We start from the raw sequence: 57,671 nt of genomic DNA, 5'->3' as shown, positions 1-57,671 counted from the left end.
TATTGCAATGCCCGAGATGGACGGCTTGGCGCTGCTGCAGGTCATCGGTGAGCGCTGGCCGCATATCAAAAGCATATTGCTCACCGGCCATTCGGATTTTCAGTATGCGCGCAAGGCCGTCCAATTACAGGCGTTTGACTATATTCTAAAGCCGCTGAATGACGAGGAGTTTGTCCAGATTCTTTCCGGTGCCATCGACGCGCTCAAGGATGAATGGGCGCAAGCGGAGAAGATGCATCAGCTGCAATATAGCCGTAAATCAGATTTCAAGGTGCTTCGAGCCAATCTACTAATGGACTTGGTGCTTGGCCGGCAACTATCTCCCAAGACCCTTCAGGAGAAGTTGCTGCAATACGAGATTCCGCTGGTAGCGGATAAGCCTACTGTGCTGATGCTTGTTCAGCTTGGGCGTCAATTCTCACATCTGGATTACAATTCAATCGCCTTAATGGAATTTGCTGTCGGCAATATTGCAGAGGAATCGTTTGATGGAGAGTTCCGGGTGTGGCATGGCAAAGCGCCGCATGAGTACCTGATTCTACTCATTCAACCCCTAAGTGACGCACCTCCGAGCGTACAATATAGTACGGATGGCCGGAACAAACGCCAGGCGCTGCTGGCAGAGCGGGCCAAGACGTTTCGGACCAATGTGAGTAGTTATCTTAAAGGGGATATCTCCATTGTGGTGACTGAATGGTTCCAGTTTCCTGACGCGCTCTCGGCGGCTTACCGTTCTGGCCTAGGAACAATGTTCATGATTGCACAGGAGGATCAGCACACGATTCATTATCTGGAGGAACGCGCCGGGCGGGACCGTATCCATGTCAAGTCATTGGAGAGCCTCTACAAGCCGCCTACGCTGATCACTCTGTTAGAGTCGAAACGGTGGGAAGCGGTCCGTGAGAAAATTGGCGAGGTGTTGGGCGATCTGACCAAGACGGGCTACTCTCGGGAGCATCTCTATGAGGTGTACCTGGCCCTGACCAACGCCTACCTCTACATTGCCCATCGCCAGGGCCACTACGTGACGCAGATAGAGGAGCTGGGGATTGATTTTATCCTGGATCAGACCGTTGTGCTCTCGCCAGAGCGGCTGAAGGCCTGGTCGGACGGAGTATTGGTGAAGCTGGAGATGGAGCTGGCGCAGAAGGACGAGAGCACCAAGAGCTTTATCGTTAAGCAAGTACATGAAATTGTTGCCAATAACCTGAGCCAGGATACCACGGTAAAAACCATCGCAGACCGGGTGTTCTTGCACCCTGTTTATCTATCCAAAGTATTTAAGGCCGAGACGGGCGAGAGCCTGAGCGATTGGATCATTGGCTACAAGATGGAGCGGGCGCTTTATCTGCTCAAGCATACCAATAAGAAAATTTATGAGATTACAAGTGAACTGGGCTATCAAAACCCGCAGTATTTCAGCAAGACCTTCAAAAAATACTATGGCGCGACCCCGCAGGAATTTAGAGATCATTAAACAGGTTGCAAAAGGTGCAGATATGTTCGGATTGTGACATAGGCCAGAGCAAGCCCCCCGCCTATAATTATATATGTAGACATTACTGAAGGGGGATTCCTATGATAGTCAAAAAAAGAGGGTTCGCTCACACCTTGTGCATGCTGCTGATTGTGTCCATGCTGGCAGCTTGCTCCAACAGCGGTGGAGGCAATGAACCGGCAAATCCGGGGGCGTCAACCAACGGCGGCACGGCCGGCACGACTGAAGAAAACCCTTACAAGGACAAATACGATCCGCCAGTTGCCATCTCAACCGTATGGGGTGTTGATCCGGCGCTGACGTTCCGGGATGGGGAGTCGATTGAAAACAGCGTAGCAACCCGTTGGGCGCTGGAGACGCTGGGTATCGAGGTGAAATCGCTGTGGTCGGTTACGGACACCAACAATGCTTTTGTTACCAAGGTCCGTCTGGCGATGTCCTCTGGACAACAAATGCCCGATATTATTACCGTCAATGATCAGCTGCTTGCACAGGATCTGATTGATTCCGGCCGATTCCAGGATGCCGGTGCCTTGTTCGATCAATATGCGAATGAGAAATGGAAAGCTGCGATGAGCCTTGACCCCAATGTATGGAATGCCTATACGAAGGATGGCGTCCGTATGGGCATCCCGGTTCTCGACTACGCTTACAATAACGACTACCTGCTCTGGATCCGCCAGGACTGGATGGATGCGCTGGGTCTGGACGCACCGGAGACCATTGCGGACCTGGAGGAGATGATGGAGGCATTCCGCAACAATAATCCCCAAGGATTGAGCCCAGAGCAAGTAACTCCGCTTAGTGTAGGGTTCAAATCATCTATGAATACATGGATGGGCGATCCATCCTGGGTATTCGGTGCTTATGGGACAATACCATCTCAATGGAACGAAGCCGAGGACGGCTCTCTAATGTATGGCTCTGTTCATGAGGGGATGAAGGAAGGATTGCTCAAACTCAAGGAGTGGCGCGACAAAGGGTATATTCCTAAAGAAGCGGCGCTCTGGGATGAGAATAAAACCTCGGAGCCTGCCGTAGCCGGCACCGCAGGGATCATCCCTGGACCTTACTGGATGAGTGGATGGCCGCTTCTGGATACCGAGAAGAATGTGGAGGGGGCCGTATGGAAGCCCTATCCGATTCCTACGGGAGAAGACGGTACAGCGATGCGGCATGGCACACATTTCTTCAAGGGCGTAACCTTGATTAATAAAGACATGGCGCATCCCGAAGCTTTCTTTACGTATCAAAATTACTTGTTCGACAATCTTGCGGATCCGCAAGAGGGCAGTCCGTTCGAATACGGTGTGTTTGAAGGGTATGATTACGCGCTGGATGCCAACGGCAACCCGCTCTATCTCGACGATGTGCCGGGAGGTACAATCACGGCACCGCTGCGCTACTTCCTGGTTCGCGACGGTGCGCGGATCCCGGATGTGCAGTTCCAGGCTCTTATGAATCTGGCTGATGGCAAAGAGCCGACGACTTACCGGGAGAAGGAGCTTGTCTCCAGCTATGGTCCGGAAACGGCATTGGCGGCTACGGTAGTAATGGAGCAGGAGGAGATTTCTAAGAAGGAAATGTTTGTTGGTCCGCCAACGAGTACGATGAAGTCACGCATGGATTATTTGAAGAAAATCGAGGCCCAGACCTTTAACGAGATTATTTTTGGTGAAAAGCCAGCTGAAGCGTTTGACCAGTTCGTGGCCACCTGGAAATCCTCAGGCGGTGATGATATTACAAGCGAAGTCAATGAATGGTACAACACGATTAAGTAAAGGGTAGAGTCAGGCCCCCGCAACTCGGTGCGGGGGTCTTTCATTAGGTTCAGGGCCGCTGCTAGCGCTCCATGTTCAAGGTTTAAAAATAGTTGTATTTGTACCCTATATGTTGCTTTTTGCCTGCTTATGAGCCGAATGCAGCATTGCTATACTTGAGGTATACAATACAACTTCGCAGGGGGAAGAGGCACATGGAGCAGACACAGACACCGGCTGTCAAAGCCGGCAAGCAGACGCGGGGAAACCGCCCGCCACGCCAATCATTCTTCTATTATCTGGCCAAGCAATGGCCATTTCACGTGATGGTCCTGCCCGCCTTGGTGTTTTTGATTTTGTTTGCCTATTTGCCAATGGGCGGCTTGGTTATGGCATTTCAGGATTTCAAACCATGGCTTGGACTTACCGGCTCAGAGTGGGTGGGACTGGATCAGTTCCGCTACTTGTTCGAAAGAGAGGATTCCCTCCAGGTCATCTGGAATACGCTGGTTATCGCTGTCTTCAAGATGGTGCTCAATCTGTTGGCGCCCTTCGGATTTGCCATCCTGCTCAACGAAATCCGCAAGCAGCTGTTAAAGCGCTTCGTGCAGACCTTGGTTTATCTGCCCCACTTTCTGTCCTGGGTCATCCTCGGAGGCATTCTAACCGACCTGCTGTCGACTGAAGGCGGGTTGGTCAACCGCATACTGACCGGTGTGTTCGGCATGGAGCCGATTTTCTTCCTCGGGAATGGCGATTGGTTCCGGTTTACCGTTATTGTCTCGGACGTGTGGAAAGAATTCGGGTTCGGCACCGTGGTCTTCCTGGCGGCGCTGGCCGGCGTCAATCCGGCGCTCTACGAAGCGGCTGAGGTAGATGGAGCCAACCGCTGGAAGCAGACGCTCCATATTACGATCCCGGCCATGCTGCCCATTGCCATTGTCGTCGGCACACTGGCGCTCGGCAATGTACTCAATGCGGGCTTCGACCAAATCTTCAATCTGTACAATCCGCTAGTCTATGCCAAGGGCGATATCATCGACACCTTCGTCTACAGGGCCGCGATTCTTAACGGGGAGATGGGCTTCGGAACAGCCATCGGCTTGTTCAAATCCGTCATCAGCTTCGTCTTGGTCGTTATGTCCTATCGGATGGCTTACAAACTTGCGAACTACAGAATCTTCTAGAAGGGGGTGGCCTGGATGTACTACAAATCGCCAACCTATAAAATCTTCAATATTTTTAACATCATCCTACTGGTGACGCTGGCGCTGCTCTGCATCATTCCGTTGATTCACGTGCTTGCAGTATCCCTCAGCTCCAAAGTCGCAGCCGATGCCAATATTATCGGCTTATGGCCCGTCGATTTTACTCTGGAAGCCTATAAAAAAACAACCAATAATCCGGTCTTCCTGAGCTCGATGTGGGTTTCCGTACAACGTACGATAATTGGCACGGCATTAACACTGGCTCTGGCCTTTTTGGCGGCCTACCCGCTCTCCAAGGAGACGTCGGCGTTCCGTGGACGCAATGTGTATGCGTGGCTGTTCGTTTTTACCATGTTGTTCAATGGCGGTCTGGTCCCATTCTACATGGTCATTCAACGTCTGGGCCTCATGGATAGCTTCTGGGTGCTGGTGCTGCCAGGGGCAGTCAATGTGTTCTTGACCATCCTCATGCTGAACTTCTTCCGCGGGATCCCCAAGGAAATGGAGGAAGCATCGCTAATCGATGGAGCTGGACACTTCCGGACCCTATTCAGCATCTACCTGCCGGTGTCGTTGCCTGCGATCGCTACGATTTCGTTGTTCAGCATGGTCTTCCACTGGAACTCATGGTTTGACGGCTTGCTCTACATTGGCGATCCCAGCCGCTATCCGCTGGCCACCTTCCTGCAGACGGTCATCATTCAACGCGATATGAGCTCGATGAGCATTAATCCGGCCGAGATGGCTCTTATCTCTCAGAAGACGGTGAAATCGGCGCAAATATTCATTGGTGCTCTCCCTATCCTGCTAGTTTATCCGTTTCTGCAGCGTTTCTTCGTAAAGGGGCTCGTCATGGGTTCGGTTAAAGAGTAGAATATCGGATAAAAGGTTTTGCTATTAATCCAGAAGTCCACTCCGTCTTTACTAGATGGGGTGGGCTTCTTTTTCATCCACAGCATTCGACATTATTTTTATAAATGCAAGAATCTGGAATTCATTTAAACTAGTCTTAAAGTTGCTATGGTACGCTGAGACCTATTCAACTCATAGGAAAAGAGGATTATCGTGAAGCCAAAGAAAAAAACGCAAATTGCAAAAAGATATCTATCGTTCTTGATGTGTCTGACGCTCTTATTGGGGATCGTGCCTCAGGGCAGTGTAACTGCTATAAGTGATTCGCCCGATACTTGGGTCGAGCAAGAGACGACCCTTGGCAATCTGCCAGTGGGAACCGTTGTCCGGGATCAGAATGGGTATACGGCTCCGTGGATTGTTCTATCCCAGTCTCACTTTGGAGCGAATCGCACATTATTATGGGAGCAAGAGACCCGGATCGCCAGAGCGTTTACGGCCACGTTTGTCTTAAGCTGGAGTCAGTCGGAAATGAGGCAGTATTTGCGTACGGAGTTTTACAACAACTTGTCAGCAAGATTTCAAGATAGCATCATGTCCTCAACGACCCACACAGATAATGAAATGAATTCGGACGAAACGGTTTTTATCTTATCTCTGGCCGAATTGGGGTATGAGCATTTGTATTCAGGCAACACGCCACCTGCCACAGATCATGGTAGCAAAATTGAGGGTGTTGATGCTTACCTTCACAATCATGAGTCATATTGGACACGCTCCGCTTTTAATCCAATGACGATTTACTTTTACTACGCCGATGGCTTTGGCAGCGGTCACTTAAACTTCACTGGGACTCATGTCGCCACGAACCACGTTCGTGCTGCAGTTAACCTGCAGTCGGATACAGCGGTTTATGGACCCTATGGCGAGGAAGGCTATTACACGCTATTTGACCCCCTTCCTTTTGCTGGAGGCAGTGGCGAAGAGGACGATCCATATTTGATTGCAACGGCAAGGCATTTGCACAATATCCGGGAGGACCTGAATGCCCAGTATCGGATTGTGGAGGATATCAATCTAGAGGGCAGGGGATGGGAACCGATTGGGGACGTCTTTGAAGGCGGGTTTGAAGGCGCGTTAGACGGGCAGGGATTCACGATCAGCGGACTGACGATCTCGTTACCTGGCAGTAATCAGGCTTTGTTCGGTCATATCGGTCCGCAAGGCAGCGTCAGCCACCTTTATTTGGAGGATGTAGATCTATCACCGGAATTTGGAGATAGCATTGCCGGACTGGCTGCAAGAAACGAGGGCATGATCCATGATGTTCATGTCACAGGACAGATTCACGGCGACAGCTCTGTAGGAGGGCTTGTAGCTGTGAACACAGGCACAATTACGGCCTCGTCTGCGAAGATTCAGCTCTCAGGGGAGAATAACATCGGTGGTCTTGTTGGGGACAATCGAGGACGAATCACCCAATCCTTCGCCCGAGGTACTGTTATAGGGGAGCAACACTCAGGGGGACTGGTCGGATTCAATTTTACAGGAGCCATTCATGACTCTTTTTCAGAGGTTACTGTACAAGGAAGTGAAGCTGTAGGTGGCCTGGCCGGTTTTCACTCCGGCACAGCTGGGGTTGAATCGTCCTATGCTTTGGGGTCGGCTAGCGGAGAAATTGCTGTCGGTGGATTGATCGGGAGGAACTATGGCAACGTAGAGACTTCTTACTGGAATGAGAATGCGTATGCCGCTGACGCTCCGGACAACGAGGTTGGCGTAGCGGTGACCGCAGAGGCGTTGAACCAGCCCTCTACGTTTGCAGGATGGGATTTCGATACCGTATGGTACGCCTATCCGGGCAAAGAACCCTTCCTGCAATGGATGGACCCACTTATTGAAGTGGAAGTCAACGCAGCTCGCACGCAGCTCACGCTGAGAGATCCTATGGCCCAATTAAATGTCCAGGCCCATCATCAGAGCGGCGCGTCGTATGGCGCAACACAAACGGCCCGCTACGAGGTGACAGATGGTCAAGATGTCGTTGAGGTGGATAGCCATGGAGAAGTGACCGCCAAAACGGCTGGTGAGGCTGTCATAACCGTCATCGTATCGGGTGAAGAGAACACCATCGACTTGACCGTCCAGGTGGATACAGTTGTAGATGTATCCCGGTTGACACCAATCGTAGTGGAGTATGGAACCGAACGAAGTGATCTAACGCTGCCAGAGCAGGTAGAGATCACCCTAAGCGGGGGTGAAATCGTAGAGACGGATGTGACCTGGGATACCGGGGAGCCGGAATATAGTGGACTGGAAGCTAGAAACTATCGATTCACCGGGGAATTGTCGCTGCCGCTGGGGGTTGTGAATGCTTCAGGGGCCAAGGCGGAAGTCTTAGTAATTGTCCTTCCTCTTATGGAACTGCCAGCGATTGAAGTACCCTTCGGCACCGAACGCAGTGCGCTGCCCTTGCCGAATCAGTTAGAAGGCACTGGGGAGAATGGAGAGACAATAAGTGTAGACGTAACTTGGGACGACGGTACACCAACCTATAACAGGCAGCAACCCGGAACCTATAGATTCGAAGGTGTGTTTAGACCAGATCCGGCTTTGGGGCTACCAGCTACCCTGCGAGTACACGTGAGTGTGACGGTTCAAGCTAGAGTAGAGCAGCCTGGCCCAATCCTTGTACAACCGGGGCCGCCTTCTCCGGGCCCTGGCAATCCTGGAGGCAACACGCCGGATGAAGGTTCGCCAGATGGAGATTCGTCTAATGGTACGGATAGCGGAACAAATCCGCCACCTCAAGAGCCTGAGCAGCCGGAAGTACCCACACCCCAGCCCGTATTTGAACCGATGGATATGGCGGGACATTGGGCGGCAGACAGTGTACGCAGACTGATTGCACTAGGCGCTATTAGCGGCTATCCGGATCATACCTTCCGGCCTAATGCAGGGATCACGAGAGCTGAGTTTGTTACGGTGTTGGTGAAGGCATTGAAGCTGGAAGCCAGGGTAGGACGTACATTCACGGATACGGAGCAGCATTGGGCAGCTGAGGCTATATCCACAGCCCATGAGCATGGCTTGATAAATGGCTATTCCGATACTCACTTCGGTCCAAATGACCCAATCACGAGGGAGCAGATCGCGCGGATTCTTCAGCAGGCGTTCCAGATTCAGAGATCGGAGGATTCTTCGTCGAGTTTCATGGATCAATCGGACGTCTCTCCATGGGCAATCGAAGCCGTGAATGCACTCGCTCAACAAGGTGTTTTGACGGGATACTCGGATCGCCGCTTTCTCCCGAAACAAGGGGCGACACGTGCTGAAGCGGCTGTCATTGTGATGCGTGCTCTGCAGCTTCATTCCTAACCTGAATTGTTGTATTTGGCGCCGATGTCGATCGGCGCCAGTTTCTTTTTTGCGCAGCATGTCTAATGGCCAGACGAGCTTGACAAAGCCTGGGTTTTTCCACTAGGATTAAAGTCGGAATACCTATCGTTGTACCAGAGTAATGAGGAAAGAAGTGGAACCAGATGGGTCGTAAATGGAATAATATCAAGGAAAAGAAAGCGTCCAAGGACGCCAATACAAGTCGGATCTACGCCAAATTCGGCGTGGAAATCTATGTAGCCGCCAAGAAAGGCGAGCCGGACCCCGAGTCCAACCGGGCGCTCAAGGTCGTACTGGAGCGCGCCAAGACCTACAATGTGCCGAAGGCGATTATCGATCGTGCATTGGACAAGGCCAAAGGCAGCGGTGACGAGAACTATGTAGAGCTTCGTTACGAGGGCTTCGGACCAAGCGGCTCGATGATTATCGTGGATGCACTCACGAACAATGTCAACCGGACAGCTCCCGATGTGCGGTCGATCTTCAACAAGAATGGCGGCAATATGGGCGTCAGCGGATCGGTCTCCTATATGTTCGATGCCACTGCTGTTGTTGGTGTGAACGACAAGACAGCTGATGAGGTCATGGATATTATTCTGGAAGCCGACGCTGATGTACGTGACATTCAGGAAGAGGATGACGTCGCTATCGTCTACGCGGAGCCAGATCAGTTCCATACCGTACAAGAAGCGCTGCGGGGTGCCGGAATTGAGGAGTTCGCAATCGCCGAGCTGTCGATGATTGCCCAGAACTATGTGACGCTGGACGGCGATGCACTCGCTCAGTTCGAGAAGCTGATCGATACGCTCGAGGACCATGACGATGTTCAGCAGGTGTATCATAATGTGGAGTTGCCGGAGTAAGACCAACAAAAGAAGCGACGCTTGATGACACAAGGCGTTGCTTTTTTGTTTGTTGACATGCAACCTATAGGTTGCCTATAATCAAGCTATGAGTGATGCTAGAGATGCGATTTTTAAGGCGCTAGGTGATCCGACACGAAGGATTATCCTGGATGAGTTATCTGAGCGAAACGGCCAGACCTTGTACGAGCTAACCGTGCGACTCATTTCAAACCATGAGCTCTCCATTACCCGACAAGGTATTGCGAAGCATCTTGCTGTCCTGGAAGAGGCTGCACTCGTTAAATCGGAGAAAAAAGGGAAGTATCGCGTGTTAATGTTTCACAACGAACCGCTTAAACATTTGATGAGAGGATGGCTGGGTGATTCATGAAAATCATTGTGACCAGTATTTTTGTGGAGGATCAGGACAAAGCGTTGGCTTTTTATACGGAGAAGCTTGGCTTCATTAAGAAACATGACATTCCAATGGGCAAACACAGATGGATCACACTTGTTTCTCCGGAGGAGGAGAGCGGTACCGAGCTCTTGTTGGAGCCCAATGAACACCCGGCTGCAAGCGACTACCAGGAGCGCATCCGAGCGGACGGTATTCCGGCAACGATGTTCGGGGTAAAGGACATTCAGGAGGAGTATAAGCGCTTGAGTGAGCTGGGGGTTACCTTCACCATGGAGCCGACTCAGATGGGGAACGTGACGATTGCTGTCTTTGAAGACACCTGTGGAAATTTGCTGCAAATCGTGCAGCAGGGATAGGAGACTCAAATTATTGCATAAAGATAAACAATGTGAAAATAATCACATACCTCACGATCACGCTCCGTTATACTAAAAGCAACAAAACGAATGGAGCGTGAACGCGATGAGAGCCGAACAAGTAGACATCACCCGAAACCTGTTACACCACTGCTACACTTGTGATGACGCAGGATTCTGCCTGACCGAGGAGGCGTGCCGTCAGTGCTGGCTGGAGCACGGTTTGCTCGGAACAGAAATTGGTGAAGCCAATGAAACGCAGACCCTGATGCAGGCCTACTATGAATAACCGTTAGGGTTGTGGTAGCCAGATACTATTAATTCCTCTATACTGGCATTGAACTAGAATGGAGGATTGTCCCAATGTCTGAATTACCGAATTGTCCCGTATGCGAATCCCCGTACACCTATGAAGACGGAGCCTTGCTGATCTGTCCGGAATGTGCCCATGAATGGAGTGACAGCGCCACGGCTGAACTCGAGGAAGAACGAATCTTCCGGGATGCGAACGGTCATCCATTGCAAAATGGAGATACGATCACAGTCATCAAGGATCTCAAAGTAAAGGGCAGCTCGTCTGTCATTAAAATCGGAACCAAAGTTAAAAACATACGCTTAGTCGAAGGCGACCACGATATTGATTGCAAAATCGACGGTTTTGGTGCAATGAAATTGAAATCGGAGTTTGTTAAAAAAGCCTAACGCCAAGAAGTTTGTCCAGTTAGGAATGTCCACCCTTGCTCGCACATACATTTGTGATGAGGGAGAGTGGAGCAAACATGGTAATCGAGATCAGCGTAGTCGTTGCAGTCCTTGCTTTTAGTTGCTTGGTGTACTACGTCATTCAGATTCTGAACAAGGGAATGTCTACGCTTAGCGAGACCAATAAGACCTTGACAGAAGTCCGGAATGCGGTACATGGTTTGACCAAGGAAGCAGGGCAATTCATTCACACGGCCAACGAGATTAGCACGGAAGTGAAGGGGAAAATGGAGACGATTGATCCATTGTTGGAATCGGTTCATGATGTGGGAGAGGTCTTGCAGAATGTCACCGATTCGGTGAAAAAGGCAACCACCCGGACGACACAAGAAGCAAATCCGCAATCCAGAACCGTCACACAGCCCCAACTCCGGGTAAAAGTGAAATAATGCCAACGGAAGTAGCTTTCGAGAAGGGCAACGCGGCCTAAGATGGCCGCTGTCAGTCTGAAGGCTATTTTTGTGTAGAAAAGAGGAATTACGGTGAAAGCTACTCCAGTGACGCTATCGCATAGCATTCGTTTAGCGGGGTATGCCGCTGACGCAAGTCTTAACGAGGACATCGAACAGGAACACATGATGGCGCGGAGTCAGAGATAGACGGATTGTATGAAGAGATTCAGGCTTGGTTGGTCGAGAACGGCTATGACGAGCAGCCGCGCTCGTTTGATTTCGAGCACTGGATCGGCCAGACTGGCACGGAGTTGGCAACGACACGGATTGTGATTTATATTCCTATATAGCGAGTCAGCAGCAGGTGGGCGATAGTTTCAAGGTGAAGTATCCTTCCTCGGTGACATGTGACGTTATTGCTCTGGGACGTCTTGCTCTAACGGACAACAGAGCCCTTATTTTGTCCAAAATGAGCGATCTGGAATTCTAACGGACATATAGGCGGTTATTGTGCATGAGGGGACCTATTTTCGTGTGTGATGGTTAAAATAACTGCATCTGTGGCCGTTAGGGGAATGAACCCTCCGAAAAGTCGGAAATAAGTGCGCCTGTGGCCGTTACAGGGGCAGCTTCCGATCTGCAAAAGGCCGGTAGGGCTTCCCTTTAGCTACCGGGATACTTCCCTTTTTGTAGAAGGCATCCTTCACCCGCCAGGTATGGCTTTTCTTATCGGATCTGCGAATGTAGACATAATTATACGTGGAGGTCGAATAGACACGATAGCCTGCATGGATGCAGTCTCTCAGAAATTTGGTATCCTCTCCAAGCGAGCGATCGGAAAACCAGTGCTTCTTTAGCACCCTGCGGTGAAAAAGTATCGTTCCACCCTGAACGAACCACTCTGGACGATTGGTATGTTTGGGCGAGCGAATGATGAGCTCCTTGGTAGCTTCTAAGTAGACCAGGCAGGCGTGTTTGCCGATGACGTCGCTCCTCGTGCGGATGAGCGCATTAACTTGCTCCTGCAGGTAGAAGGGGGAATAATAGTCATCATCGTCGAACTTGGCAATGAGCGGGTGCTTGGCTTTGGCGATTCCGCAATTGAGACATTGGCCGAGGGAGAGTTTTTCTGATACTTGATAGATTCGCACATGGGGCAAGCCCTTAGCCATTTGGCGGTAACGGTGCAGCTTCTCGCTGTCGTTATTTAAGATGATAATCAATTCTTTCGTGCGATATTGTTGTCTTGCATAATTGGCCAGCAAATTCTTGATAAACTGCGGACGATGCGTAGCGGTGATGATGGAGACACCCGGACTCCTGCCTGCTCCACTGTTCAACGGTCATGCCTCCTTTATTCTCATTGGTTTAACCTATGAAGGGGTTTAGAGGGAGGTTCGGGCGGTGGGTGCAAAATAGAGATCAAGAGGTGGAAGAGATGGCGGATAACAATGTGGATCGAGGCATTAGCAAGGCTAGCCCAAGTGAAGTAGAAATTATGGACTCCTGGGTACGTAGGATTGCATCCGAAAGTGAAATAACAAGTAGTCATTGCGGAATTTTAGACGTGTATCCTTATTGCTTATCAGCAAGCGAATCAGAGAAGTTGCTATCCTCTTTCGAAGAACATAACTTAAAGTATGAATCAAACTTTTTGAACGTTATGAGTGCTATATATTTGGCAAATAATAAAGAAGTCATTGTTAGCTGCCCCAAAATTCATCTACTGGATGAGATTATTGACGAAGATATCTCCAATTTACAAACAACCGTTTTTAGAGTAACGGAGGTTAAGTATTTGCAACTTTTCGTCAGACTGGCTACAAGAGAGCTGCTTTTTTCAGATTTCTATTTCCCGTATTTAAAGACGCTGATTCAAGGGAATTGGGAATTATGTTTTCCCGTGTTTTCATTGGAAGAGCTGGATTTGAAGAAAGTCACTGATCTGGCACGTGTTCATAACCTCTATGTAAGGCGTTAATCGGGGGAGGTTGACGCTTCCTTCTTAGTGGGATATATTATTAATTAATAAACGTTTATTAATTAATAATGATGAGGTGAAACGTATGGCTCGACCTAAGGCGTTCTCAGACGAAAAAATTTTCCGCGGCGTACTCACGGCATTAAGCGAAGTGGGGTATGCCAAGCTCACACTTAGTACGATTGCTAAGCGAATTGGCGTATCACCGGCGGCGCTGATCCAACGATTTCAAACGAAGAACGACCTGTTCGTGGCTTTTTTTGATGATTTGAATACAGTATCCGAGCAAGCCATCCAGGAGGCCAAGCAGTTGCCGTCCGGATTAGAGGGCATTCGTGCACTAGCTTATCTATGGATTACTGCTGATGGGGATCCGATTCACTGTGCGAATATTGCTTCGTTCTACACGGATTGTATTAGCGAGCCCGAACTGCGGGAGAAGGCTAAACAGCGCTTGATTATGGTGGACCAAGGAATTCAAGAGCTGCTGTACAAAGCGGTTCAGACCGGTGAGTTAACGTCCTGCCCCGTCCCTCAATTGAGCCGGGTGCTGCAGTCGGCAGTCACCGGGGCTTTGCTCATGTGGGCAACGAATGGCGAAGATCCCCCCGAAGACTGGATCAACGATTGTATGGACGTCGTGCTCGGTCCCTATCTGGTTGAAGGGAGGTCACCATCATGAGTCGGAATATGGTGAATCGGAAGGCGAACATTCAGGGTTTCGAAATGAACTACTATACTGCAGGCGACAGTGGGCCTGTCGTTGTGTTAGTACACGGAGCAGGCGTCGACTCGGCGATGTTGTCCTGGCGTGAGGTTATCCCGCTCTTGGCGCAGCATTACCGCGTCTATGCACCGGATATGCCAGGCTATGGATTGACGGGCTACAAGGAAGGTGTGGAGTATACCAACACGTTCTATACGCAGGTTCTACGAGACTTTATTCACGAGTTGCAGCTCGATCGTCCGGTTGTGATAGGGTTGTCCATGGGCGGAGGCATCGTTCTCGAATTTGCATTGACCTACCCCAACCACTTGCAAGCGCTAGGACTGATTAATTCCAATGGCATTCTGGATCGTTGGGAGTACCATGCGTTCACTTATCATTTCTATGTCAATACGCCGCTCAACACCCTCTCCTATAAATGGATGGCCAAGAACCGCATGTTTGCCCGCTCGATTGTCGTCTCCGGCTTATTCTATGATCCCCAGAATGTGACGGAAGGGCTGATGGATGAGGTACAGGAGGCGGCGCGCATCCCGAATGCCGGAAGAGCCTTTGCGATATGGCAAAAAAGCGAGTATCTGGGAAAGCAGGGACTGAGGAGCGATTTCAGATCGCGGATGCCTGACATAACCGTGCCTACCTTTATCGTACATGGCACGGAGGATCGGACGGTGCCAGTCGCCCATGCTCATAAGGCGCATGAGTTAATTCCCGGTTCGGAGCTGTTCCTCGTTGAAGAGGCCCGACACTGGCCGCACAAGGAGAAGCCGGATGAGGTGGTGGGGATAGTGCATGGGTACCTCATGAAAACACTCAAAAATTTATCCTAAACCCTTGAGAATATATGACAATGGAGCTAATTTAAATAGTAGAGAAAAAGTGAATTGGAGGAGAGTATGAAGGATCCCAAAATGCTAGAGAAAAAAGAGCAGTTGTTACAATTAGTCAAAGGATTTTGTGAAAAATATCTCGATGAAGATTATGAGCAGCTAGCATGTAAAATGGTAGAAAAGCTAGGGAGAAAACGGACAGTTCCATTTATGCGAGGCAAGCTTGAGATTTGGGCTGCTGGTATCATTCATGCGATCGGTACAGTAAATTTTTTGTTTGATAAAAATTCTGAGCCTTATGTATCGGTACATGACATTTGTGAGTACTTCGCTACGGCTCAAAGTACGACTTCGCAAAAATCCAATACATTACGTGAAATGTTTAAGATGAGTTATTTTGATGGTGAGTTTGCCACAAAGTCTACGCAACAAAGCAACCCATTAAACAATATGGTTTCGATCAATGGGTTGATTATTCCTGCTGATTTTTTAAGAGATAAAAAATAATAAGCATGCCAATGAGTTACTTTCTTGCGTTCAAGACACATTAATGCCTCCTCTCTTGTGACCAAAAGTACATGACAAATCTTGCTACATTCGTTATGATAGGCAAGACAATTGAATCGTATATAGCTACAGGTGCCAGGGATGATATTGAGATCATGGACTGGTTAAAAGGGAAGCGGGTGTAACTCCCGCGCGGTCCCGCCGCTGTAAAAGAAGAGTTCGTGCCAAATGCCACTGGGTAACCGGGAAGGCGGTACGGATGATGACGCTTGAGCCAGAAGACCTGCCTGTCAGCTTGCAGTACACAATTCTACGATGGATAGGAAGGTGTTTATTTGGTATGCAACCCGTCAGGTTTGCTGCGACACCCCGCGTTCTTGAGAGAATGCGGGGATTTTTGCGTTTGCAGGACCACTGGCGGCAGGAACAACTACAAGCGTGTGAGAGAGGAATGGAAAACAAGAAATGAAACGCAAATTTCTAGCTTTATTTTTAATGCTGAGTATGATCTGGTCGCTAGTGTTGCCGGGAGTATCCTCAGGAAATGTACAAGCAGCAGAGGTCGCGGCGACAGGTTATGTAACAGTTGCGGTGGAGAAATTCACCCTTGGCCAAGGCTATATTCAAGTGCCAATTCAAGTCCCCTATTATGCTGGGGAGACGGCAGCTCATGTGCTGCTGCGGGCGATTGGCGATGAAAAATTAACCTATATGGGAAATGCCAGCAATGGATTTTATTTGAGAGCTGTTCATGATCCCAATGCAGGGGCGGTGCAAATTCCGGCTTACATCCTGGAACACGCCAACACGATCGGAACGCGTCAGAACGAAGCATGGCTGAGCGATTTCGATTATACGGATATGTCGGGCTGGATGTACACGGTGAATCATGTTCTGCCATCAGTAGGCATGGCAGCCTATCAGCCTCAAAACGGTGATGTGATTCGTTACCAATATACGGTGCACGGATGGGGGGCTGATATAGGGTTTGGCTATGAAGAAAACTATATTGAGCCCGCAGATAAGGATGAGCTGACTTCCAAGCTTGCGGAAATCAATAGCGATGCGAAATATATAAAGCTGATGGAGAATGCCGAGCTGCGGACCTCGTATGAGGAAGCGATGGCAGTTGCCGTAAATATCGAGAGCTCGGCTGAAAGCATAGGCAGTGCTCTGGCAAAACTAAGTGCGGCGCTGGCCAAGCATCACTCCGATGAGAGAGAGCGAATAGAGCGTCATCTTGAGAACAGTCTAGCGTACTTAGTAAGTAGTAAGCCTACGCCGATAGACGAACAAGAATGGTCTGTCTTCACATTGGCTCGCTCGGGATATCAGGTTCCAGAGGGATACTACCAGAACTATTATAAAAGTATAGAAGCCAAAGCAATTTTACAATCTGGCAGTTTTGGTACTACAAACACAGAATACGCTAGACGGGCCTTAACCCTTTCGGCAATTGGTGCCGATTTTAGAGATCTCGGGGGCTATGATTTAAGAGTCTTTATGGCAGATAGCACAAATTACAAACAAGGAATTAATGCTTACGTTTTTACCCTCATTGCATTAGATACACGTAACTATGATCTGCCTGTTCTCCATGAAGGTGAGAAGCAGGCTACAAGAGAAATGTTAATCGAAGGTGTTTTGTCTAGAGAAGTTAAAAGGGGGACAGAAGCCGCCGCAGGATGGGCATTCGGATCTGGTGTAAACGGGCCAGACCCTGATATGACAGGAATGGCTATTCAGAGTCTTGCTCCTTATTATGAAACTCACCCTAATGTAAAGGCTGCGGTAGACAGAGCGCTAGTTTGGTTATCGGATAATCAGAAGTCAGATGGTGGATACGAGAGCTGGAACGTAAAAAATCCCGAGAGCCCAGCCCAGGTTATTGTTGCTTTAACTAGCCTGGGTATTGATCCTCATACAGATCGACGCTTTATAAAGAATGGAAATTCTCCACTAGATGCTATGATGGGGTTTGCGGTAGAAGGCGGGGGGTTCGTTCATTCTTCGACTCAAACAAGACCTGATGGTATGGCAACCGACCAGTGCACCTACGCCCTGGTCGCCTATGACCGTTTCCTCAAAGGTCAGAATCGTCTCTATGATATGAGCGATGCGCCGGATAGCCTGCCGGGCGGTCTGCCGCCGATTGAGCTGACACTGCCGACAGGTGAACAGCCGGTCATCACAGTGCCGAACGATCAGCGGGCGTATGTCATTGCAGTGCAAGCGGCAGATCGCGACAAGGATGTCCGCATCGAGCTTGCGGAGGGCCGTACCGCAGCGGTTCGTCTCCAGCTGCCAGCTGGTGAACTGCCGCGCATCGAGGTAAATCAAGGCGGTGTAACCGTAGTTCTGCCGCAAGGCAGTGAAGTGACTTCAGGCTCAGACCAAGCGCTGACACTATTCGGTCCGGCCTCAATTACAGCAGCTCAGATAACGGACAAGCTGGCCGAAGGACAGGAGCTGGAAGCGATTGTCCGCCAGTTTGCCTTGGGCGGCGAGAGCCGCATGGCGTTTGACAGCTATGTGACCTTGACCTATCCGGGCCTTGCCGAGCATGGCGCTGCATTTGCCGAGCAGGATGAGCTGACGTTGATCCAGCACTTCGATAGTCAAGCTGCCGGAGAAGCAAGCGGAGCAGATGTCTTCTCCTACGATGCGGCTGGCAGCCTGGTCATCCAGACGAAGCATTTTACTGATTTCGTCGTCTATAAGCTGTCTCCTGAAGATTCGTCAGGCGGCGGGGGTGGCGGTGATCCCGGAACCAATCCTGGAACGCCTCCAGCTACACAAACCGTTACGGTTTCGGTAGACAAACAAACGATTGGCAAAGGTACTGTACTCGCGCCAACCACTGTTACCCTGCAAGCGGGCGATACGGCCTGGAGTGTATTGCAGCGGACGCTGGATGCACGTAATATCCCTTATGAGAGTAGATTTAGCGGTGAATTCGGTAGTGTCTATGTGGAGTCGATTGCCGGTGACGGTGAATTCGACCATGGTGAAGGCAGCGGCTGGATGTACAATGTCAACGGAACGTATCCGAATGTTGGTGCGAGTGCCTATATCGTTAAGAGCGGTGACAGTATCCAGTGGCGATACACAACCAACCTTGGCGCTGACCTGGGACAAGCGCCTTGGCCTGGTACGGACCCACCAGGCCCAGGTACCAATCCTGGAACTGGCGGAGGCATTCCTGGCGGAGGCGGAGCTTCCGAGCAACAAGCGCTCACTGTTCCTTCCACGCTGACAGCAGATTATACGATCAAGCTGACAGAGGAGCATAAGAAAGCCAAGCATTTGACGGTCAACGTCCCGTCATCCACGCACGCTGTACTGTTGGACCTGGCGGCTGTTGCTTCCAGCATTCCACAGCTGACAGCGACACGCGGGGAGCTGACGCTTCATATTGCGGAGGGTACCAAACTGACGGCTGGTGGTCCAGCCATTCGTTTGCTGCATGCCATTGAACCAACGTTAGAGCAACGCGAAGCCGCCATTCTCGCACAAGAGAACGAACAAACGAAGCTCAGTCGTGCGTTCACGCTGAACCAAGGCGAGCAACGTGCTGCGTTTGATCAGCCGCTCAGCGTAACGATTAAAGGCGGCGCCAAGCAACAGGCAGCTTACCAAGCGGGCGACGAGTGGCAGCAGCTGCGCGTCTATGCAAGTCAGCAAGCGGCACAAGCGTCGCAGCCAGGAGCGGTATATGGTTTCGTGCAGGGCCAGGACCTGGTGCTGCGTACCACCTCGGCTACCGCATTTATTACCTATACGGTGGAGTCGATTACTGCGCCGGAGCCGCAACCCGAACCAACCGATGCCAATGCCATCTACGATGACCGGGCCAGCATGGCTGCCTGGGCTTATGAGGGCATTGCCCGCGCCACGGAATATGGTTGGCTGCAAGGCAGCGAAGGGCTGTTCCGTCCGCAGGCCAGCATCACGCGTGCTGAGTTCACCAAGCTGTTGAGCGAGCTGCTGGAACTGCCGCTGTCCTCGTCTTCTGCGAGTGCATTTGACGATGTGCGTGCAGGCCAATGGTTCCACCCTTATGTCCAAGCCGCGTATGAAGCGGATCTGGTCAACGGCTACGGCAACCGCTTTGAACCGCAGCAGACCATTACCCGCGAGCAGATGGCGGTCATGATCGCCAGAGCCTTGGAGTTGCCTGCTGCATCCGGTAGCACCATTCTGACGGACGCGGCACAAATTGCTACATGGGCCCGTTCGGAAGTGCTAGCTGTCTACGCTGCCGGACTAATGACTGGCGACGCCAATCGCTTCCACCCGCAGCAGCAGGTGAGCCGTGAGATGGCTGCCGTTGTAGCGGTACGGGCGTTTGATTACCTGGAGGGGGCGCCGCTCCCTCCAGCTCCCGAGCCAGAGGTCCCGGCACCGGATGCTATGTTGCAACAGACCCAGCGCACCATCGCCGAAGCCGCTGCTTATCTGCAGCGCACCGTCACCAATCCCATCGTTACCAGTGTAGGTGGGGAGTGGACAGTGTTCGGGCTGGCACGTTCGCAGGAGCAAGTACCATCCGCTTATTATGATCGTTATCTGACTAACCTGGAGCAGACCCTGAAGGAGAAGGACGGGGTCCTGCACCGCTTAAAATATACCGAGTACGACCGTGTCATTCTGGCGCTGACCGCACTGGGACAGCCTGTAGATGATGTAGCGGGCTATAATCTGCTGCAGCCGCTGGCTGACTATGACACATTGATCAAACAGGGGATCAACGGTCCGATCTTCGCTCTCATCGCACTGGACAGCAGGGGATACGAAATTCCTGCGCATTCGGGTAGCGGGACACAAACCAGCCGTCAACAATTGGTTGATTTTATTCTGAACCGGGAGATTACGGGCGGCGGATGGACCCTGGATAGCAGCTCAAGCGAGGCAGATCCGGACGTTACTGCAATGGCGATTCAGGCCTTAACGCCTTACTACACGGGTCAAGCACGAGTCAAAGCAGCTATCGATCGCGGCATCGCCTGGCTCTCTGGCGCGCAAGGGGCAGACGGCGGCTACCTCAGCTGGAACGCCTCCAATTCAGAGAGTGCCGCGCAAGTGGTCGTAGCCTTGACCGGGCTGTCCATCGATCCACACACGGATCCACGTTTTATTAAAAATGGTCACTCGTTGCTGGAGGCGCTGCTAGGTTTCGCCGCTACCGGTGGCGGCTTCTATCATATCCTCCCCGGAGGACCGGATAATGGTGGGGCCAAGCCAGGGGAAGTCGATGTGATGGCGACCGATCAGGCATTGTATGCTCTGGTGGCTTATGAGCGTTTTGCGACAGGCAAGAGCCGTTTGTATGATCTATCCGATGCAAGCTAATTCTCGAAGCGACGGCAGGGGCAAGTATTGCCCTTGCTTTTGCTATTGTTAGGTGGTGCATAAGTAATGAATACACGCAATCGCTGGATCGTAGCGGCCGTCATCGTCTTGATTCTGGTGGTGGTCTTCATCTGGGAGGGTCGGGGGCAGTCCCAACCCTCCGAGCCGTTAAGCGAGAGTGCCGCTATAGAGAACACGCAAGAGACAAACTCAGCTGACAGTGGGAATCGGGATTCGATCTCGATAGCAGGTGGCATGACAGACGGAGAGTTAGAGCCGGATGCAGCCGAGGGCTCAGCCGCGGACGCAGCCGGGACTGGACTGGATGCAGCCGGGAATTCGGGAGTTGACGCTGACGAACATGAAGGCGAAAGCGGGGCTGGAGAGGCTACAGCCCCAGAAACTCCTGCGGCAGACGAATCCGGTTCAACGGCATCGTCTGACCTAGAGACTCAACCAACAACTCCTGAGACCCCGGGTAACTCAGCAGCTCCTTCTGAACAGCCCGCTACTACACCGCCCAAGGCGTCTGCACCGGAGACGGCCAAGCCACCTGTCAAGACTCCAGAAGCACCAGCAGCGGGTAGCAAGGACAAGTATCAGACGGATCCAGTGCCGGAGGGCAAAGCCCCGCCAGTCGAATGGCAGGAAGCCGAGGTGGACAAGAACAAGGCGTTGACCGCCACCTTGTCTGTCTCCGCAACGACACTGCTGGATAAGCTGGACCGGCTGGATCCGAACAAGCTGGAGGTGCTTCCGCAGGACGGTATCATTTTCAAATCGCAGAAAGTCACGTTCTATGAGGGAGAATCCGTGTTCGATGTGCTGCTGCGTGAGATGAAGAAGCACAAGATCCACATGGAATTCGTCATGACTCCCCTTTATAACAGCAATTATATCGAGGGGATTAACAACCTCTATGAATTCGATGCAGGTGAGCTCAGCGGATGGATGTACAAGGTGAACGGCTGGTTTCCCAACTATGGCAGCAGTCGCTACGCCCTGGAGGACGGGGATGTGGTCGAGTGGGTCTATACGACGGATCTTGGCCGGGATGTCGGGGGCGATGGCGCTGCTGGAGGCAATGGAGGATGAGGGATCACTTTAGCTCCAGCCATCCTTTGATCCAAGCCATCTATTTTGTCGCGGTGCTGATATTTAGCATGCTGTTCATGCATCCGGTTTTTCAGCTTCTGGCTCTAACAGCTGCGGCAGCCTACGTCCTACTGCTCAAGGGGAGGCGGGCCGTTCGTTTTCTGCTGCTCGGCATGGTCCCCCTGCTGCTTCTTGCTGCTGTGTTGAATCCGGCTTTTAACCACGCGGGGGTTACCATCCTGTTCTATCTGCGAAGTGGAAATCCGGTGACGCTGGAATCCTTGCTGTACGGCGTGGCAGCAGCATGTACGTTCGTCACGGTCATCATTTGGTTCTCTTGTCTGCATGTTGTCATGACCTCGGACAAATGGGTCTACTTACTGGGGCGCATACTGCCGGCACTATCCTTGCTGCTCACGATGTCGCTGCGATTTGTGCCTCGCTATGTGGAGCAAGCGAAGCGAATCTCGGCTGCCCAGCGCTGTATTGGCAGGGATGTGACGCAGGGAAATTGGCTGGTGCGAGCCAGAAACGGCATGACCATTCTCTCGATTCTAACGACCTGGGCCTTGGAGAACGCCATGGAGACAGCTGACAGTATGAAGGCGAGAGGCTATGGATTACCCGGGCGCACCAGCTTCTCACTGTTCCGCTGGGGGACACGGGATAGCCGACTACTGCTAACCCTGCTGCTGCTGCTCGGTATCGTTGGGCTCGGAGCGGCGGCGGGGGAGAATACGATCCGGTTCTTTCCCTCCATTCTATACCCGGACATAACTTGGCGCTCCATGACAGTTTACACCGCCTATGGATTGCTCTGTTCACTACCGCTACTGCTTAACGGATGGGAGGAATGGCGATGGCGATCTACCGTATCCGCGAGCTGAGCTTCAGCTTCCCAGAGCAGGGAGCTCCTGCCTTGGCACACATTGATTTAAATATCATGACCGGGGAGTTCCTGACCCTGTGTGGCCGCTCCGGCAGCGGCAAGAGCACACTTCTACGCCAGCTGAAGCCGGTCTTGACTCCCCATGGCAGGCGCGAAGGGGAAATACTGTATGCTGGTGAACCCTTAGCATCGGTGGATGCGCGGCGCCAGGCAGCCGAGATTGGCTTTGTCCAGCAGAGTGCTGACAACAGTGTCGTAACGGACAAGGTATGGCATGAACTTGCCTTTGGCCTGGAGAGTCTGGGTATAGACCAACAGACGATCCGGCTGCGGGTGGCGGAGATGGCCAGCTTCTTCGGCATCCAGCACTGGTTTCACGCAGCGGTTTCGGAATTGTCCGGCGGCCAGCGTCAGCTGCTGCAGCTGGCTTCGGTCATGGCAATGCAGCCGTCTGTGCTTATTCTTGACGAACCCACGTCCCAACTGGATCCGATTGCGGCGCTGGATTTCCTGGGCACGCTGGCCCGTATCAACCGTGAACTGGGCACCACGATTATTCTGACCGAGCATCGGCTGGAAGAAGTGCTGCCGATTACGGATCGGCTGGTAGTGATGGAGCATGGCCGCATTGTAGCGGATGGTGCGCCGCTGAAGGCGGCAGAAGAGCTTCGACGGCTCCAGCATCCGATGTTCCGGGCCATGCCATCCGCTGTGCGGATCCATGCTGGAGTAGGCAGCAAGCTGGTTACTCCACTAACGGTACGGGACGGGCGCGGCTGGCTCCTGGCGCACCTGGCTGAAGAGCAGGTGGCTCCAGCCGGAAGCGGGCAGCACGAAGGGGCTTCTTCACAAACCCGCTCGGAGACGGCAGCTGCGAGGGACGTGAACCCGGACGCTGGCGTGGTAGCGAAACAAGCGCTAGTTCCAGCGCTGCGATTCCGTGACGTATGGTTCCGCTATGAGAAGCATGGTGCTGACGTTCTCAAGAGACTTTCATTCGATGTTCAGCCTGGGCAGCTATATGCCATCCTGGGCGGTAACGGTGCGGGTAAATCAACGACCTTGTCACTGGCGGCAGGATTGCTCAGACCTTATCGTGGCCAAGTCCGAGTAGAGGGACGAGATCCTGCCAAGGTTCGTCCCAAGGAGCTGTTCCACGGTGGACTTGCGGTGCTTCCCCAACAGCCGCAGACGCTCTTCGTTCAGAAGACGGTTGCCCTGGAGCTTACGGATATGCTGCGTGACAGCAAGCTGGATGAACAGGCGCGGCAAGACCGCATTCAGGAGGTAATTGCTTTCGCTGAGCTGGAAGACTTGCTGGATCAGCATCCCTACGACCTAAGTGGAGGCGAGCAGCAGCGTGCAGCGCTGGCGAAGGTGCTATTGCTAGAGCCTAAGATCTTGCTGCTGGATGAGCCGACCAAGGGACTGGATGCGTTTTTCAAGGAGAAACTGGCGGACCTGCTCCGGCGGTTGCAGGCCAAGGGGGTAACGGTTGTCCTCGTCTCGCATGATATTGAGTTCTGCGCCAGCTATGCCGATCGGTGCGCGCTTTGTTTTGACGGTGCGATGATCGCTGAGGGCGCGGTGCGGGAGTTTTTTGCGGGGAGCAGCTTCTATACAACAGCGGCCAACCGGATCGCCCGCGACCTGTGGCGGGAAGCAGTGAGTGTGGAGGATGTCATTCGCCACTGTCAGGAGGAGACCACCCGATGAGCCGCCGCACGCTATGGTCTGCAGCCATTATTCTGGTGATTATCCCGGCCACCATCTGGGCTGGCATCTATCTCTTAAATGACCGCCGCTATTATTTTGTTAGCCTGCTAATTATTCTCTACACCATGATCCCGTTTGCGCTTATCTTCGAACGGCGCAAGCCGCAAGCGAGGGAGCTCATCGCCATTGCTGTGATGGCTTCGCTTGCGGTAGCCGGACGGGCGGCTTTTTTCATGCTGCCGCAGTTCAAGCCGGTGACCGCGATTGTAATCATTGCCGGGGTCAGCCTGGGTGCGGAAGCAGGTTTTCTGGTTGGCGCACTTGCAGGTTTCGTATCCAACTTCTTCTTCGGTCAAGGGCCATGGACGCCTTGGCAGATGTTCTGTTTCGGGTTAATTGGTTTTCTGGCGGGTCTCATCTTTCGGCGCCGGGATAAGCTGCCTACTCGTTCCGTGTTGTGCGTTTTCGGCGGGCTGGCGACCTTAGTCATCTATGGCGGCATCATTAATTTTGGCTCGCATCTGATGTTCAGTCCCCAGTTTTCCTGGGAGATCCTGGCCACGGTTTACATTTCCGGCTTCTGGTTCGATCTGGTTCATGCCGCGGCGACGGTCTTCTTCCTGCTGGTATTGGCACGACCCATGCTGGAGAAGCTGGAGCGGGTCAAGACAAAGTATGGACTGATTCAAGAGAAGTCTTAGAAACCGAGGGAGCTTGTGTTTCGTAGAAAGGAAAGGAGTGGTAAACCAACCTTATTACCATAAGGAGGAACAATGACCTTTCGACCCAAACGGGACCGCTGGTTGTCCATTTTAATCTGGGGCACGATTCTACTGATGACAGTGGTTGGACTGACGCCCATGCTTGAAGAAAATCCGCATCCGAGTGGATTGGTGATTGCTCTAATCATTTGCTGGGGGTGTGCTGCGTTCGTTGCCTGGATCTGGCTGGATATGCGGTATACCTTTACGCAGGAGCAACTCGTGCTCAAATCGGGTCCATTTGTGAAGCGCATTCCATACGAGAGTGTGCAATCGGTTCGTCCCACCCGCTCGGTCATGTCCTCTGCGGCAACTTCCATTGATAGACTGGAGATTCGCTATGGCCGTTTTGATGACGTTCACGTCTCGCCCCTGGAGGAGGCACGTTTTATCGAGGAGTTGAGACGACGGTGCCCTGGCTTGCAGAGCGACGGAGAGATATCACACTGAAAAGAATATAGCAAAAGAAGCCTGCTGCAGAAACAGGCTTCTTTGCTGTGTAATAGATTATTATGGCTTCAGCACAACCTTCGTACACTCGTCCTCATGGTCGTTGAAAATACGGTAGGCATCCGCAGCCTGATCCAGTGGAATCCGGTGCGAGATAATAGCGGTCGGATCGATTTTGCCATCCGTAATCATCTGGTAGAGCTCTGGCATATAATGAATAACCGGTGCTTGTCCCATCTTCAGGTTGATATTGCGTTCGAAGAAATCGCCGAGCGGGAACGCATTGTAGGAGGAGCCGTATACGCCGGTCATATGAATGGTCCCGAACTTGCGCACCGCCTGCGAGGCGATCTCCAGCGGACCCAAGGAACCGCCATGCAGCTTCAGTTTCTGGCCGATTTCCTCCAGTGTGGTTTTCTTGCCGTCCATGCCTACACAATCGATCACGACATCGGTCCCGCCACTGGTCATTTCTCGAATGGAAGCGCCCATATTGTCATACTCTTCAAAATTGTAAATTTCCACATCATTCATCTGCTTGGCCTTCTGCAGGCGGTAGGGCAATCTGTCCACTGCAATGACCCGTGAAGCGCCTTTCATCCAGGCGAACTTCTGCGTCATCAGGCCAATGGGACCGCAGCCCAGGACGGTGACGGTGTCTCCTGGCTTCACGCCGGCATTCTCGACACTCCAATAAGCTGTAGGGAGCACGTCAGAGAGAAACAAGAGTGCCTCGTCCTCCAGCTCACAGGATTGCGGAACGACGAAGGGCATGAAATTGCCATAAGGAACCCGAAGCAGCTCGGCTTGTCCGCCCGGGAAATCGCCATAACGGTCAGTAAAGCCCAGGTAACCGCCTGTATGAACATCCGGATTGCCATTGGAATTGTCACATTGGCTCTCCATCTGATGATTGCAATAAAAACAATGTCCACAGGATACGTTGAACGGCAGGACAACACGGTCGCCTTTCTTGACTCGGGTCACTTCCGGACCGGTTTCTTCGACAATGCCCATCGGTTCGTGACCGATGACATAGTCTTTACTCGCCGGCAATGCGCCTTGATAAATATGGAGGTCAGAGCCGCAAATCGCAGTCGAGGTAATACGAACAATAATATCATCGGCTTTGCGGATGGAGGGGTCTTCCACTTGCTTGACTTCGATATTTTTGATTCCCTGATACGTGACAGCTTTCATGATAGTACCTCCTTGTTGTTGGGTTTCTTAGGATTACCCTAATATGCAGGAGATAAAAAGTGGAATTGCATCCCTGTCAGAAAACTGGAATTTAGAACGGATCCCAATATTAAACTTGTGTAAATAGAACTTCCGGTGTGAAGCACAAGAAGGAATCTACCCCCTCATTAGAGAAAAGGTAGGGCATGAAACCGACATCTGCTACAAGTCAACGCCACTCCTTCACACGGATTTGGGAAGTGTTTGTAACGGCGCTTATGCTGGGTTTAAGTTCTTTTGGGGGACCCGCGGCGCATTTGGGCTATTTTCATCAGGAATACGTCAAGCGTCGCCGCTGGATCGACGAGCGTGCGTATGCTGAACTGATCTCCTTGTGTCAACTGCTGCCAGGACCGGCTAGCAGTCAGGCAGGAGCGGCGATCGGCGTTGTCCGTGCCGGTCTATGGGGAGGCGTTGCAGCCTGGGTAGGCTTTACGCTGCCGTCGGCGGTCGTGATGGCCTTGTTTGCGATGCTGCTGGTCAGTGGTGATCTGTCAGGGGCTGGGTGGCTTCATGGGTTGAAGATCACAGCCGTTGTCATCGTTGCGCATGCGGTGCTGGGTATGGGCGGACAATTGGCAAGAGGTCCGATGCGCGGTGCCATAGCGGCGTTTACCGCAGGTGTTATGCTGCTCTGGCCGTCTGCCTCCATCCAACTTGTTCTGCTGGTCTTGGCGGGACTATGCGGCTGGCTGTGGCTGGGCAAACGCGACGACCTTCCCCCGACAACTGAGATGCTAGTTCCGGTCAGCCGTGCGACGGGGCGGGTGGCATTGGGGCTTGCTTTTGGCTTGTTCCTGCTACTGCCGCTGCTGGCTTCCTTCTACGAGATGGGCTGGTTGGCTATTGCGGACAGCTTTTATCGTTCAGGCTCACTCGTATTTGGTGGTGGACATGTCGTTCTGCCGTTGCTAGAGCGCGAAGTTGTGCCGGCGGGATGGGTTAGCGAAGAGCAGTTCCTGGCTGGTTATGCGGCTGCCCAAGCGGTTCCCGGACCCTTGTTTACCTTTGCCTCATATCTGGGGGGCATTTGGGGAGGATGGAGCGGTGCTGTCCTTGCCACTCTGGCGATCTTCCTGCCGGGATTGCTGCTGGTCATTGGCGCGTTGCCCTTCTGGCATAGCTGGCGCCAGCAGCCCGCCATTCAGTCTGCTCTGGCAGGCGTGGGTCCCGCTGTCGTAGGGCTGCTGATTGCCGCGTGGTACAACCCTATCTTCACTAGTGCGATCTTGCAGCCTGCAGACGCAGCATTGGCCATTCTGTTATACTTGTTTCTCGCTATATGGAAATTGCCGCCTTGGCTGGTCGTGCTCGCGGGGGCAGGGGGCGGCATGCTGTTGACAATGATTTAAGATTCACTTATTGAACAACCGCACGACGTAAAAGATGAGGGACAATACGACACTAATGACGATACAGGTAACGATCGGAAAGTAGAACCGAACGTTGCCTTTTTCGTATGCAACATCTCCGGGTAGCCGTCCGAGGTTGAAGAAACGGCCGCCTACCATCCAGATCAGCCCAATAACGACGAGGATGACCCCGGCACCGATCAGAAGCTTCGGGAATGAATTCACTGCTGCTTCACCTCCGTTTTCCTGTCATTGTACCAAGATTACCCTTCTCTTGTCATGCTGAGGGTTGCCCTGCATAAAACCGCATGGGGGCGGACAGCCTAAACAGGTCAAAACGAGAAGGAGGAATTTAGTATGCGTACAATCGCTGATATTATGTCTCAAGAGTGCGTAACCGCCTCAATGAACAGTTCCATTCAGGAAGTGGCACAATTAATGAAATCCCACGACATCGGATTTATTCCCGTAACGGATCAGTCCAAGCTGATTGGCGTCATCACTGACCGTGATTTGGTCATCCGCTGTTGTGCCGAGAGTCACGACCCAAGCAAGGCGATCGGTGAATTCGTGTCCAAGGACATCCGAACTGCTGAACCAAGCCTAAGCGTTGACGAAGCGGCTTCCATCATGGCATCCGAGCAAATCCGCCGTCTGCCAATCGTGGAGAATGGCCATCTGCTGGGTGTTGTTTCACTGGGCGACTTGGCGGTACGCGAGATTTTCGTCAATGAAGCCGGTCAGGCGCTGAATGAAATTTCCGAGCATCACAATTCTACATTCCACTAGGCGGTTATCGCTGCTACTGGCTCAGATTTCCTCATGCGGGAAGTCCGGGCCTTTTTTGCATGCTTGACAAACCTCGTGTATTACTGTGATAATACACGCATAGGATGAAAGCAGGTGATAGCTCGGATGCTTAGCTTTTATGGTCTAAAGTTGAATACACGGGATCCGGTCTATCTGCAGGCTGCTCTGCACGTGAAGCGACAGATTCTGCTTGGTGAGGCACAGTCTGGTGACCGGCTGCCCTCCAGGCGGGAGATTGCCGCTCAGCTGCAGATCAATCCCAATACGGTGCAAAAAGCGTTCAAGCTGATGGAGGACGAAGGCTATGTACATACGGTAGGCAATCAAGGCAGTGTCATCTATGTAGATGAACAAATCAGAGAAACCATCGAGAATGAGTTAACGCACGAGCTGGTGACAGAATTTATACAGTCTGCCCAGGAAATTAACCTCTCCTTCAAGCGGGTTGTTGAACTGGTCAGCGAGCTGTGGGACCGTGAGAGAGAAGACGATGCAGGTCGCAAGGAGTAATCACTGATGCGGTGACGCAACAAACCACTGCCGATCTGCATTTTTATTTGTATGACTAACGTGTACTACTTATATAATACATGGAAGAAGGGTTCGTTCATGAAGGGATACTATCGGCTGCTAAATACAGAACTGCAATCGATGATGTGGGGGTTACTTTTCCTCTGCGGGTTAGGCGTCGGCATTCAGCTGTTATTGCTGCAGCTTACCGTGAGCTCCATGTCACGCGAAACTGCGCTGATGCGTTTTGAGGAGCTGTACGCCGCCTCGGGGAGCGTTGTTGCTTTTGCCATGCTGCTGATCTTGTTGATGGGATTATTCGCACTTAATCTGTACGGCAACTATTGGGGAAGCAAAAGCATCTATACTTTACTGACCTTGCCGATACGAGCTTCTGCCGTCTATTGGAGCAAGCTGACAGCCTATGCGGTGGCCCTAATGCTATTTGTGGTGTCTTATGTTCTGGGGATGCGACTGGGTTACAGTCTGGTCCAGGGGGCGATCCAGCGATATAGCAGCGAGGATTGGACATGGGCGGGCGGCTGGTTGATGGCTGTCATTCGCTCCTCCTTCTTGCGCTTGCTCCTGCCCATGACGTGGGAGGGCGTACTCTCCAGTGTGAGTCTGGCGCTCGTCCTGTTATCAGGCTTGTTCTATGTTCTGTTGTGCGAGCGGAGCAGGCGGTTCGGCGGACTGCCGCTGCTTCTGCCAGCCTTGTTCTTTTTTGTCCGTGAAATTCGTGTCCGGACTTCCGACCCCTTCTACGGGGAGATTGGCTTCAGCCGGGTATACTTGGGAAGCTTGGTCTTGTTAGGGCTAGCGGTTCTATTCATCATACTGGGCAGCAGGCTTGTCCGCAGACGTGCAATTGCATGAGGCCACATCAAGGAGGGAGATAAGTCATGATGGACACCATAAAACAGCACCTTAAGTTTCACCTTGTACTCATCGTTTTGCTAGCCATTGGATTGGGTTCAGCCCTGCTATACTTTCCACTCCAAGCGGACCGGGAGCGTCCGATGGTCACAATCCGCCACTTGTCTGGGGACCCGGAAGTGCTAGAGGGGCTGGTGATAAACGGAACGTTTGGCGACAGCTATCACAAGACGGACTTCACCATCTCGAATTATGGAAGTACGGCATCGACGGAGATTTATCCGCTGGCAAGGGCACTGGAGCCTTGGCGTTATGGGACGAGTTTTTTCACCTATTGGATGGGGAATTCTCAGATTCGTGTGCAGGACTATATTGATGAGCATATTATCACGCGTGAGGATCAATTAAATGGGATTTCCTATGGAACAGCGACTATTAGACCAGAAATGCGATATACGCCAATTAAAGGAGCTGTCATGGGGCGGACTTTTACGAACCCGGTTGAGTATGGGATTACGCATATCGGAGAAAGTGTTTATTATATTTTACCGACAACGATAGACTATACTGGTTCCACGTCTATTTATGAATTGGCTTTTATTACAGAAGATATGGTGCGCCGAGGAGAATCAGCAGAAAACCGCAAGGTGGCTGAGATTGTGTTGGATGGTAATGCAGCAGATTCCAGTAATGGTACTACCGTTGAAATCATCGGTCTTGAAGCCGTTGGGGATCAACTCGTGCTGATAACCTCGGAGAATGGCGTACTGACTGCAACAGGATATGATCCAGCTACCGGCCAGGAATTGGGCAAGGCAACAATTGACGCCGTCCGGTTTGGCGAAACTGCACCAAGCGGCTTCAGCTATCGATATAACTATGAAGTTGTTGCTGATGAATCGGCGGACATGCTGCATCTTTATTTTATTACGAATGGCAGAGATGCTGGACTGTTGGATACGACCGTGATCAGTCTGGATGTATCGGACGGCATTTCATTATTAGGGCTGTCTACTGAGGAAATGAAGCCTGAGCGACAATTCGCTACCAAGGCAGTGGCCCACATGAGCTGGCATCATGGCAGACAGTACCTGATTCGCTATGAGGCTATCGAATCCGGCATACCGGGAGTTATGAGTATTCACGGTCAACCTCATCAAGTCGCTATCTATGTCTACGAATCTGGTGAGCGTATCTATTCCGGTGAACTGACGGGTAAAGTAATCGGAGACAGCTTCCAAACCGTCTATCAGATGCCCGATCGGGGGCTTGTCGGCGACACGTCTTCCAATCGTACGCTGGAGCGGATTGACATTCAGAAGGCGGGAGAGGAGGGAAGACCATGATTCAAGGAAGCTATATGGAGAAACGATATCCAGGTACAGGTGTCGCGTTTTATTTGGAGCAGCTGAATATTGGTGCAGGCGAAATCGTTGGGGTGCTCGGCGCAAACGGAAGCGGGAAAACGACCTTGCTCAAGACGATCATGGGTATCACCGAGCTGAGCAGTGGAGAGATCAAGGTGCTGGGCGGCAGTCCACAGGAGCACTATAGTGAGATGGCCTACATTAGTGAAGAGGGCAGCTTTTTTCCGCACATGACCCCGAGGGAATACGGCGCCTATCTGGCAGGTTTTTTTCCACGCTTCGATCTGGTTCGTTACGATCGTTTGCTAGCATTTTATGAGATTCCCGAAACCCGCAAGCTGCGTACCTTCTCCAAGGGACAAAAGCTGAAGGTGGAGATCAGCGCGGGCCTCGCCAAATCCGCCCGGCTTATTCTAATGGATGAACCCTTCCAGGGCAAGGATCTGTTGAGCCGCAAAGAATTCATACAGCTGGCCGTATCGGGTCTGCGTGAAGACCAGACCCTTCTCATTGCCACCCATCTGATCAGCGAAATCGAGAATGTCATCGACCGTGCCATCGTTCTCCATCACGGCCGGTTGAAGGCGGATGTACAGATCGACGAGCTCCGCGAGCAGGGCGGTAGCTTGACCGAGCTGCTAGCCGAATCCTCCGGACGCAATGATGAGCGGATCCAGCGCTTTCTGGAGGACAGCTATTGAGCGTCCCCCGCCACCAGGCGCGAAATAAGTAACAAAGTGCACCTGAATGAGCTCGATCCCGCCATCAGGCGCGAAATAAGTAACAAAGTGCATCTGAATGAGCTCGATCCCGCCATCAGGCGCGAAATAAGTAACAAAGTGCACCTGAATGAGCTCGATCTCACCATCAGGCGCGAAATAAGTAACAAAGTGCACCTGAATGAGCGTTCCCCCACCAATAGGCGGGAAATAAGTGCCAATGTGCACCTAAATGAGCGTTCCCATGCCACCAGGCGGGATTCATAATTGTATGTGTGCTGTTTTTGCGCAGCATACCCTAAGTTTAGGTTTTGTAAACGCACCCATCCATTTCGACCAAACCAATGGCATTTTATTGCCATTGACACCCTTCCAGATTCATCATATACTTCATTATTATCTTTATCCGACGAAAAGGATCGGGATTATTACATGATGATGGGGGTATCCTAGTTGACTCATTCACCGCGTTTCTCACCAAAATGGCTCACCGCTGTCGCACTCTCCGCAACCCTGATGTTCTCTTCCACCGCTGCATTTGCCGCCGAGCCAGTGGCAATTCACGCTTCGCAGCAGGCTTATGCCGAAGGACCATCGCAGTACCAGCAGTTCCTGCAATCCAAATATGACGTTAGCCTGCAAGGCACGGTCACCAAAGGCCAGTTCATTGCTGCTGTCGCTGATATTCTGAGCTTGACTCCGTCTGGCGAAGAAGCGGTCTTCTCGGATTTGACATCGACCCATCCGCTTTTTGCTGATGCAGCTGCACTGTACCAGCAGGGCATCCTCTCTGGCCCGGCTATCCAAGCCAACCAGACACTGACGAACAGCGTAGCGGTTTCGATTGCGATCCGTGCAGCTGGTCTCAAGGAGTTGGCTTACTCGTATCCGGATGCGAAAGTGAATCAAGTCTTGGCGAAACTGGGTGTGAAAAGCGGCGAGCTGAGCAAGAACATGGCGCAAGAGTTGGCTGCAGCAGTGGATACTGGCCTGCTACCTGCGACATGGCATGCCAACTACAAACCTCATCATACAGCTAGCGAATCCCTGGTCAACAGCTTGCTTGGTCAAGTACTGATCAACAAAGGCCTGTACAAGCAGTACATTGGTTATGTATATGACCAAGACATTGCAGCGAAGCTTCAGACGGCTAACAAAACAGCAGATCTGTTCGAAGCACCGAAGCTGCAAGCTTTGGTGAACGAAGCACTCGAGCAAGAGCTGGTTACCGGCTACAATATCAAAGATTCCCGCTATGATGCTAACTTTATTCCTGAGCTGACTCTGACTTATGGTCATTCCAATCTGAAGCATGCCATCCAACTGGTGGGTCTGCTGAAGAGTGAGCACCTGAATGCCAAAGTGCAATATGAGCCAAAAACCTCTGCATTCCTGCATTTGGCAGAGTGGGGCGACCCGGGTCCAAACGTTATACAAATCGAAAATGGAAACTACATTGCCTTCTCGCTGGAGTATGATCTGGTATTCGAATTTGACAATGCGGCTGATAAAGCGGCGTTCCAAGATGTCATCCTTACGTATGCCAAGAAGAATGCTGCAGATCAGCAAGGTCTGATTCATGGATCGTGGTGGCAGCCGCTCTATTTCTCCGAAACCGAGCTGGCGGACTACGAAGTGATCACCAATAACCTGATTACTGATCCAGACAGCACATACAGCGTGCATCCGTTCTCGCTAAATGAAGACTCCGAGCGCGTCGTGGAAGGCTTCAAAGCAATTGATCCGGAAGCAATCATCACACCTTACCAATTCTGGGTAGACAAGCCGTTCTTCAACTACCTGCATGGTGAATCCCTGTAATCTCATACCAATCAGGCGGTGCTATTCAGCACCGCTTTTTTCATGGTAATATTATGCGGCGCTAACGCTTTACCGAAGCCTTAGCACCTAAACTTGACCTTCCGCCCGCCCCTACCATATTTCGGGGGTTGAGCCCCGTTCCCTCGTTCTGCTATAATCGCCGTGACCCGGCCCCGTAAAAAAACCTCACGTCTCCTGGTTGCTTCTTCCCCTTAATTGTTTTACACTAGAGTAAGCGCTTACCCTACTGGCGCCATCTGTCATTTGGATGAGGGGGATTCACTTGCTGAAGAACAACTGGTACCGCCAGATGCTGTTTTCTTATTTTCCGATCTTCCTGATCACTGTGACGATCCTGATTTTTCTATCGTTTATCATAGTAACGGATATTTCTCACAAAGAAACGGTCAAAGCCGACCGAATTACAACGGAATATACAATTGATCGCTTATCCAGATCTTTGGTAGATATTGAAATGAACCTGCTCGAGGTCGTCCAAAAAAATAATCGCTTTCAACAATTCCTGAGTGTCTCCCAGACCGAACAGGATGTTGAGATCATCTACGATGTTGCGGATAGTCTGCGCACGTTGGCGGCAGGAGAGACACTTATCGATTCAGTCTACTTGTATCGGGCGGAAGACGAAACAGTGTTAACTCAGGACGGCTTGTTTCCGCTGGCATTTTACTCGGACCGAGCGTTTATTCTGCAAGCGCTGGAGAATCCAGCCTTCGATGGGTGGTCGGAGCTAAGGGATTATCAAGAGCGTTCGCCGAACCGCGTGAAGCAGGTCTTGTCCATGTATAAAAGACAACCGCTGCCTTTTGGCAATGGGGGCCTTGTTGTAATCAATCTCGATATGTACGCCATTGAGCAGATGATTCGGACGATGAACAACAATGAGCTGTCATTCCTCAGTATTATGGATCGTCATGGAGAGCCGATTTTTTCAACCCATGGGGCCAGCAGCTTTGAGAAGGATGAGCCCGACGGAAGAGTATTGAATCGTCAGCAGTTTGATACGCTCGGATGGGAGTTCGTCAGCGGCAGCACGGCTGGCCAGCTGTTCCTCTGGGTTTCTGTCATTTCTTATGTGTGGATTGTCATAGGCATCGTCACGGTACTACTCGCGATATTGTACATCATCTACATTACACGCAAGAACTATCGACCGATCCGCATCATGTTGAATCGCATTGAGTCGATTCAGATGAATCGGGGAGAGGTCGGACGCAAAATGGATGAACTGTCCATGATTGATCGTACGCTGGAGAGCCTGATCGAGCAAAGTGCGGATTTTGAGAAGCGGCAGAACGAGAGCCTGCAAGCAAGCAGAAGGCAGTTATTTTATGATCTAATCCAGGGAGAGCCGGAAGCAGCAGAGATTAACACGCGCATGCACAGGTTGAAAATCCTCCCGCAAGATACGAAGATTGTCCAGTCCGTTTTTGTCGTCGTCGAGATTGCCCAATACGGACATTTCCGCAGCGATTATTCCATCCGCGACCAGCATACGCTGAAATTCGCCCTCATGAATGTGATTCAAGAGCTAAGCCAGGATCGAGGTATGCATGGTTGGCCGGAGTGGATTGGGGAAAATCGGATGGGGTTGATTCTGGGCTTCAGTGAGGCCGATGCGGATGCCAAGGCCCGTGTCCGTTCGTTTGTGGATACGGGTGGCGGCTGGATTCAATCCAATCTGCGTATGACGCTGCGATTCGGGGTAGGCTCGTTCGACCAAGGGATGGAAGGATTGCAGGCATCCTACAAAGCCGCAATGCTGGCATTGGAACATCGTTTGGCCATGGGCGAGCATTCCATCATCATGAGCGAGGAGCTACCCGGCAACAGTAATAAAACCTGGTACAAATATATGCAGCTGAGCGCCGAGCTGGTCAAGGCATTCCGGCTGCTAAGCGGCGACTGGCGGGAAGCCATCGATCGACTGTTTGAAGAGCTGAGGCGAGATCGTCTCAAGGATGAGGAAATCCGGATGATTCTGGGAACGATGATGGATATGCTCAGCAGCGAATTATCCGAAATCTCGGAAGAGCTGCAGGAGCGTTTCACGCCGGAAGTCATGCAGGAATTAAACAGGCAGGCGGAGACCAAGGATACGTTAGACCAGCTCAATGACTTATATTTGGAACAGTTGACAGACATTTATCGTACCTATGTGGCCCACAGCGAATCCAAGAATCACCGGGCAATGATAACCGAGATTAGAGCCTACATTGAAGAGAACTTTGAAAACCCGGATCTTTCTCTCAAGCATTTGAGCGACCGGTTTAATATATCCGGCAAATATGCCAGCTATCTGTTCAAAGAGGAATTCAATATGAAATTTGTCGACTTCATCGTTCAGCTCCGAATGGAGCGTGCCGAGCACTTGCTCTCGGAGACAACCGATCCGATTGGAACGATCGCTCTTCAAGTGGGGTACGCCAATGCGATTACCTTCGGACGGGTGTTTAAACGGATTATCGGGGTCACGCCGGGGGATTATCGCAAGCTGCAGATGAAGCCCAACTCGTCACGCTAGCACGCGGAAACCCGCGCCAGATCAGGGTTTCGGGAATTTGGTTTAGCATGCGAAGACAGTTTATTGTTCCAGATATTGCATGTTTTCGTCTGAAGTTTATGCATTCGAAACTGGTTTATTGCTGCCTGCTTTTCGGCTATGCCATACTGTGGTCAATCCGGATCACACACGATCGACAGCTTGGTAAAAGCGCTTTCGCTCCAGACCGGAAACATTTCTGAAGGAAAGAAGGGGTAGGAATGAACAGACAACACACGCATAACAAACGTCGCATGTCTTCCAAAGCACTGGTGTCGGCGGTCGTACTCAGCACACTCTTCGTATCAGCATGTTCTTCTAATAATGGACAGAGCAACCCGGGAGGCGCAGCTGAGGGTGGGAACGGCGAACGCGTAACGCTGAAGATTGAGGTGTTTGACCGGGGCAATACGCCGACGGGCATGACCATTCAAGATAACTATATGACGCGTTATGTTCAAGAAAGCTTCGGCGATCCCAATAATATCGATGTCGAGTTTGTTCCTGTCCCGCGCTCTGAAGAAATCGAGAAGTTGAACGTCCTGATGTCCAGCGGCAGTAACGTTCCCGATATTGTATTTACGTATGATCCCAACACGTTCAACCGCTATGCGAGCCAAGGAGGATTGACAGATGTCGGCCCGTTGCTGGATGAGCATGCCCCCAACCTGAAGGCATTCCTGGGCGATGACGTTCTGGAATACGGTAAGTTTGAAGGCACACAATTCTCCATTCCAGCCAAACGCTCTAACACAGGTAAGTATTCATCCTTTATCCGTCAAGACTGGCTCGATGCGCTGGGCATGCCGGTTCCGACAACAACGGATGAGCTGTATGAAACGTTGAAAGCCTTTAAAGAACAGGATCCTGGGCAAACTGGCGGCCAAGTCATCCCATTCGGCATGACCATTGCTTCTGCGCAGTATGAGACGATGCTGTGGTCCTTTATTGAGCCGCTTAGCGATGAAGAGAGATTCACGTTGACACAGCAGCTCGGCTCCAATGACTATCCAACGCTGCTGCCAGGTTTCAAAGAGGGTCTGGCCTTTATGAATAAGCTGTACAACGAAGGCTTGATTAGTAAAGATTTCGGCCTGGATGAGGACAAGAAGAAATTCTACGAGGACATTTCCAGCGGCAAGACAGGATTTTTCTCCGAAGATGATGTCAATTTGTATTACGAAAACGGGACCTACGATATTCTCAAAGCAAATGAAGCGAACGCCAATGTGCTGCCTATCGATGTATTTACCAATTCGGAAGGCAAATATGTGAAGCCTAAATATGCACCAAACGGCATGTACATTATGATTCCAAAATCCAGCCAGCGTTCGGTGGAGGCTATGAAGTACCTGGAGTGGATGGCTTCTGATGATCACTTGTTCCATATTCAGAACGGCGTAGAAGGCGAAAACTTCACGCTGGAAGACGGGATTCCGGTTGCGCTCGAAAACCCAAGCCAAGAAGCCATCGACCGCATGTTCATCAGTGGTGACATGGCGATTATCTCCAACGGCAAGCAACTGGGCAGTGAAGAGGACAATATGAAAGCGCGTAAACTGCAATTCCCGACACGTTATCAGGAAGATGTTGCCCTGGCTCAAGAGATTGCGAATCGCGATACCGTTGAAATGGTCGTTACCGGCAGACCGATTGAAGCACAAACCAAATATGCAACGACCCTGCAAGACAAGTTTAACGAGCTGATTGTGAAATCGACCATGGCTTCCCCCGACCAATTCGATACCGTCTTTGAAAACATGTTGAATGATTACATGACAAATGGCGGTCAGGCGATCCTGGATGAGCGGACGCAGTTGTACGCAGAACTGAACGGTTAAGGAACCAAATGTGATGGAAAGTAGTGATCGTTTATTCGCGATCGCTGCTTTCCCACATCAACTTTACGACCTTCGGTACAGGATACGTAAGCATATGCTTTCGAAGTTAGTTTTCCTTCGGAAAACTTAAGCGTAGGCTTCCGAAGTGAGTTTTCCTTCGGAAAACTTTTAGGAGGGGTAGTCATGAGCTTTAAAAGTTATTTCACTCGTTATTGGCAATTGTACGCGCTCGTTGTACTTCCACTGGCATATTTTCTCATCTTCCGATATGGTCCGATGTACGGGATCCAGATTGCCTTCAAGGATTTCAACTTCTTTCAAGGTATTCTTGGAAGTCAGTGGATTGGATTTGATGCCTTCAGAGAAGTTTTTGGGATGCGGGATTTTTATCTTGCGCTCCGGAATACACTCATGCTGAATTTCCTGGATTTGCTGGTTTCCTTCCCGGCACCGCTCATTCTTGCGATCCTGCTGTATGAGATGAAGATCGTCTGGTTCAAGCGTCTCTCGCAAACCGTCCTGTATATTCCGCATTTTATCTCTTGGGTTATTATTGGCGGGATTGTCTATCAGGTGTTCGGTACGCAGTCGGGCATGATTAACAACCTGATTACTAGCATCGGCTTTGAAGCGATTCCGTTCCTAACTAGCAAGAATGAGTGGCTCGTTACGTACCTGCTTGTCGGTGTATGGCAGAGCGCAGGCTGGGGAACCATCATTTACCTTGCAGCGCTGACGGGTATTAACAAGGAGTTGTTTGAGGCAGCCAGCATTGACGGCGCCGGTCGACTGAAACGAATCTGGCATATCACCTTGCCTGGTTTGAAATCGACTATTGTCATCCTGCTCATTATCAATCTGGGCAACATGATTTCCATCGGTTTTGATCGTCCCTATGTCATCGGTAACTTGGCGGTAAGGGAGTACTCGGATGTGCTCAGTACGTTTGTATATCGCGTCGGATTACAATCCGGACAATATACAATGGCTACAGTCGTCGGCCTGTTCCAAGCCGTTGTCGGCATGATCTTTGTTCTGGGAGCTAACTATACCTCCAAGAAACTGACCGACGAGAGCATTCTTTAATCAACCATGAAAGGAGCATCTCCCTATGAAAGAACAGACTGCTAGCCGCTGGTTCGACATGACCACTGTCATCATTCTAACCGTAACTACCTTGTTATGCCTGGCTCCATTTGTGCATTTGATAGCGATATCCCTTAGCTCGGCAGGTCCGATCACCTCAGGCAAGGTTAGTCTGATCCCGGTTGATTTTACGATGGAAGCCTATGCCAAAGTATTCTCTGACGCCTCCATGATTCGCTCGATGTTCTTTACCATTGCCTTAACCCTGTTGTTTACCGTGATGTGCATGCTCATGACGATTATCTTGGGCTATCCGCTCTCCCGCAAAAAGCTAAAAGGACGCAAAACGATGATGTTGATCGTCGTGATTACCATGTTCTTCAGCGGGGGCATTATCCCTGAATATATTCTGGTCCGTAATCTGGGCATGCTTGATTCCATTTGGGCACTGGTTTTGCCGGGCCTCATTAATCCGTTTTATCTGATCATCATGGTCTCGTTTTTTAACAACATACCAGAAAGTCTCGAAGAATCTGCAGAAATTGATGGCAGCAGCCATTTCCGGACGCTCATAAGCATTATGCTGCCGCTGTCGCTGCCGGTTTTGGCGACCCTTAGTCTGTTCTACGCAGTTGGCCGTTGGAATGGATTCCAGGATACACTGATGTATATTACCAGTCCCGAATTGTATCCGCTTCAGCTCAAATTGTATCAGATGGTCCAGAATTCCATGATCACAGACTTATTGAAAAATGAAGGCGGCCAGCGTAACATGTTGCTTGTACCCGAAAGTTTGAAGGCTGCAAGCGTTATCTTCGCAACGGTGCCGATTCTGCTCGTGTATCCGTGGCTGCAGCGCTTCTTTGTTAATGGTGTCATGTTGGGAGCAGTGAAAGGATAGTCCAGCAACAGCCCGCTACCGGGCTGGGAGGTGAAGATGGAATGCAAGCGTACGAGAAAATCGTCGCCATCAACGATGAGTGGGCTCAGATCGGGATGGAGCGACAAGTATTGGAGCCGGGCAGCCGCTTCTATGGCGGAATTCGGGATCCGCTGACGGGCGTGGCCTGGCCCAGTCACGTGAGCGGGGCACCGACGTATATTGCAACATGGGCAACTGCCTTGCTGTGTAAGGATTCGCGGTACTATCGGGACGAACAGCTGGCAGAGCGGCTGGCACTCGCTGCAAGCTTTCAGTTGCGGTCTCAGCATCGCGATGGTACAATTTCACCAGGGTTTACCAACATGCATTCGCCGCCGGATACGGCTTTTGTCATCAGCGGTCTGGCGCAGATCTATGAATTGCTGACCGCCAGCGACTGGGAGCCTCTGGAGGCGGCAGCCGGAACGATTCGGCAGTTTCTGGAACGCACAGTTCCAGCGATGCTTACGGGCGGCTGCCATACGCCCAATCACCGTTGGGTACTGACTGCCGCATTAGGGTTTCTCTACCGGCTTACCGGAGACATGGCGCTCCGACAGCGGGCTGGGGAATGGCTCGCCGAGGGAATGGATTGTACGGCCGACGGAGAGTGGACAGAGCGCAGCAACGGCATTTACAATTCCGTCAGCGATTTATCCCTGTATTACACGGCTGAACAGTTCGACATGCCGGAGCTGCTGGATCCTGTCCGGCGCAATCTGCAGATGATGACGTACATGATTCATCCGGACGGTGAAGTGGTCACTGACTACTCAGGCCGGCAGGATTTTGGAACAGCAGCCCAGGCCTCAACCTACTTTCTCATCGCATCGCTTATGAGCAGGGAGGGGGCAACTCCCGAAATTGCAGCACTCGCTGCGCATGCAGGGAAAGCGCTAACCCTACCGGGGGGCCTGCCAAACCACACCCTGACAGGCGTGCTGCGATATCCGGATCTGCTGCAGATCCAGGCCGCCTCCGCTCCACTGCCGGAGCGTTACCGGATCGTTTTTAATGCCGATGTGCCACGGGCCCGCTATTTGCAGGACATGAAGCATGCAGGCCATGCTGGAGTCATCTATCATAGCCGCATGCATACGGAATTTGGGGCAGCGGTGGCCCGGCACCGCGAAGGCCGTACGAGCGCTACCGTGATGACGGAGAGCCAGTCCTTTTTCTCCCTGCGTCATGGCTCAGCCCGTCTGCTTGGTGTTCAGGTCGCTACTGCCTTCGAGCCGGGCTTCGTCAAGCTCCAGCAGCTAGAAGTGGCGGAGCAGGGCTATCGGCTTAGCGCCCGGGAAACCAAGGGTTATTACGGCCCTCTGGGAGGCGATCTGCTTCCTGAGACCGCTACCACACCATGCAGCCCCTGGTATTTGCTGCCGCATCATTTGCGGGAAATTACGCATGAACAGGAGCATCGTCTGCAGGTTGATCTAACCGAGGACGGGGAGGGGTGGCTCATTCGGATCCGCTGCGACGAGCCGGAGCTGCTGATGACCCAGGTGTCCTTTTTGCTCAGTAGCGAGGGTGAACTGGCAGGGGAGCATCTGGTGGAGCAAGCTCCGAACCGCTTCATGCTGACGCAAGGCAGTGTGAAATTAAGTGCGGGAGACGACTGGATTGCAATCGATGGCGGCTCACAAGACCATTTGGCTCCGTCACTGCGAACGGTGTATCCCGAGCAATGCCGTACGGTCCTGGTCAATTTGCTTACGCCGTATGATCACACCTTCCGGATTACGCTGTCCCCGGCAGATCCAGTACTACCGGCCACAAGCCCGGTGCAGGCGGATTAGGTCCTGCGTCCTGCACCGGGGCAAGAACACTTGCAGGGCAATTTATTTTAGATGTGGGTTAAGCGCTTAACCCAACGAGAGGAGACTTTATGACGACCATTCGCTTATCGATGTCTCAGGCGCTGCTCAAGTTTCTGGACCAGCAATATGTCTCGGTTGACGGCCATGAGTTCAAGTTTGTACAAGGGGTCATGGGAATTTTCGGACATGGCAATGTGACAGGACTCGGGGAAGCGCTTGAGCGCAGTCCGGGTTCGCTCACCTTCATCCAGGGCAAAAACGAGCAAGGCATGGTGCATGCCGCGGCTGCTTTTGCCAAGCAGCGCAAGCGTCGGCAAATCTATGCTTGCACCTCTTCCATTGGTCCGGGGGCCCTCAATATGGTGACGGCCGCTGCTACAGCTACCGTAAATCGGATTCCCGTCCTGCTCCTGCCTGGTGACAACTTTGCTTGCCGTCAGCCCGATCCGGTGCTCCAGCAGCTAGAGGTACCAGGCGATTATACGATGTCGGCGGTAGATGCCTTTCGTCCGGTCAGCCGATACTGGGACCGGATCGTCCGCCCGGAGCAGCTCATCAGCGCTGCACTGCAGGCGATGCGGGTACTGACCGATCCAGCCGAGACTGGCGCCGTTACGCTGGCGCTGCCACAGGATGTGCAGGCCGAGGCGTACGATTATCCGCTATCGTTTTTTGACAAGCGGGTACATGTGATTGAGCGCAGACCACCTGCAGCAGATGCGGTCACCCGCGCGGCAGCCGTAATCACTGCCAGCCGGCGGCCGCTTATCGTCGCCGGGGGTGGCGTACACTATGCGGATGCTGGTAAGGAGCTGGCGAATTTCGCTGAACAGTTCGGAATCCCGGTGACAGAGACCCAGGCAGGCAAGAGTATTCTGCCGTGGAATCATTCGTTGAACATGGGGGGGATAGGGGTTACAGGTACGCTGGCTGCTAACCGTCTGGCGAAGGAAGCCGATGTGATCATCGGTATCGGCACACGATATTCCGACTTCACCACAGCATCCAAATCGGCCTTTGCCCCAGATGTTCGATTCGTGAACTTGAACATTAACGGAGCGGACACCTTCAAGCTCTCGGGGGTGCCACTCACGGCGGATGCCAAAGAAGGCATTCAGGCGTTGCAGCATGCCCTTAGGGATAGCGGTTACCTCAGCGGTTATGCCGCCGGTGAGCTGGCAGAGCGACAAGCGGAATGGACGAGCGAAGTGGACCGTCTCTATGCGTTGGAATCGGAGGAAGGCTTGGTGCAGACTCGTGTACTCGGTGTCATTAATGAGTCTCTGCAGCCTTCGGATGTTATCGTCTGTGCAGCTGGCAGCCTGCCAGGGGATCTGCAGCGGCTCTGGCGTCCTTCAGAGCCCGGCACCTACCATATGGAATATGGCTTTTCCTGTATGGGGTACGAGGTAAGCGGCGCTTTTGGGGCTGCGCTCGCTGAGCCCGACCGCAATGTCTATGCGCTGGTAGGCGACGGCAGTTACCTGATGCTCCACTCCGAGCTGCTGACAGCGATTCAGGAAGGCGTCAAACTGACCGTACTGCTGCTGGATAACCACGGCTTCCAGTGCATTCACAATCTGCAGCGCGGCCATGGCAGCGATGGCTTCGGCAATGAATTCCGACGCAGGGATGGAGCTAGCGGCCGCCTGACCGGCAACTATCTGCCCATCGATTTTGCCGCTCACGCCGCGAGTATGGGGGCCAAGACGTGGCGGGCCAGCACAGTGGAGGAGCTGCGTCAGGCGCTGCATGAATCCCAGGCCTATCCTGGCGTTTCACTGCTGGACATCAAGGTGCTGCCAGGCACGAACACATCCGGCTACGAGTCCTGGTGGCGCGTCGGTGTGCCGGAGGTATCCGAGAGCGACAAGGTGCGGGCCGCGGCTCAAGAAATGGCCGAACGGTCGCATGAAGCCAGTGAACTCTATCATTTGAACGGGAAGGAGTAGTTGCTATGCTGAATCAATTGCCATTTCAGATCGGAGCGCATCCGATCAACTGGGTGGGCGAAGATGTGAAGGAGCATGGAGCCGATACAACATTTGAGACCATTATGGATGATCTGCAGGCCTTGGGCCTGCGCGGCACGGAGATGGGACGCAAGTATCCGACGGACCCCGTGACATTAAAGCGGGAGCTCGACGCCCGCGGCATTCAGCTCGTGTCACAGTGGAAGTCCGTGCTGTTCTCTGATCCGTCCTATCGTGAGCAAGAGCTGGCGGCCTATCGCAGCCATGTACAGTTTCTGAGCGAGATGGGCTGCAAGGTGGTGAGTACCGCCGAGATCGGTGGTTCACAGCATTTCGACCCGAGACGGACACCGCATGAGAAGGAGGTGGCCAGGCTCGATGAAGCAGGCTGGCAGGCGCTGGCCGAAGGACTGAATCAGGCTGGAGCCATTGCCGGTGAATACGGTCTGAAGCTGACATACCATCATCATGGCGGAACCGTTGTCGAACGCCCGGAGGAGATCGACCGATTGATGGAGCTGACAGATCCGGCTCATGTCCACCTGCTCTACGATACCGGCCATGCCTACTTCGGAGGTGCAGATCCGCTAAGTGTCCTGCGCAAGCATTATGACCGCATCGCTTATGTGCACTTGAAGGATGTGCGGCCGCAAGTGCTGCAGCAGGCTGCCCAGGATGGGACGGACTTCATCGGCTGTGTCCGCAAAGGAGTGTTCACACTACCAGGCGATGGAGCGCTCGACTTTGCCCCGATTATCCGGGAGCTGTATACCCGCGGCTATGACGGTTGGGCGATGCTCGAAGGCGAGCAAGATCCCGCGCTGCATCCGCCGCGTCAATACGCTGAGCGGGCGCTCAACTACTTGGATGGCTTGATGAAAGGAGACAATGAACATGATTGCATTTCCTGAACAGAAATCCCTTGATTTTGTAGCCGTCGGCCGGTTGTGCATTGACCTGAACGCCAACGAAATCAACCGCCCGATGGAGGATACCGTAACCTTCACCAAATATGTTGGCGGTTCGCCAGCCAATATCTGCATCGGCATGGCACGTCTGGGTCTCCGGAGCGGCTTTGTTGGCAAGGTCGCCGACGATCAGATGGGCCGCTTCATCGTCCGTTATCTGGAGCAGAATGGCATTGAAACATCGGGTGTGGTCACGGATCATACCGGAGCAGTGACAGGTCTGGCGTTCACGGAGATCAAGAGCCCGACGGATTGCAGCATTCTGATGTACCGGGATAATGTGGCCGACCTGCTCCTGGAAACGGGCGAAGTGCAGGAATCCCTGATCGCCGGTGCCAAGCTGCTGCTCATCTCCGGCACGGCACTTGCCAAGAGTCCTTCCCGGGAAGCGGTGTTCCAGGCCTTGGCTTATGCCCGCAAGCACGGCGCCATTATCGCCTTTGACCTGGATTATCGTCCGTATACCTGGACCTCGCAGGACGAAACAGCGACCTACTACAACCTGGCAGCCGAGCACTGCGACATCATTATCGGAACCAGAGAAGAGTTTGACATGATGGAGCGGCATGAGGATAACCCCGGCCATGAAGACCGGATCACCGCCTCCAAATGGTTCGATTACCGGGGACAGGTCGTCATTATCAAGCATGGCAAGGAAGGCTCAATCGCCTATACCCGCGATGGCGGCAGTCACCGCACGGGCAGCTATCGGGCGGAAGTCGTCAAGACATTCGGAGCCGGGGATTCCTACGCGGCTGGGTTCCTGTATGGTCTGATGCAGGGCTGGTCCATTGAGCGTAGCATGCAGTATGGCAGCGCGGCGGCAGCGATCGTCGTGTCGAGCCATAGCTGCTCCGATGCCATGCCAACGGCAGACGCCGTCCAGAACTATATCGATACCCATACGATGCAGCAAGCTTAACTATGAAGGGAGATTCGCAATCCTTATGACAACTACCAAACAAGCACATGTCATCACAAACTTCATTGGCGGCCAATGGGTCGACTCCGCATCCAGCACGACGGAACCGGTCTACAACCCTGCGACCGGAGAAGTAATCGCCGAGGTCCCATTGTCCACCCGCGCCGATCTGGATGCAGCCGTGGCAGCGGCCAAGGCTGCTTATCCGGGCTGGAGCCGTACCGCCGTACCGCGCAGGGCTCGTCTGTTGTTCCGTTATCAGCAGCTGCTTGTCGAGCATTGGGAGGAACTGGCCAAGATCATTACGCGCGAGAATGGCAAGAGTTACGCAGAGGCATATGGCGAAGTGCAGCGCGGCATCGAATGCGTGGAGTTCGCCGCTGGCGCGCCGACGCTGATGATGGGCAAAGTGCTGCCAGATATCGCTACATCGCTGGAATCTGCCATGTATCGGTACCCGGTCGGCATCGTAGGGGGCATCACGCCGTTCAATTTCCCGATGATGGTGCCTTGCTGGATGTTTCCGCTCGCCATTGCCTGCGGTAATGTCTTCGTATTGAAGCCGTCCGAGCGGACGCCACTGCTGGCGAACCGTCTGGCCGAGCTATTCGCTGAAGCTGGATTGCCGGAAGGCGTACTTAACATCGTACACGGGGCGCATGATGTCGTGAATGGCTTGCTGGAGCACGCCGATGTTGGGGCCATCTCATTTGTCGGTTCGCAGCCGGTGGCAGAGTATGTGTACAAAACCGGTACCGCACACGGCAAGCGGGTGCAAGCGCTGGCAGGAGCCAAGAATCACTCCATCGTACTGCCTGATGCCGATCTGGATGCTGCTGTCCAGCAGATCACGGCAGCTGCATTCGGCTCAGCCGGCGAGCGTTGCATGGCCTGTGCGGTCGTTGTAGCCGTAGGCGATGTCGGGGATACACTCGTCGCCAAGCTGAAGGAAGCGGCAGACAAGATCGTTATTGGCAACGGGATGGAGAAGGATGTGTTCCTGGGTCCGGTCATTCGGGGGCCACACAAGGAACGTACGCTGGGCTATATTGATCGCGGCGAGCAAGAGGGCGCGCGGCTTGTCCGTGACGGGCGTCAGGATGCGGCTGTTGAAGGCGAGGGCTATTTCGTGGGTCCAACGATCTTCGACGAGGTGACGCAGCAGATGAAAATCTGGCAGGATGAGATTTTTGCGCCGGTTCTCTCGATTGTTCGCACGGAGACGCTGGAGCAAGCGATTGAGCTCGCCAACGATTCCGAGTTCGCCAACGGTGCCTGCTTGTTCGCGCAGGATGGCAGCGCCGTGCGGCAGTTCCGGGAAACGATCGATGCCGGCATGCTGGGAATCAATCTTGGCGTCCCTGCACCAATGGCATTCTTCCCGTTCTCGGGCTGGAAAAAATCCTTCTATGGCGATCTGCATGCCAATGGCGGCGACGGCGTCGAGTTCTACACCCGCAAGAAAATGGTTACGGCACGCTGGTAAGCTACATCATCGCAAGATTCCTATACGATAGCAGCAAGAAAAGGAGCACAAGTCATGGAAAAAATCAAAATCGGGATTATTGGCGCCGGACGCATCGGCAGGATTCACGCAGAGAATTTGGGTCGATTGCACGAGGCTGAGGTCCTCGCCATCAGTGATCCGTTCGCAGATGACAGCTTGCGCAAGTGGGCGCTAGAGCTGGGTATCGGATTGGTAACGACTCGTAGCGAGGAGGTGCTTGATCATCCCGCGATAGACGCGGTGCTGATCTGTTCACCGACTGATACGCATGTGCCGTTAATCAAGCAGGCAGCTGCGGCGGGCAAACACATTTTCTGCGAAAAGCCTGTCAGCCTATCGATTGAGCAGACGGCGGAAGCCCTCGAAGCTGTTCGGTCGGCTAACGTGACGCTTCAGGTTGGCTTTAACCGACGGTTTGATCGTAATTTCCGCAGAGCCAGAGAACTGGTCTTGAGTGGAGAGGTCGGTCAGCCGCACCTGGTCAAGATCACCTCCCGCGACCCGGCTCCGCCAAGTCCGGAGTACATCCGCTCGTCAGGCGGCATCTTCATGGATATGACGATCCATGACTTCGATATGGCGCGGTATTTGACGGGCAGCGAAGCGGTAGAGGTCCATGCCTTTGGCAGCGTGCTCGTGGATCCCGTTTTTGCACAGTATGATGATGTAGATACAGTGATCGTGACCATCCGCTTTGAGAATGGAGCGCTTGGGGTCATCGACAACAGCCGTCAAGCCGTATACGGCTATGATCAGCGTATCGAGGTGTTCGGGTCGGGTGGCAGCGTGGCAGTTGCCAATGACTATCCCAACACGGCGGAGGTTCATACGGCCTCCGGCGTAAAGCGCGACAAACCGCTGCATTTTTTCCTGGAACGCTACACCGAAGCTTATATTGAAGAGTTGAAGCAGTTCGTCTCCGCCCTGGGCGGCAGCATCCCGGTTCCGGTCGATGGCAGGGACGGGTATCAGGCAGAGCTGATGGCATTGGCCGCCCGGCACTCGCTGAAGCTGAATCGTCCGGTGAGACTGGATGAGGCGAGACAGCTCCGCAAGCTTGCGACCACGCATGAAGGAGGCATGTAGATGAGTAATCCATTGATTGTACCATCAGCCAAGCAGCCGGCTGGGGATGGCAGTCTGCTGCGCATTACGCCGGAATCGGCGGGGTGGACCTATGTAGGGTTTGAAGCCCTGCAGCTCGAGCCCGGCCAGTCGTTAGAACGCCATACGGGAGACCAAGAGGTCTGCCTGGTGCTGCTCAGCGGTCGTGCCGACGTGTCGGCTGCCGGCCAGACCTGGGAAGGAATCGGCAAGCGGATGAACGTGTTCGAGAAGATTCCGCCCTATTCGGTTTATGTTCCTGGTGGTGAAGACTACCGGATTACAGCCATTACTTCACTAGAGTTGGCGATCTGTGAAGCGCCTGCCACCGGTGGCGGGCACGCCGCCCGGCTGATTGCACCGCCAGAGGTGGGCGTGGAGAAGCGGGGCAGCGGCAGTACGGAACGGCTGGTCCATAATATTTTGCCGGAGCAGGAGCCAGCAGACAGTTTGCTGGTGGTGGAAGTCTTTACTCCGGAAGGGAACTGGTCCAGCTATCCGCCTCACAAGCATGACCGGGACGCGTTGCCACAGGAATCCTTGCTGGAGGAAACGTATTATTTCCGGGTCGATCCCCCCCAGGGGTTCGCTGTGCAGCGGGTGTATACGGATGATCGTTCACTGGATGAGACGTTGGCGGTTGGCGATAGGCAGGCCGTGATGGTGCCCCGCGGCTATCATCCGGTTGGTGCACCTGCAGGCTACGAGGTGTATTATCTCAACGTCATGGCCGGGCCGCGACGGACCTGGAAGTTCTACAATGATCCAGATCATGAGTGGCTAGTTCGCAAATAGCGCCCAGTGCGAGGAAATGAAGATGAGAGCTACGATCTATGACATCGCGCGGGAAGCCGGTGTGTCCATCGCTACGGTATCCAAGGTCATCAATCATAAAGGGAAGATCAGTGCAGATAAACGACGCGAGATCTTTGCGATTATGGAACGACTCCAGTACCAGCCAAGCCGGATTGCCTCGGCGCTGACTGGCAAGCATACGTATACGCTGGGACTGCTGATCCCTGACATTGCCAATCCATTCTTCGCCGAGGTGGCCCGCAGCGTGGAAGATCGCGGGCACGAGCTCGGATACAGTATCATCATCTGCAGCACCGATAACCGGGACGAACGAATTGCACAATACCTAGCGGTGCTGCGTCAGAAGCAGGTTGACGGCATCATCATCGGTACGGGGCTGAGCAGCACTGAGGTGCTCGGCGAGCTGAGCCGGACCACGCCTGCCGTTGTCATCGGGCGGGAGGTTCCCTCGGTAGAGGTTCATACCGTGGTTGCGGATGACCGCTACGGCGGCCGACTCGCTGCTGAACATCTGCTGGCCAATGGTCACCGCCGGGTAGGCGTACTAGTGGAGCAGCTGGGTATTGTCAGCAGCAGGGAACGGCTGCGGGGCTTTCGGGAGCGACTCGCTGAAGCTCAAGTTGAGCTGCCCGAGACCGCCTTGCGTGAATGCAGCTACCGGATTGAAGATGGCAAGCGCCAGGCTGCCCATCTGCTCGCTGCGGCTGATCGGCCCACAGCCCTCTTCTGTTGTAATGATCTGCTTGCCGTAGGTGCGCTGCAAGCCGCCAGAGAAGCAGGGGTCGATGTGCCCAGACAGCTCTCCATCATCAGCTTTGATAACACGATTCTGGCCAATGTGACGGACCCGCCGCTCACGGCGATCGCACAGCCCATGGCGCGTCTTGGCGCGGCGGCAGTAGATCTGTTAATGGAGGAGTTTGGTCACGAGCCGACAGTGAAGAGACGAATTGCCCTGCGCACCGAGCTGATCGTGCGGGCGTCAACGGCGGCAGTGACCTGATAATACTAATGAAGTGTTTTGCTAATGAGCCACATGTGTGCACGTGGTCCTCACGTACGTCGGAAGATACCTCCGGCGTTCGCGAGGACCTTTTTTTTACATTTATATTATAGTTTCCCGTGGATGAAATACGATTCGTTTTGCATGATTATGTGCTAGTGCTATTGACTGTGGTTTAATGGTATGATTAGAGTATTGTAAAAAAAGGAGGCGGAACCTATGACGACGGCATCTACTATTCTTAATCGTCTCAAGGACGAAACGGCGCCAATGCACGAGCAGATTGAAGAAAATGAATATGCCACCGCCATTATGAATAATCATCTCACGATGGATCAATATAAAGCGTATCTGGTTAAATTTTACGGATTCATCAAGCCGCTGGAGATACGTTTCGAAGACGTCGAGCAGCCCCCGGGAAGCGCACTTACCGAGCCTTCCCGCAACAAAACAGCCTGGCTGGAGCATGACCTGATGGCACTTGGCCTGGATCGGACTGCACTTGATACGGTACCTCAATGCGATTCCTTGCCGGATGTGTCTACACGCGCCAGGGCTTTGGGCTGCTTGTACGTGCTGGAGGGCTCCACGCTGGGAGGCCAGATGATTACGAAGAAATTGTCGCAATACCTGCCGATCGACCCGGCGGATAACGGACGATATTTTAATAGCTATGGTGCAGACACGCGGGAACGCTGGCAAGCGTTCCGCCAGGAGCTGCTAGCGGAGGCAGACAGTGCAGAAAAAGAAACACAGATGATTGAGGCAGCTAGGGATACGTTCGTGCTGCTGGACCGCTGGATCACCGATACCTTGCCACCTGCCCATTAGAGTTAGCATTATAGAAGGGAATGGAACGGATGTCTGATGCGAGCAACAAGAACAACAAAGAGCTGCTGAACCGTACGCTCCTCACCGAGGGCGATTATATCCTCAAGGATCCGATCGACCTGACCAATTGCGACAAGGAACCTATCCATATCCCAGGCAGCATACAGCCGCATGGCGTCCTGCTGGCCGTTTCCACAGAAGATTATACAATCATTCAGTGCAGTACGAATACAGAGCAGGTGCTCGGCATCGAACATGCGTTGATGCTGGGCATGAGCTTGCGCGAGCTCGTCCCTGCGCAGGAGCTGGACAATATGGTCAAGCTGTATCGCAACCGCTCGATTCCCTCCGCACTGAATTACATGCATGTGACGCTGCAGACGCCTTCAGGCAACAAGCCTTTTTTCGCCATTATGCATGAGAGTGACAATACGCTCATTCTGGAGCTGGAGGCGGGGGACGATGAGGCTTCCACGGAACAGAACGATTTTGAATGGATTCAGACGTTCTTCAATATTATTAAGCAGACTGGCAGCAGGCTTGAGGCGAGCCAGGTCACGGCAGAGCAGCTGCGTCTTATTCTTGGTTATGACCGGGTGATGGTTTATGAATTTGACGACAACTGGAATGGCAAGGTTATCGCCGAGGCCAAGAAAAAAGGACTGGAGCCGTTTCTGGGGCATCACTATCCAGCCTCGGATATTCCCAGACAAGCACGAGAGCTCTACCTGCGGAACTGGCTGCGTACGATTGTCGATGTGAGCTATCAGCCGGTACCGATTCTGCCGGTGCTGCATCCCCAGAACGGCAAACCGCTCAATCTAAGCTTGTCCACCTTGAGAAGCGTGTCGCCGCTGCACATTGAGTATTTGCACAATATGGGCGTGCAGGCGACAATGACGATCTCTCTTATTCATGAAGGCAAGCTGTGGGGACTGATTACATGCCATCATAATTCGGTCAAGTATGTGACCCATCGGATGCGCAATCTGTGCAATTTCCTGGGAGCCTTCTTCTCCAACGAGCTCTATCAACGACAGCAGCTTGATGACTATCAGGAAGAGGTTGAACTGAAGACCAGGGTCAATCAGCTCTCCAGTATCTTCATTGGCAACACCACAGCCGCCGCTGTCATGAAGCGACTGAAAGCCTCAGAGTCTGCTTTGCTTGAGTTGATGAAGGCATCAGGGGCAGCCGTCTGTTATCAGGGTGAGCTAACCTTGTTCGGCTCGACCCCTGGTCGTGGTGAGGTAGAGGAGCTCGCAGCCTGGCTGTCGGATCAGGCGGTAGACCATGTCTATCATACGTCCCGACTCAGCAAGGAATTTGAACCCGCACGGGAATACAAACATTTGGCATCGGGTGTCATGTATTTGGCGCTTGCAACTGAGCATAACGAATTTATCATCTGGTTCCGCCCTGAGGTCATCCAGATTGTGGATTGGGCCGGCGACCCCGCCAAGGCTGTCATTCAGGAGAACGACGGGGTGCGTCTATCCCCTCGCAAATCGTTCGAGAAATGGCGGGAGGTGGTGGAGTCGACTTCTCTGCCATGGCGTGAGATGGAGAGTCGTGTGATGCCGGATTTTAGTAGCGTCATGCTCCGGCGAACGGAGCATCAGCTCTTGCAGGCAGAGGAGAAGGCGCTGCTCAATATGCGCATTATCAAGGAAAACGAGAAGCGGTACATGCAACTGATGGAGATTTCGTCAGCCGCGTTCTTTACCTTGACGGACAAGGAGATTGTGTACTGTAACGAACGGGCTGCCCGGTTATTCCGGGCGCAGGATTCTCACACCATGGTAGGCAAGCGAATTGACGAATTATTTTACAATGAGGGAGAGACATTGCTGCTCTCCGAGCTGGATCGTCTGGAGCATTCCACAGAGCAGCTCACATCGATGTCTGAGACATTGACGTTACTGGATGGAACTGTGCTTGAGGTGGAGCTGACGGCTGCGCAGGTGCAGTTCGGAGGCAAGACCTCCTATTGGATCATTGTGCGTGACCGGGAGAGCAGTCAGCGTCAGCAAGACAGCTACACGGATGTTGCCGACCAACTGCAGAAGTATATGAACATGGACCCGCTCACTGAAATCCCTAACCGCCGTTTCTTTGAAGAATCGCTGTTCCATGAGTGGGACCGTTGTTTGAAGGCGGAGCAGCCCTTGTCGCTTTTGATGGTCGACATCGACAATTTCAAAGTGTACAACACGATGCAGGGCTTTCACGGCGGAGACCTGTGCTTGCAGTGGGTCGCTGATGTTCTTAGTGCTATTGGCAAGCAGCAGAACGACGCGTTTATCGCACGGTACAGCGGGGGTACCTTTGCCTTGTATATGTCCAATACGGAATTGCAGGCGATGGCCGAGCTGGGGGAAGAGATTCGCAAATCGGTGATGTCGGTTCAGATTCCCATGGATCAGTTGGAAATGGGCGATTCGCTGACCGTCAGTATCGGTGTTTCTTCTACTGTGCCTACGCTGCAGCGCAGCCATGCCAAGCTGATTCGCCAAGCGGAGAAAGCATTGGCTCAGGCCAAGCGTACCGGTAAGAATCGCGTTGTGAGTCTGTAAATAGAGAGGATGGAAATGATGCAAACCTTGCTGCTGCTTGGCAGCCTGAATATGATTGTCGCTGTTATTTTGGGCGCTTTTGGCGCCCATGCCCTGAAGAAAAAGCTGCAACCGGAGCAGCTAGCCGTCTACCAGACTGGCGTTCAATATCATATCGTCCACGCACTCGGCATTCTTGTCGTCGGTCTGCTCACAGGAGATGCAGCAGTTGGTTCTCTGGCAGTTACTGCGGGCTGGGTCCTGTTCATTGGAATTGTGTTGTTCAGCGGCAGTCTATATGTACTAAGTATTACGGGGATACGCAAGCTGGGAGCCATTACCCCACTAGGCGGATTGGCATTCATCGCAGGATGGGCGATCCTGGTGGCAGCTCTCTTGCAAAATTAGTCTTGTCATCGGATCTTGTCAGAGGAGGGTAACCCATGGAGCATGTGCATGGCAGCCATGATACGGTATTGGTCTTATTCTCATATGTCATTGCCGTCGCCGCTTCGTACACCGTACTCGACTTGGGCGGACGGATCATCACCTCGCGCGGCAGCATCCGCTGGGGATGGCTTGTCTTTGGGGCAGCCATTATGGGGATGGGCATCTGGTCAATGCATTTTGTCGGCATGCTGGCCTTTTCTTTACCTGTTCGGATTCCTTATGATATGGGGCTCGTCATCTTGTCCGTATTTGCGGCCATCTTGGGCTCCCTGCTTGCCTTAATTAGTGTCAGCCGTCCCCAGTTGCCACTCGGACGGCTTCTGGTGGGCGGCGTTACTCTCGCAGCCGGAATATCCTGCATGCATTACATCGGAATGGCCGCCATGCAGGTGAATATTACATACGATCCTTTATTGTTCACGCTTTCTATCATCATCGCTCTGGTGGCGTCGATAGCGGCCTTGTGGCTGGCCTTTTATTTTCGCCAGGCAGGGGGAAGGCATGAAGTTTGGAAGAAGCTTGGCAGTGGTCTGATTATGGGTACAGCGATAGTCGGCATGCATTACACAGGAATGCTGGCGGCCCATTTCGAGTTAAGAGATCCTTCGCAGATGTCTACTGGCATGTTGTTGGATCAGACGTCGCTAGCCTATACCATTTCGATCGGCACCTTACTAACTTTGGGCCTCTCCATGCTTAGTATTGTCATTTCCAATCGTTTTTCTCAGAAGGATAACCAACTGCAAGAGCAATCGGATGAGATCCAGCTCAAAAACCAGGAGCTGCTGCTGCTGAATCATCATCTGGAGGATCTGGTAGCGAAGCGAACCGCGGAGCTGGAGCAAGCGCATGACGAGGCTATCGAAGCGAATAAAATCAAAAGCCAGTTTTTGGCCAATATGAGTCATGAGCTCCGAACACCACTGAATGCCATTATTGGCTATAGTGAGATGCTGATGGAGGAAGCGGAAGACCTGGGTCAACAGGAGCTGATGGAGGACCTCGACAAAATTCGAAGATCCGGTAATCACCTGCTGACCCTCATCAATGACATTCTCGATATTTCCAAAATTGAAGCCGATAAGATGGAAACGTACATTGAAGCATTTGCGCTGGAGGATTTGGTCAAAGATGTTGAATCCACGGTGCTTCCGCTGATTCGTGCCAATGGGAATATATTGGAGATTGCATGTGCCTCTGGTACGATCGTTGGCGATCAGACCAAGCTGAAGCAGGTGCTGCTGAATTTATTGAGCAACGCTGCCAAGTTCACCAGTGAAGGCAAGGTACGTCTCAGGGTGGTGGAGGCTTCGAGGGAGGCTGCCGGCTATTTGTTTGAGGTGGAGGACAGTGGGATAGGGATTGAGCCAGAACAGCTGGACAAGCTGTTTCAGCCGTTTACCCAGGCGGATGCCTCGACTACGCGCTTATATGGAGGTACGGGTCTCGGACTGACGATCAGCAAGCATTTTGTTGAGATGATGGAGGGGGATATGCAGGTACGAAGTGTACCAGGACAGGGCAGCACCTTCCAGTTCTGGATTCCTGCGGCTCCCGCGCTTCAGACCGAGAAGATTCACGTTTCTTGAGAACTTCGATTGTTGACGTAAACAGGCCTCGGCCGGGTATGCTCCCGGGTCGAGGCCTTCGTGTAGATGCTTATGGTCAGTGGGATTTGATAAGCGTGTCGATCGATCCGCCCTGGGTAATAATCTGGATGGCTGTGGCCAATCGTGGGGCCATTGGGATAATCACGAACTTGTTGGAATGCTCTTCGGGAAGAGCGATCGTATTGGTGATGACGACTTCCTCGATATTCGGATTGTCCAGCTTCTGCAGCCCATCTGCGGAGAAGAGTCCATGGGTGGCGCAGACATAGGCATTATGTGCACCGTTCTTCTTCAAGGCCTCAACGACATTGACAATGGTGCTGCCGGTATCAATCAAGTCTTCAATGATAATCGGCGTCATGCCTTCGACCTCGCCAATAATATGCGTAATCTCCGACATATTGTGGGCAGGGCGATTCTTGATCATGATTGCAAACGGACAATCCAGACTGTCAGCCAGCTTCTCGGCTGTGCCAGCTCGTCCCGCATCAGGAGAGACGACGACAGGATTGGCGATTCCCTTGTTCCGCAAGTAATCTGTAATCAGGTCTAGTGCCGTAAGGTGGTCTACGGGAATTTCGTAGAAGCCTTGAATGGGATCGGCGTGCAAATCAATCGTCACCAATCGGTCGGCACCTACCGAGGTCAGAACGTCAGCGACCAGCTTGGCTGTAATGGGTTCACGCGGAGCGGATTTTCGCTCTTGGCGCGCATATCCGTAATAAGGCATAACCAAGTTGATGGTCTTGGCAGATGCACGTTTGGCAGCATCGATCATAATCAGCAGTTCCACCAAATTTTCATTCACGGGATGCGACAGAGACTGGACGATGAAGACATCGCAAGTCCGGATCGGTTCTTCGTACGAGACATGAATTTCGCCGCTGCCTTGACGCGAAATCTCAACCTTGCCCAGCGGAATGCCAAGACTTTTGCAGATCTGCTCCGCAAGGGGCCGATTAGACGAGCCGGAGAATAATTTTACTTTGTTCATGGGTCCTCCTTACGGTTGTTAATCTGCTTGCTATTATAGCATAATCTTGCAAGTGACGAAATGTTGAGCCGTTCAAACAACGACTTGCCCATGGGGAAGAGAAGGACCTGCGAGCTGCGGCAGTAGAGCTCGAAGCTGTAATGGGACAACCGGTTTGAGATTGGGCGATAATAATTGCCAAAACACCCAGCCCTCTAGCCGTCTGCCGCATATCTTG

50 protein-coding genes and 1 riboswitch (1 of these 51 running past the window's edge) are annotated in these 57,671 nt (G+C 52.5%); of the genes, 45 read left to right on the top strand and 5 right to left on the bottom strand.

All coding sequences use genetic code 11. The annotated features are described in order from the left end of the window. The 12 genes from F556_RS0111215 to F556_RS37715 form a co-directional block, all read left to right on the top strand. On the top strand, window positions 1-1,477 hold the 3' portion of the coding sequence (locus tag F556_RS0111215) for a response regulator (protein ID WP_020617046.1). The gene continues 164 nt to the left of window position 1, outside the view; only the last 1,477 of its 1,641 coding nucleotides appear in the window; its start codon lies beyond the left edge, outside the window; it ends in the stop codon at window positions 1,475-1,477. A gap of 101 nt (window positions 1,478-1,578) precedes the next feature. Next, window positions 1,579-3,279, top strand: a complete 1,701-nt coding sequence (locus tag F556_RS0111210; RefSeq protein WP_026297236.1) for a type 2 periplasmic-binding domain-containing protein — start codon at window positions 1,579-1,581, stop codon at window positions 3,277-3,279. 305 nt (window positions 3,280-3,584) lie between these two features. Next, the gene (locus F556_RS0111205; RefSeq protein WP_051108706.1) at window positions 3,585-4,445 is read left to right on the top strand and encodes an ABC transporter permease; all 861 of its coding nucleotides are present in this window, start codon (window positions 3,585-3,587) and stop codon (window positions 4,443-4,445) included. 15 nt (window positions 4,446-4,460) lie between these two features. Beyond that, window positions 4,461-5,339, top strand: a complete 879-nt coding sequence (locus F556_RS0111200; RefSeq protein ID WP_020617043.1) for a carbohydrate ABC transporter permease — start codon at window positions 4,461-4,463, stop codon at window positions 5,337-5,339. 192 nt (window positions 5,340-5,531) lie between these two features. Next, a complete protein-coding gene (locus F556_RS0111195; protein ID WP_020617042.1) occupies window positions 5,532-8,696 on the top strand; it encodes an S-layer homology domain-containing protein in 3,165 nt (1,054 codons plus the stop codon). Window positions 8,697-8,860: 164 nt separating this feature from the next. Continuing rightward, complete coding sequence (locus tag F556_RS0111190; RefSeq protein WP_020617041.1) at window positions 8,861-9,580, top strand: YebC/PmpR family DNA-binding transcriptional regulator; 720 nt, start codon at window positions 8,861-8,863, stop codon at window positions 9,578-9,580. A gap of 88 nt (window positions 9,581-9,668) precedes the next feature. After that, window positions 9,669-9,953 carry an ArsR/SmtB family transcription factor gene (locus F556_RS0111185; protein WP_020617040.1) on the top strand — a complete coding sequence of 95 codons (285 nt, stop codon included), beginning with the start codon at window positions 9,669-9,671 and terminating at the stop codon, window positions 9,951-9,953. Continuing rightward, window positions 9,950-10,336 (top strand): VOC family protein, encoded by a 387-nt coding sequence (locus F556_RS0111180; RefSeq protein ID WP_020617039.1) that lies wholly within the window; start codon window positions 9,950-9,952, stop codon window positions 10,334-10,336. The genes F556_RS0111185 and F556_RS0111180 overlap by 4 nt, the downstream gene beginning before the upstream one ends. Before the next feature lie 106 nt (window positions 10,337-10,442). Beyond that, the gene (locus F556_RS0111175; protein WP_020617038.1) at window positions 10,443-10,625 is read left to right on the top strand and encodes a hypothetical protein; all 183 of its coding nucleotides are present in this window, start codon (window positions 10,443-10,445) and stop codon (window positions 10,623-10,625) included. A 74-nt stretch (window positions 10,626-10,699) separates the two neighbouring features. Beyond that, window positions 10,700-11,038, top strand: coding sequence for a zinc ribbon domain-containing protein YjdM (locus F556_RS0111170; protein ID WP_020617037.1), 339 nt, complete (start codon window positions 10,700-10,702; stop codon window positions 11,036-11,038). 77 nt (window positions 11,039-11,115) lie between these two features. Beyond that, window positions 11,116-11,487, top strand: a complete 372-nt coding sequence (locus tag F556_RS0111165; protein WP_020617036.1) for a DUF948 domain-containing protein — start codon at window positions 11,116-11,118, stop codon at window positions 11,485-11,487. A gap of 215 nt (window positions 11,488-11,702) precedes the next feature. Beyond that, window positions 11,703-11,840 (top strand): hypothetical protein, encoded by a 138-nt coding sequence (locus tag F556_RS37715; protein WP_020617035.1) that lies wholly within the window; start codon window positions 11,703-11,705, stop codon window positions 11,838-11,840. Between the two features lie 267 nt (window positions 11,841-12,107). On the opposite strand, the gene F556_RS0111155 is transcribed toward F556_RS37715, so the two are convergent. Next, window positions 12,108-12,830 carry a glycosyltransferase family 2 protein gene (locus F556_RS0111155; protein WP_020617034.1) on the bottom strand — a complete coding sequence of 241 codons (723 nt, stop codon included), beginning with the start codon at window positions 12,828-12,830 and terminating at the stop codon, window positions 12,108-12,110. A 68-nt stretch (window positions 12,831-12,898) separates the two neighbouring features. On the opposite strand from F556_RS0111155, the gene F556_RS0111150 reads away from it, so the two are divergent. The 10 genes from F556_RS0111150 (at window position 12,899) to F556_RS36185 (ending at window position 25,798) form a co-directional block, all read left to right on the top strand. Further along, on the top strand, window positions 12,899-13,471 hold the full coding sequence (locus F556_RS0111150; RefSeq protein ID WP_020617033.1) for a hypothetical protein: 573 nt from the start codon (window positions 12,899-12,901) through the stop codon (window positions 13,469-13,471). 85 nt (window positions 13,472-13,556) lie between these two features. Then, a complete protein-coding gene (locus F556_RS0111145; protein WP_020617032.1) occupies window positions 13,557-14,153 on the top strand; it encodes a TetR/AcrR family transcriptional regulator in 597 nt (198 codons plus the stop codon). Beyond that, the gene (locus F556_RS33715; RefSeq protein ID WP_020617031.1) at window positions 14,150-15,028 is read left to right on the top strand and encodes an alpha/beta fold hydrolase; all 879 of its coding nucleotides are present in this window, start codon (window positions 14,150-14,152) and stop codon (window positions 15,026-15,028) included. Before F556_RS0111145 ends, F556_RS33715 begins: the two co-directional genes overlap by 4 nt. Before the next feature lie 66 nt (window positions 15,029-15,094). Then, window positions 15,095-15,535, top strand: coding sequence for a DUF6398 domain-containing protein (locus F556_RS0111135; RefSeq protein WP_020617030.1), 441 nt, complete (start codon window positions 15,095-15,097; stop codon window positions 15,533-15,535). A 113-nt stretch (window positions 15,536-15,648) separates the two neighbouring features. Beyond that, window positions 15,649-15,840, top strand: a riboswitch (cobalamin riboswitch). A gap of 190 nt (window positions 15,841-16,030) precedes the next feature. Continuing rightward, complete coding sequence (locus F556_RS0111125; RefSeq protein ID WP_211222559.1) at window positions 16,031-20,887, top strand: S-layer homology domain-containing protein; 4,857 nt, start codon at window positions 16,031-16,033, stop codon at window positions 20,885-20,887. Between the two features lie 66 nt (window positions 20,888-20,953). Next, complete coding sequence (locus F556_RS36880; RefSeq protein ID WP_020617027.1) at window positions 20,954-21,982, top strand: DUF4430 domain-containing protein; 1,029 nt, start codon at window positions 20,954-20,956, stop codon at window positions 21,980-21,982. After that, window positions 21,979-22,869 carry an energy-coupling factor transporter transmembrane component T gene (locus tag F556_RS0111115; protein ID WP_020617026.1) on the top strand — a complete coding sequence of 297 codons (891 nt, stop codon included), beginning with the start codon at window positions 21,979-21,981 and terminating at the stop codon, window positions 22,867-22,869. Before F556_RS36880 ends, F556_RS0111115 begins: the two co-directional genes overlap by 4 nt. Then, window positions 22,842-24,587, top strand: coding sequence for an ABC transporter ATP-binding protein (locus F556_RS0111110; RefSeq protein ID WP_020617025.1), 1,746 nt, complete (start codon window positions 22,842-22,844; stop codon window positions 24,585-24,587). Before F556_RS0111115 ends, F556_RS0111110 begins: the two co-directional genes overlap by 28 nt. Beyond that, window positions 24,584-25,288, top strand: a complete 705-nt coding sequence (locus tag F556_RS0111105) for an ECF transporter S component (RefSeq protein WP_020617024.1) — start codon at window positions 24,584-24,586, stop codon at window positions 25,286-25,288. Before F556_RS0111110 ends, F556_RS0111105 begins: the two co-directional genes overlap by 4 nt. Window positions 25,289-25,360: 72 nt before the next feature. After that, a complete protein-coding gene (locus F556_RS36185) occupies window positions 25,361-25,798 on the top strand; it encodes a PH domain-containing protein (RefSeq protein ID WP_020617023.1) in 438 nt (145 codons plus the stop codon). Window positions 25,799-25,858: 60 nt separating this feature from the next. Here F556_RS36185 and F556_RS0111095 read toward each other — a convergent pair whose 3' ends face one another. Continuing rightward, on the bottom strand, window positions 25,859-26,998 hold the full coding sequence (locus tag F556_RS0111095; protein WP_020617022.1) for a zinc-dependent alcohol dehydrogenase: 1,140 nt from the start codon (window positions 26,996-26,998) through the stop codon (window positions 25,859-25,861). A gap of 185 nt (window positions 26,999-27,183) precedes the next feature. Here F556_RS0111095 and chrA point away from each other — a divergent pair, with 185 nt between their 5' ends. Next, window positions 27,184-28,389, top strand: a complete 1,206-nt coding sequence (gene chrA, locus F556_RS0111090) for a chromate efflux transporter (RefSeq protein ID WP_026297234.1) — start codon at window positions 27,184-27,186, stop codon at window positions 28,387-28,389. 3 nt (window positions 28,390-28,392) lie between these two features. On the opposite strand, the gene F556_RS0111085 is transcribed toward chrA, so the two are convergent. Further along, window positions 28,393-28,614, bottom strand: coding sequence for a DUF2905 domain-containing protein (locus F556_RS0111085; protein ID WP_020617020.1), 222 nt, complete (start codon window positions 28,612-28,614; stop codon window positions 28,393-28,395). 132 nt (window positions 28,615-28,746) lie between these two features. Here F556_RS0111085 and F556_RS0111080 point away from each other — a divergent pair, with 132 nt between their 5' ends. The 5 genes from F556_RS0111080 (at window position 28,747) to F556_RS0111060 (ending at window position 32,653) form a co-directional block, all read left to right on the top strand. Continuing rightward, window positions 28,747-29,178: a CBS domain-containing protein gene (locus F556_RS0111080; RefSeq protein WP_020617019.1), complete on the top strand. Its 432-nt coding sequence runs from the start codon at window positions 28,747-28,749 to the stop codon at window positions 29,176-29,178. A 150-nt stretch (window positions 29,179-29,328) separates the two neighbouring features. Continuing rightward, window positions 29,329-29,709, top strand: coding sequence for a GntR family transcriptional regulator (locus F556_RS0111075; protein WP_245583044.1), 381 nt, complete (start codon window positions 29,329-29,331; stop codon window positions 29,707-29,709). Window positions 29,710-29,808: 99 nt separating this feature from the next. Beyond that, a complete protein-coding gene (locus F556_RS0111070) occupies window positions 29,809-30,585 on the top strand; it encodes a hypothetical protein (protein WP_020617017.1) in 777 nt (258 codons plus the stop codon). Between the two features lie 26 nt (window positions 30,586-30,611). After that, window positions 30,612-31,931, top strand: a complete 1,320-nt coding sequence (locus F556_RS0111065; protein ID WP_020617016.1) for a hypothetical protein — start codon at window positions 30,612-30,614, stop codon at window positions 31,929-31,931. Next, complete coding sequence (locus F556_RS0111060) at window positions 31,928-32,653, top strand: ATP-binding cassette domain-containing protein (RefSeq protein WP_020617015.1); 726 nt, start codon at window positions 31,928-31,930, stop codon at window positions 32,651-32,653. Before F556_RS0111065 ends, F556_RS0111060 begins: the two co-directional genes overlap by 4 nt. Here the strand turns inward: F556_RS0111060 and F556_RS0111055 are convergent. Then, window positions 32,591-32,899, bottom strand: a complete 309-nt coding sequence (locus F556_RS0111055; protein ID WP_026297233.1) for a hypothetical protein — start codon at window positions 32,897-32,899, stop codon at window positions 32,591-32,593. The genes F556_RS0111060 and F556_RS0111055 overlap by 63 nt on opposite strands. A gap of 225 nt (window positions 32,900-33,124) precedes the next feature. Between F556_RS0111055 and F556_RS0111050 the strand changes: the two genes are divergently transcribed. From F556_RS0111050 to F556_RS36180, 17 genes are all read left to right on the top strand, one after another. Further along, window positions 33,125-34,492 carry a hypothetical protein gene (locus F556_RS0111050; RefSeq protein WP_020617014.1) on the top strand — a complete coding sequence of 456 codons (1,368 nt, stop codon included), beginning with the start codon at window positions 33,125-33,127 and terminating at the stop codon, window positions 34,490-34,492. 283 nt (window positions 34,493-34,775) lie between these two features. After that, on the top strand, window positions 34,776-37,034 hold the full coding sequence (locus F556_RS0111045) for a helix-turn-helix domain-containing protein (RefSeq protein ID WP_020617013.1): 2,259 nt from the start codon (window positions 34,776-34,778) through the stop codon (window positions 37,032-37,034). A gap of 239 nt (window positions 37,035-37,273) precedes the next feature. Next, window positions 37,274-38,893, top strand: a complete 1,620-nt coding sequence (locus tag F556_RS0111040; protein ID WP_020617012.1) for an extracellular solute-binding protein — start codon at window positions 37,274-37,276, stop codon at window positions 38,891-38,893. A 183-nt stretch (window positions 38,894-39,076) separates the two neighbouring features. Continuing rightward, window positions 39,077-39,979: an ABC transporter permease gene (locus tag F556_RS0111035; RefSeq protein WP_020617011.1), complete on the top strand. Its 903-nt coding sequence runs from the start codon at window positions 39,077-39,079 to the stop codon at window positions 39,977-39,979. A 25-nt stretch (window positions 39,980-40,004) separates the two neighbouring features. After that, entirely contained in the window at window positions 40,005-40,880 is an 876-nt protein-coding gene (locus tag F556_RS0111030) for a carbohydrate ABC transporter permease (protein WP_020617010.1), read from the top strand. A 41-nt stretch (window positions 40,881-40,921) separates the two neighbouring features. Continuing rightward, the gene (locus F556_RS0111025; protein WP_020617009.1) at window positions 40,922-42,700 is read left to right on the top strand and encodes a hypothetical protein; all 1,779 of its coding nucleotides are present in this window, start codon (window positions 40,922-40,924) and stop codon (window positions 42,698-42,700) included. An 89-nt stretch (window positions 42,701-42,789) separates the two neighbouring features. Next, window positions 42,790-44,673, top strand: coding sequence for a 3D-(3,5/4)-trihydroxycyclohexane-1,2-dione acylhydrolase (decyclizing) (gene iolD, locus F556_RS0111020; RefSeq protein ID WP_020617008.1), 1,884 nt, complete (start codon window positions 42,790-42,792; stop codon window positions 44,671-44,673). Window positions 44,674-44,678: 5 nt separating this feature from the next. Continuing rightward, entirely contained in the window at window positions 44,679-45,605 is a 927-nt protein-coding gene (gene iolE, locus F556_RS0111015) for a myo-inosose-2 dehydratase (RefSeq protein ID WP_020617007.1), read from the top strand. Beyond that, on the top strand, window positions 45,583-46,584 hold the full coding sequence (gene iolC, locus F556_RS0111010; protein ID WP_026297232.1) for a 5-dehydro-2-deoxygluconokinase: 1,002 nt from the start codon (window positions 45,583-45,585) through the stop codon (window positions 46,582-46,584). The genes iolE and iolC overlap by 23 nt, the downstream gene beginning before the upstream one ends. A gap of 25 nt (window positions 46,585-46,609) precedes the next feature. Beyond that, window positions 46,610-48,070: a CoA-acylating methylmalonate-semialdehyde dehydrogenase gene (locus F556_RS0111005; RefSeq protein ID WP_020617005.1), complete on the top strand. Its 1,461-nt coding sequence runs from the start codon at window positions 46,610-46,612 to the stop codon at window positions 48,068-48,070. 54 nt (window positions 48,071-48,124) lie between these two features. Continuing rightward, window positions 48,125-49,177 carry an inositol 2-dehydrogenase gene (iolG, locus tag F556_RS0111000; protein WP_020617004.1) on the top strand — a complete coding sequence of 351 codons (1,053 nt, stop codon included), beginning with the start codon at window positions 48,125-48,127 and terminating at the stop codon, window positions 49,175-49,177. Next, window positions 49,178-49,990: a 5-deoxy-glucuronate isomerase gene (gene iolB / locus F556_RS0110995; RefSeq protein WP_020617003.1), complete on the top strand. Its 813-nt coding sequence runs from the start codon at window positions 49,178-49,180 to the stop codon at window positions 49,988-49,990. It begins immediately after the preceding gene. 22 nt (window positions 49,991-50,012) lie between these two features. Then, entirely contained in the window at window positions 50,013-51,014 is a 1,002-nt protein-coding gene (locus F556_RS0110990; RefSeq protein WP_020617002.1) for a LacI family DNA-binding transcriptional regulator, read from the top strand. Window positions 51,015-51,233: 219 nt separating this feature from the next. Further along, on the top strand, window positions 51,234-51,845 hold the full coding sequence (locus F556_RS0110985; RefSeq protein WP_020617001.1) for a biliverdin-producing heme oxygenase: 612 nt from the start codon (window positions 51,234-51,236) through the stop codon (window positions 51,843-51,845). Between the two features lie 29 nt (window positions 51,846-51,874). Continuing rightward, entirely contained in the window at window positions 51,875-54,421 is a 2,547-nt protein-coding gene (locus tag F556_RS0110980) for a sensor domain-containing diguanylate cyclase (protein WP_020617000.1), read from the top strand. Between the two features lie 18 nt (window positions 54,422-54,439). Beyond that, window positions 54,440-54,808, top strand: a complete 369-nt coding sequence (locus F556_RS0110975) for a DUF423 domain-containing protein (RefSeq protein WP_020616999.1) — start codon at window positions 54,440-54,442, stop codon at window positions 54,806-54,808. A gap of 35 nt (window positions 54,809-54,843) precedes the next feature. After that, the gene (locus tag F556_RS36180) at window positions 54,844-56,439 is read left to right on the top strand and encodes an MHYT domain-containing protein (protein WP_020616998.1); all 1,596 of its coding nucleotides are present in this window, start codon (window positions 54,844-54,846) and stop codon (window positions 56,437-56,439) included. Between the two features lie 76 nt (window positions 56,440-56,515). Here the strand turns inward: F556_RS36180 and F556_RS0110965 are convergent, their stop codons facing one another. Further along, window positions 56,516-57,454 (bottom strand): ribose-phosphate diphosphokinase, encoded by a 939-nt coding sequence (locus tag F556_RS0110965; RefSeq protein WP_020616997.1) that lies wholly within the window; start codon window positions 57,452-57,454, stop codon window positions 56,516-56,518. Between the last annotated feature and the right edge of the window lie 217 nt (window positions 57,455-57,671).

Source organism: Paenibacillus daejeonensis DSM 15491 (assembly GCF_000378385.1).
GTDB lineage: Bacteria > Bacillota > Bacilli > Paenibacillales > Paenibacillaceae > Paenibacillus_D > Paenibacillus_D daejeonensis.
Note: the sequence above shows the minus strand (reverse complement) of the source record. Positions and strands in the feature narration are given on the sequence as shown.

Excerpts from the sequence above, each read along its gene's own strand:
- F556_RS0111210 (WP_026297236.1), top strand. The coding sequence starts at position 1,579 with ATGATAGTCAAAAAAAGAGGGTTCGCTCACACCTTGTGCATGCTGCTG.
- F556_RS0111205 (WP_051108706.1), top strand. The coding sequence starts at position 3,585 with ATGGTCCTGCCCGCCTTGGTGTTTTTGATTTTGTTTGCCTATTTGCCA.
- F556_RS0111200 (WP_020617043.1), top strand. The coding sequence starts at position 4,461 with ATGTACTACAAATCGCCAACCTATAAAATCTTCAATATTTTTAACATC.
- F556_RS0111190 (WP_020617041.1), top strand. The coding sequence starts at position 8,861 with ATGGGTCGTAAATGGAATAATATCAAGGAAAAGAAAGCGTCCAAGGAC.
- F556_RS0111185 (WP_020617040.1), top strand. The coding sequence starts at position 9,669 with ATGAGTGATGCTAGAGATGCGATTTTTAAGGCGCTAGGTGATCCGACA.
- F556_RS0111180 (WP_020617039.1), top strand. The coding sequence starts at position 9,950 with ATGAAAATCATTGTGACCAGTATTTTTGTGGAGGATCAGGACAAAGCG.
- F556_RS0111175 (WP_020617038.1), top strand. The coding sequence starts at position 10,443 with ATGAGAGCCGAACAAGTAGACATCACCCGAAACCTGTTACACCACTGC.
- F556_RS0111170 (WP_020617037.1), top strand. The coding sequence starts at position 10,700 with ATGTCTGAATTACCGAATTGTCCCGTATGCGAATCCCCGTACACCTAT.
- F556_RS0111165 (WP_020617036.1), top strand. The coding sequence starts at position 11,116 with ATGGTAATCGAGATCAGCGTAGTCGTTGCAGTCCTTGCTTTTAGTTGC.
- F556_RS0111145 (WP_020617032.1), top strand. The coding sequence starts at position 13,557 with ATGGCTCGACCTAAGGCGTTCTCAGACGAAAAAATTTTCCGCGGCGTA.
- F556_RS33715 (WP_020617031.1), top strand. The coding sequence starts at position 14,150 with ATGAGTCGGAATATGGTGAATCGGAAGGCGAACATTCAGGGTTTCGAA.
- F556_RS0111135 (WP_020617030.1), top strand. The coding sequence starts at position 15,095 with ATGAAGGATCCCAAAATGCTAGAGAAAAAAGAGCAGTTGTTACAATTA.
- F556_RS0111125 (WP_211222559.1), top strand. The coding sequence starts at position 16,031 with ATGCTGAGTATGATCTGGTCGCTAGTGTTGCCGGGAGTATCCTCAGGA.
- F556_RS36880 (WP_020617027.1), top strand. The coding sequence starts at position 20,954 with ATGAATACACGCAATCGCTGGATCGTAGCGGCCGTCATCGTCTTGATT.
- F556_RS0111115 (WP_020617026.1), top strand. The coding sequence starts at position 21,979 with ATGAGGGATCACTTTAGCTCCAGCCATCCTTTGATCCAAGCCATCTAT.
- F556_RS0111110 (WP_020617025.1), top strand. The coding sequence starts at position 22,842 with ATGGCGATCTACCGTATCCGCGAGCTGAGCTTCAGCTTCCCAGAGCAG.
- F556_RS0111105 (WP_020617024.1), top strand. The coding sequence starts at position 24,584 with ATGAGCCGCCGCACGCTATGGTCTGCAGCCATTATTCTGGTGATTATC.
- F556_RS36185 (WP_020617023.1), top strand. The coding sequence starts at position 25,361 with ATGACCTTTCGACCCAAACGGGACCGCTGGTTGTCCATTTTAATCTGG.
- F556_RS0111095 (WP_020617022.1), bottom strand. The coding sequence starts at position 26,998 with ATGAAAGCTGTCACGTATCAGGGAATCAAAAATATCGAAGTCAAGCAA.
- chrA (WP_026297234.1), top strand. The coding sequence starts at position 27,184 with ATGAAACCGACATCTGCTACAAGTCAACGCCACTCCTTCACACGGATT.
- F556_RS0111080 (WP_020617019.1), top strand. The coding sequence starts at position 28,747 with ATGCGTACAATCGCTGATATTATGTCTCAAGAGTGCGTAACCGCCTCA.
- F556_RS0111070 (WP_020617017.1), top strand. The coding sequence starts at position 29,809 with ATGAAGGGATACTATCGGCTGCTAAATACAGAACTGCAATCGATGATG.
- F556_RS0111065 (WP_020617016.1), top strand. The coding sequence starts at position 30,612 with ATGATGGACACCATAAAACAGCACCTTAAGTTTCACCTTGTACTCATC.
- F556_RS0111060 (WP_020617015.1), top strand. The coding sequence starts at position 31,928 with ATGATTCAAGGAAGCTATATGGAGAAACGATATCCAGGTACAGGTGTC.
- F556_RS0111040 (WP_020617012.1), top strand. The coding sequence starts at position 37,274 with ATGAACAGACAACACACGCATAACAAACGTCGCATGTCTTCCAAAGCA.
- F556_RS0111035 (WP_020617011.1), top strand. The coding sequence starts at position 39,077 with ATGAGCTTTAAAAGTTATTTCACTCGTTATTGGCAATTGTACGCGCTC.
- F556_RS0111030 (WP_020617010.1), top strand. The coding sequence starts at position 40,005 with ATGAAAGAACAGACTGCTAGCCGCTGGTTCGACATGACCACTGTCATC.
- F556_RS0111025 (WP_020617009.1), top strand. The coding sequence starts at position 40,922 with ATGCAAGCGTACGAGAAAATCGTCGCCATCAACGATGAGTGGGCTCAG.
- iolD (WP_020617008.1), top strand. The coding sequence starts at position 42,790 with ATGACGACCATTCGCTTATCGATGTCTCAGGCGCTGCTCAAGTTTCTG.
- iolE (WP_020617007.1), top strand. The coding sequence starts at position 44,679 with ATGCTGAATCAATTGCCATTTCAGATCGGAGCGCATCCGATCAACTGG.
- iolC (WP_026297232.1), top strand. The coding sequence starts at position 45,583 with ATGAACATGATTGCATTTCCTGAACAGAAATCCCTTGATTTTGTAGCC.
- F556_RS0111005 (WP_020617005.1), top strand. The coding sequence starts at position 46,610 with ATGACAACTACCAAACAAGCACATGTCATCACAAACTTCATTGGCGGC.
- iolG (WP_020617004.1), top strand. The coding sequence starts at position 48,125 with ATGGAAAAAATCAAAATCGGGATTATTGGCGCCGGACGCATCGGCAGG.
- iolB (WP_020617003.1), top strand. The coding sequence starts at position 49,178 with ATGAGTAATCCATTGATTGTACCATCAGCCAAGCAGCCGGCTGGGGAT.
- F556_RS0110990 (WP_020617002.1), top strand. The coding sequence starts at position 50,013 with ATGAGAGCTACGATCTATGACATCGCGCGGGAAGCCGGTGTGTCCATC.
- F556_RS0110985 (WP_020617001.1), top strand. The coding sequence starts at position 51,234 with ATGACGACGGCATCTACTATTCTTAATCGTCTCAAGGACGAAACGGCG.
- F556_RS0110980 (WP_020617000.1), top strand. The coding sequence starts at position 51,875 with ATGTCTGATGCGAGCAACAAGAACAACAAAGAGCTGCTGAACCGTACG.
- F556_RS0110975 (WP_020616999.1), top strand. The coding sequence starts at position 54,440 with ATGCAAACCTTGCTGCTGCTTGGCAGCCTGAATATGATTGTCGCTGTT.
- F556_RS36180 (WP_020616998.1), top strand. The coding sequence starts at position 54,844 with ATGGAGCATGTGCATGGCAGCCATGATACGGTATTGGTCTTATTCTCA.
- F556_RS0110965 (WP_020616997.1), bottom strand. The coding sequence starts at position 57,454 with ATGAACAAAGTAAAATTATTCTCCGGCTCGTCTAATCGGCCCCTTGCG.